The sequence below is a fragment of the Janthinobacterium sp. UMAB-56 genome (assembly GCF_900095265.1).
GTDB lineage: Bacteria > Pseudomonadota > Gammaproteobacteria > Burkholderiales > Burkholderiaceae_D > Janthinobacterium.
Window position 1 is genome coordinate 189,471 of record NZ_LT607656.1, and the last position, 50,401, is coordinate 239,871.

Consider the following 50,401-nt stretch of genomic DNA (forward strand, 5'->3'; position numbering starts at 1 on the left):
CGGTGCCGGCCATGTGGTCGTAGCAGGTGCGCGCATGGCGCAAGCGGTCCGGCGTAGTGGGCGTAAAGGGCGTTGCCGGCGCGCCGGCCACCACCAGCAGCGCTTCCAGCGCCCGTGCCACCTCTGCATTGGCCAGGCGGTAATAGCGGTGCTTGCCCTGCGCTACCATCGACAGCAAGCCATCGTCGCGCAGGCGCGCCAGATGGGCGCTGGCCGTCGAGGCGCCGGCCTCGGCCAGCGCTGCCAATTCCGTGGCCGTGCGCGCACGGCCATCGAGCAGGCTGCACAGCATGCGCGCGCGCGCCGGTTCGGCGATGGCGCCTGCCAGCTGCGCCAGGCGTACATCGGCCGAGTAGGGAAGGGGGCTGTCATCCATGATTCGTTCGTGGGCGAAGTGTTGTGGTGGAAGGGGCAGCATACTCGTGTCCCCACCTCACCGCAATGGAATGCACATGCCGCTCACCAACTGTGTTATCGACCCCGCCGACCCTTTTGCCGCCGTCACCCACGCGGCGCCGTATGACTACTATCGCCGCCTGGCCGATGGCCCGGCCCTGCGTTTCGAGGCGTCACTCGACTGCTGGCTGGCGACGGGAGCGGCCGGCGTGCGGGCCGTGCTGGCGCATCCCGCCTGCCATGTGCGCCCGCCCGGCCAGCTCGTGCCACACAAGCTGGCGGGCACGCCGTGCGGCGCGATTTTTGCCGAACTGGTGCGTATGAGCGAGGGCGAGCGGCATGCCGTGCCGAAACAGGTGCTGGCGCGCGCACTGGGCCAGGTGGACCTGGCGCGCCTGCATGCGCGCACCGTGCATCTGGCGCAAGAGCAGCCGCCCGGCAGTGCCGCCCGGCTGAATGATGCGCTGTTCGAACTGCCCCTGTTTGCCGTGGCGGACTTGCTGGGGTTTGCGCCTGCACAATGGCCGGCGCTGGCCGCCTGGACGCGCGACTTTGTCGCCTGCTTGTCGCCGCTGAGCAATGGCGCGCAACTGGCCGGCGCGCAAGGCGCGGCCGAGTCGCTGCGACAGCGCTTCGCGGCCTTGCTGCTTGAGGCGGATGCGCTGCCTGGCAGTCTGTTGCACGACGTCGTGACCGGGGCACGACAGGCAGGCTGGCAGGCATCGGGCGGCGTGGTGGCCAATCTGGTGGGCTTGCTGTCGCAGACCTGCGACGCCACGGCCGGCTTGCTGGGCAATGCCATCGTGGCCTTGCGCGCGCAAGCAGATTTGTCCACGCAACTGCGGTCCGCGCCACAGCGATGGCCGGCCATGCTGCGCGAAGTCAGCCGGCATGATCCGTCCATCCATAACACGCGTCGCTACACGGCGGACGCGGTGGAATTGCACGGCGTGCGCGTGCCGGCCGGGCAAATGATCGTCGTCGTGCTGGCCAGCGCCATCCATGATGCTGGCGGGCTTGCGGAGCCTGGCTTTGGCCATGGTCACCATGTCTGCCCGGGCCAGTCCATCGCACACGCCATCGCCGCAGCTTGCCTGCAGGCGTGGAGCGCTGCGCTGGAATGCTTGCCGCTGGCGTGGTCTTATCTGCCATCGCTGAACGCGCGCATCCCGGTCTTTCGCCCGGGAGAAGTGACATGATCGCCGTGATTTTTGAAGTCTGGCCCGGCGCCGAAGGGCGCCAGCAGTATCTTGACCTGGCCGCCGCGCTGCGGCCCTTGCTCGATGAGGTCGACGGTTTCATTTCCATCGAACGCTTCAGCAGCCTGAGTGAGCCGGGTAAATTGTTGTCGCTCTCGTTTTTCCGCGACGAGGCGGCGCTGGCGCAATGGCGGCAGCTGGACGCGCACCGCGCGGCGCAATCGGCCGGCCGGCAGAGTGTGTTTGACGATTACCGGCTGCGCATCGCCGGCGTGGTGCGCGATTACGGCATGCTTGACCGGCAACAGGCGCCCAGTGACAGCCGCCAGCGCCACGATGGCTAGCGTTTAGCGGGGCAGTGCGCCCTGCGTGATTTTCACCTTCACGCGGTAGGTGGGCGCGGCCGCATTCAGTGCAGGCGGCGTGGCCGGATCGACGTCAAGCAGGGTGAACGTCAGGTGCTGGACGGTGACGGAACTGGCGGCGTCGGGCATGGAATCGGACAAGACGATGTCGGTGCTGCCTGCGCTGTTGAGCAAACTGAAGCTGTAGCTGACGTAGCCTTTCCACACGCACACGGCGCCCTTGCGGCAGCGGCTGTCGTTGACGCGCTCCAGTTTCAGGGTATCGGTGGCCGTGATGGCGACCTGTTCGCCCGGCGAAAGCACGTGGGTGACGCTGCGCGGCGTATTTTCCGCGTCGCCGGCGCTGCCGGCCGCGCCGCAGCCAGCCAGCACGGCCAGGCAGGCGATGAACAGGGGAAGCAGCACGGTATGATAAGTGCGGGTCAGGTTAAGCATGTTTTTCCTTTCAGGTGGCGCATCCCGGCGCGGCGTGCGCGCAAGAGATGAAAATGATAATAGCAAAATAATATTTTTCCGGCGCGCCGTTGGCGCACTGCGGATGAATTGGTACGCCGGCCACGCGGCGCACCGATTACTGCGTAAAATGGCTGTTTTGAAAATCAGGAAACAACCATGAAAAAAACTGCCCTGGCGAAAAGCGATGCCAAGAAACTGATGGGAAAGATGAATGTTCCCGGCGCCGGTGCATTCGGTAAGGAAGCGGTGGTCGTCGACCGCCGCGAGCAGCGCAAGCGCGACCAGGCACTGGGCCTGGTGCCGTTCGCCGTCAAGCTGAACAGCGATCTGGTGTTGCAATTGCAGACCCTGGCCAAGGAACGCGGCGCGGACCTGAATGAACTGGTCGCCGAAGTCCTGGTCAAGGGCTTGGCCGCAGCGTAATGCGCTGACATGTTTATCTGTTGATAAACATCATTTGTAAAACTAAAAGGCGCCTTGCGGCGCCTTTTGCATTGCGGCATTGCTTGTGCTTACACCCAGGCGGCCAGTGCGCCCTTCATTTTTTTCAGTGCCGCCACTTCGATCTGGCGGATGCGCTCGGCCGATACGCCGAACTCTTCTGCCAGCGCGTGCAGGGTGGCGCCGGAACCGTCGTCGTTGGCCAGCCAGCGCGCTTCGATGATGCGGCGCGAACGGGCGTCCAGCTTGGACAGGGCCGTTTCCAGGCCTTCCGATTGCAGACGCGTCACTTGTTCCGCTTCCAGCACCTTGGTCGGCTCGCTTTGCTCCGACGACAGGTAGGCGATCGGCGAAAACTTGTCGTCTTCATCGTCGGTTGGCGATTCCAGCGCAATGTCGCGGCCGCTCAAACGCGTTTCCATCTCGATCACTTCTTCGCGTTTCACGTCGAGCAGCTTGGCCAGTGCATCGATCTGTTTCGGCGTCATCGCGTCGAGGCCCGTCTTGTGGCTGCGCAGGTTGAAGAACAGCTTGCGCTGCGCCTTCGTCGTTGCGACCTTGACCAGGCGCCAGTTTTTCAGGATGTACTCGTGCATCTCGGCTTTCACCCAGTGCATGGCGTACGACACGAGGCGCACGCCCTGATCGGGATCGAAGCGTTTCACGGCTTTCATCAAGCCGATATTGCCTTCCTGAATCAGGTCGGCATGCGGCAAGCCATAGCCCAGGTAGCCGCGGGCAATCGAGACCACCAGGCGCAGGTGCGACAGCACCAGTTCTTGTGCGGCGGCCAGGTCATTTTTTTCGCGCAGGCGTGTCGCCAGGGAAATTTCTTCGTCGTGGGTCAACATGGGCAGGCGGTTCACGGCCGAAATATAGGCGTCAATATTGCCCAGATTGCCAGTAAACCCGAGGCCCAGCGCATTACTTTTGGTCGGAACCAATGCGGACGTTGCGGACATCATAGTCATGTTTTCTCCCTCGTAGTCTTGCTTTGTTCCAGTTGGCCACGTCACGCGACGTAGCCGCTAGTCTGTTCGTTTTTGCGTATTCGGTCTTGCACTTTGCAGAGCGCGGCACCATCTTCATCTGGCGTCCATGGCGCTTCTGCTATTGGTATGTGCCTATATTAGCACTCTCCGCTTGAGAGTGCCAATCAACACATTTAATCGTCCTGATAGCCTAAATACTATGGCGATTGAATGCTTGATAAATGTGTATGAACAGCGTTACATGGCATGACACGACAGCGTAGCCAGTCTACGGCCTCTGGCTGAAGCGAACCTTAAGAATACTTGCTAAATATCAAGATAACATCAGCATGGGGACGCATGGCGGCACCGCAGGCGCCGCCATGGGAGGGGAGGTCAGTTCAGGCGCGCCAGGTGGCGCTGCACGCAGAGGAAGGCGCCGATCAGGCCCAAGCCGGCGCTGACGGCCAGCAAGCCGGCCATCGGCAGCGGCGCCAGGGGCACCAGCTGGAATTCGGAAGCATACAGGCGGGCAAACTCGGCAATCGCCGTATTCAGCGGTTGCAAGGCCAGCGCCACGGCACCCAGGGCCAGCGCACCGGCGCACAGGCCCAGCAGGGCGCCCGTGTAATAGAAGGGGCGGTGGATGAAGGTGTCGGTGGCGCCGATCAATTTCGAGATGCTGATTTCATCGCGCTGCTGCATCACTTGCAGGCGGATGGTATTGAAGACCACGGCGATCACGGCCACCCCCAGGGTGATCGCCAGCAGCAGCAGCACCAGGCGCAGCACGCCCAGCAGGGCCGCCAGGCGCTTGACCCAGGCCGAATCGACTTGTGCCGATTCCACGAAGGGCAGCTGGCGCAACTGTTCCGCCACCGCATCGACGTCCTGCGCCTCGCTGGCGCTGCTGAAGGCATCGAGTTTCAGCACATAGCTGTCGGGCAGGGGATTGTCGCCCAGGGTGCTGAGCACGTCGGCCAGGCCGTTCTTGTTTTTCAGGGTGTCGAGCGCCTGTTCGCGCGCGATGAAGACGATCTTCGCCTTTTGCGCGCCCACGATCTTGCGCATGGCGCTGGCCAGGGCCACGGCTTGCTCGCGCGGCGTGTCGATCTTCAGGAAAACGCTGATTTCCGGGTCGACCGACATCTGTTCCGACATGGGACGCACATTGTCGAGCATGGTCAAGCCGGCGAACGGCAGCGACAGGGCGATGGCGACGACCAGCACGTTCAGTAAAAAGCCGCCCGGCGACTTGCGCAAGTGAATCAGCGCCGAACCGAGGGCGAAGCGGTGTTGACGGAACCAGCCTCTCATGCCTGTTCTCCCTGCGCGTCGTCCGGGCCGGGGGGCGGCGCAAAATCGGGATCGGGCGGGGCGAAGACGGGTGCTTGCGTGGCCTTGTCGATGGCCACCAACTGGCCGTGTTTCAGGTGGATCACGCGGGCGGCGGCGTCGAGCATCTGTTCGTCATGGCTGGAAATGAGGCAGGTCACGCCCACCGAATGAAATGCTTTCAGGGCGTCGAGCACCTTGTTGGCACTGGCGCGGTCCAGGTTGGCCGTCGGTTCGTCGGCCAGGATGATTTGCGGCCGGTTGACGATGGCGCGCGCGATCGACACGCGCTGCTGCTCGCCGCCTGACAGCGACAGCGGACGCGCCATGGCGCGGTCGAGCAGGCCCACTTTGTCGAGCGCGGCGCGCGCGCGCTGCTCGGCAGCGGCCTTGTGGGCGCCGACGACGAGCAGCGGCAGCATGACGTTGGCCAGGATGGAACGGTCGTTGAGCAACTTTTGCTGCTGGAAGATCAGGCCCATGTTACGGCGCAAAAACGGCACGCCGGCCGGCTTGATCTTCGCCATGTCCTGGCCGTTGACGATCAGCTTGCCCGAGGTCGGGCGTTCCATGGCGGCGATCATTTTCAGCAAGGTGGACTTGCCGGCGCCGGACGGGCCCGCTAAAAACACCAGCTCGCCTTTGGCAATATTGAGCGAAATGTCGCTGAGCGCCACGGCGTCGGCGGAGTATTGCTTGGAGACGTGCTGAAATTCAATCATGTATAGGCTTATCCGAGCAGCGCTTCGACAAATTCGGCAGCCACGAAAGGCTGCAAGTCTTCAATTTTCTCACCGATGCCGATGAAATACACGGGCACGGGGCGCACGCGGGCAATCGCCGCCAGCACGCCGCCCTTGGCGGTACCGTCCAGCTTGGTGATCACCAGGCCGCTTAACTGCAGGGCATCGTCGAAGGCTTTCACTTGCGTCAAGGCGTTCTGTCCCGTGTTGCCGTCGATGACGAGCAGGGTTTCATGCGGCGCGCCATCCATGCCCTTGCCGATCACGCGCTTGATTTTCTTCAATTCTTCCATCAGGTGCAACTGCGTCGGCAAGCGACCTGCCGTGTCGACCATCACCACGTCGATGCCGCGTGCCTTGGCCGATTGCACGGAGTCGTAGGCTACGGCGGCCGGGTCGCCCGATTCCTGCGAAATCACGGTGACGTTGTTGCGCTCGCCCCAGACCATCAGTTGTTCGCGCGCGGCGGCGCGGAAGGTGTCGCCCGCAGCCAGCAAGACCGATTGATTGTTCGACTGCATGTGCTTGGCCAGCTTGCCGATGGTGGTGGTCTTGCCGGCGCCATTCACGCCGGAAATCATCATCACCAGCGGCTTGTGGCGGCCCAGCTCGAAGCGCTTTTCCAGCGGCGAGAGCAAGTCGATCAGCAGCACTTTCAGCGCGGCTTTGACGGCTGCGGCGTCGAGCAGCTTGTCTTCCTTGACCTTTTTCTTCAATTCCGTGAGCAGGAATTCGGTGGCGTCGATGCCGGCGTCCGACATCAGCAGCGCCGCTTCCAGCTCTTCGTACAGGGCGTCGTCGATTTTCGCGCCGACGAACAGCACGGATAAGGTATTCGAGGTTTTCGACAGGCCGGCCTTGAGGCGCGTCATCCACGATTTTTTCTCGGGTTCGGCGGCTACGATGACGGGCACGCGTTCGGCCGGCGCGCCGCTCAGGGGCGTGGCGGCAGGCTGCGGTGCAGGCGGCGTGGCGGCAGGAAGAACGAGTGGCTCGGCTGGTGCAGCCTCGGGAGCGATGGGTTTTTTCTTGAAGAAACTAAACATGGATGTGTGGTGGCGGGTGCTGACCTAAGGCCCGGCGGCGCCGGACACTGTTGTTACGGGCTATTCTACCAGAGCGCGCCCGGCCCTTCATGCTTTACTGTTCGATTGGCAACATTGCACCGCTATCCACGGAGATCGCCGCAGTTGCCGCGCTTTCCAGCTGGTTCAGTGGGTTTGCAGGGCGTGCGCCTGGTGGCGGCGGCGCCAGTCGGCGATGCTTTCGTCGACTTGCCGCAAGTCCAGCACATGCAGAAATGGCGGCGGCTGCCGGCTCAGCACGGGACTGCGTCCGCCGGCCCACAATTCCATGCTTGGTGGCAAGCTTGCATGCAGTTGCTGCAGGCTGTCGCGCGTCTGCCTTTGCTTGCTGGCGCTGGAAAACGACAAGGCCACGATGTCGGCCCGTTGCGCGCGGGCGGCCGCGACGATGTCCGTCAGCGGCGTTTCCACTCCCAGCGACATGCAATGAGCGCCGGCCGCCGCGCACAGCGCTTCGGCCATCAGCAGCCCCAGGCCATGACGCTCCTGCGGCAAGGTACTGAGGACGATGCGCGGCGTGCGTGTGGACGGGCTGCTCGCTTGTGGCAGGGAAAAAATGGCATGGCGCATCACCGTTTGCAAGGTTTCGCTATACAGGTGCTCTTCATACACGGCCAGTTCGCCGCAGGCCCACGCTTCACCCACCATGCCCGTGAGCGGGGCGATGACCTCGATGGTGAACGCTCTCAGGCCCAGCACGGCCAGCGCCTGGCGCAGGGCGTCGCCCAGTTCCGCCATCCGGTGGCCGCGGCACAGGTCCAGGTAGTGCGCCAGTTGCGGTTGCCGCAAGGACGGCGCCGCGCTGCCGACGCTGGCAAGTTGCTGCAGTTGCGCTGTGCTGTGCTGCATGATTTTTCCCGGACGAAATCCGAGGTCCAGCAGGCGCTTGACCATGCGCAATTTTTGCACTTGCTCGGCCGGATAGCTGCGCTCGCCAAAGGCGTCGCGCCGGGGCTGGGGAAAGGCGTAACGGCGCTCCCACACACGCAAGGTTTCCTTGGCCAGCCCGGTGTCGCGTTCGACATCGCTGATGCTGAAGGCGGAAGTAGGTTGCAGATCAGTATCCATACCAGGGTGGCTTTGCTCGCTTGCGGAAGAACGTGGCATGCATTTTACGCCTTCCGCCGCCCCAGGCCAAATAGCTGAATCCGATTGGAAATTGCCTACGTATAAGTTTTTGAACGAGCGAGGGCGCTCATTGACATAAGTCAATATTTCATCGATTATCCAAGAGGCTAGTTTTGTCCAGGACAAAATCAATACAGGTGTACTCATGAAAATTGCCGTCGTCGGAGCAGGAATTGCAGGATTGTCGTGTGCCTATCGCCTGGCGCAAGCGGGCCAGGACGTCACCTTGTACGAGGCGGGCGACTACTTTGGCGGTCACAGCCACACGGTGGATGTCACGCTCGATGGTGTCACGCATGGCGTTGACACGGGTTTTCTCGTGTTTAATCACGCCACTTACCCGAACTTGGTGCAACTATTTGACGAACTCGGTGTCGAGGCGGCCAACAGCGACATGTCGTTTTCCGTGAAGATGCCGCTGGGCAGCTCGGCCGATGCCCGCGTGCTGGAATGGGCAGGGGCCAATCTGGACACCGTGTTTGCCCAGCGCAGCAATCTGCTGCGCCCCGCCTTCTTGCGCATGCTGCGCGATATCGTGCGTTTCAACCGCCAGGCCAGCGCCCTGGCCACGGCCAGCCTGCCGGCGCCGGCCCTGTCGCTGGGCGAGTTTCTTGATTTGCACGGCTATGGCGACGAGTTTCGCCACTGGTATCTGCTGCCGATGGCTGCCTGTATCTGGTCTTGCCCGGCGCGTCAGATGCTGGCCTTTCCCTTGGCTACTTTCATCCGTTTTTGCCACAATCACGGCTTGCTGCAAGTGAGCGACCGGCCGCAATGGCGCACGGTACGCGGTGGCTCGCGCGTTTATGTGGAGAAACTGCTGGCGGGCATACCGCAGCAGCGTTTGGCGTGCCCCGTGCTGGCCGTGCGTCGCCAGCCGCACGGCGGCGCGCGCATGGTCGAGCTGCATACGGCCGCCGGCGTCGAGCATGCTGATCATGTCGTGCTTGCCTGCCACAGCGACCAGTCGCTGGCCTTGCTGGCCGATATCCGCGACGACGAGCGCGGCGTGCTCGAAGCCGTGCGCTACCAGCCGAACCGGGCCGTACTGCATACGGATGCATCCTGCCTGCCGCAGCGTCGCCGCGCCTGGTCGGCCTGGAATTACCAGGGCCGGCCGGCAGTGGCGGAAGGCGAGGCGCCGCAAGTATGCGTGCATTATTTGCTGAACCAGTTGCAGCCGCTACCGTTCAGCACGCCCGTCATGGTGTCGCTCAATCCGCTTGACGAGCCGGATCCGGCGACCATCATCGACGAGTTTTCCTATGCCCACCCCGTGTTCGATGGCGCGGCCATTGCCGCCCAGGCGCGACTGGCCGGCTTCCAGGGTGCGCAGCACACCTGGTTCGCGGGTGCCTGGACGGGCTACGGTTTCCATGAAGACGGCTTGAAGTCGGGCCTGGCCGTGGCGCAAAGCCTGCTGGGCCTGGCGTCGGCGGAGCTCGGCCATGCCGCGTGATCCCGCGCCAACCGCACAGGCGCAGCCCCAGCTGTGTATGGGACAGGTGCGCCATGCGCGGCTGCGTCCGCGCGTGCATGCTTTCAGTTACGGCATTTTCTATCTGCGCCTGCCCTTGCGCAGCATGGGGATGCGGGATTTTCCAGCCCGCTTGATTTCCCGTAACCGGGCCAACGTGCTGGCTTTCCGCGACAGCGACCATGGCGATGGGAGCACGCCGCTGCTGGACTGGATCGATGCCTTGCTGCGCCAACACGGCGTGCTGGACGCTGACGGCGAAATCTGGCTGCAAACCATGCCGCGCATGTTCGCTTATGTCTTCAATCCCGTCAGTTTCTGGTTTTGCCACCGGCTCGATGGCGCGCTGCGCGCCGTGGTCTGCGATGTGCGCAATACCTTCGGCGAGCGCCATCTGTATCTGTTGGAAGAGGGGGGCTCCATCGCGTATGGCAGCGAACTGGTTGCCAAGAAAATTTTCCACGTGTCGCCGTTTTGCAAGGTGGAAGGCCAGTACCGCTTCCGTTTCCTGCGCAATAGCGAACAAGACCGCGAGCGCCACTTGGCCCGGATCGATTACGACGACCTCGATGGCCTGGTGTTGCAGACGAGCTTGTCCGGCACGGCGCAGCCGCTGCGCGATGGCGCCATCGCCTGGGCCTTGCTGCGCTACCCCCTGATGACGTTTGGCGTGATGGCGCGCATCCATTGGCAAGCCTTGCGCTTGTGGCTGCGCCGCGTGCCGTTTTTCAGCAAACCCCACCCTCCACAAGAAAAGGTGTCACGATGAGCTCCGATTCCCTGCCGACCGGCCTGCAGGCGCGCAGCAGCGCGTGCCCCACGCACCCGCACGACCACACGCACCTGGACCTGCCCGCTTCCGGGCGCATGATAGTGCGCCTGCTGGAAAAATTGCAATACGGCGCCCTGCGCCTGCGCACGCCTGACGGCAGTATCTTGCTGTATGGCGACGGCAGCCCTCCCGTCACCCTGGATTTGTACAACTGGCGTTTGTGTGCGGCCGTCCTGCGCTCGGGCGATATCGGCTTTGCGGAAACGTTTATCGACGGCGACTGGCGCACCGATAATTTGCCGGGCTTGATCGCATTGATGATACGCAACCGCGCACAAATGGAATCGCTGATCTACGGCAACTGGTGGGGCAACCTGGTCTACAAGCTGCGGCATTTGCTCAACCGCAATTCGCGCGCCGGCAGCAAGAAAAATATCCACGCCCATTACGACATCGGCAACGCCTTTTATCAGCTATGGCTAGACCCGTCGATGACGTATTCGAGCGCCCTGTTTACCGAAGGCGCCAGCCTGGAGCAGGCGCAGGGCGCGAAATACGCGCGCATCGCCGACCAGCTGCAGCTGCAGCCGGGCCAGCGCGTGCTGGAAATCGGCTGCGGCTGGGGTGGCTTCGCGGAAACGGCGGCGCGTGACTATGGCGCCCACGTGACGGGTCTGACCTTGTCGACCGAACAACTGGCGTATGCGCGCCAGCGCCTCCAGGATGCGGGGCTGGCAGGGCAGGCCGACTTGCAGCTGTGCGACTACCGCGACAGCCATGGCCAGTACGACGCCATCGCTTCGATCGAGATGTTCGAAGCGGTGGGGCAAAGCTACTGGCCCGGCTATTTCGAGTGCGTGGCGCGCAACCTCAAGCCAGGCGGACGGGCTTGCATCCAGACCATCGTCATCGCCGACGATTTGTTCGAGCGCTATAGCAAGAGCACGGATTTCATCCAGCAATACATTTTCCCGGGTGGCATGCTGCCATCGCCCGCCGAGTTTCGCCGCGCCGCCGAAGCGCAGGGCTTGCGCGTGGCGGACGCCTTCAGCTTTGGCCTCGATTACGCGGAAACCCTGCGCCAGTGGCGCGCCAGCTTCCTGGCCCAGCGCACGGCGCTGGAAAAGCAGGGATTCGATGGCCGTTTCCTGCTGACCTGGGAGTTTTACCTCGCGTATTGCGAGGCCGCTTTCCAGGCGCACAACACGGATGTGATGCAATTTACCCTGATCAAGGATTGACCATGCGCCGCTTGCTTGCCGCTGTTGTGCTGTTGTTGAGCATGTCCGGTGCCATGGCCGCGCCGCCTGCCTTTATCGCCGCCGACGTGCCCGAAGCCCGGCTGGCGGGGGAGGGCGAATACACATGGTTCGGCATGCGTATTTATCGCGCGCAACTTTGGGTGGGTGCGCAAGGTTATCAGGGCGCGGCGTCGGCAACGGCACCCTTCGTGCTGGAATTGCGCTACGCGCGCGCCCTCGACGGCAAGAAGATCGCCGAGGCCAGCTATGAACAGATGCAGAAAGTCGGCGCGGGCACGGAAGCACAGCGCCTGGCGTGGCTGGCCACCATGCAGCGCATCTTTCCTGACGTCAAGGAAGACCAGCGCATCGCGGGCGCTTACCGTGCCGGCATCGCGCCCGGCGTGCGCTTTTACCTCGATGGCAAGGTGCTGGCCGACGTGAACGATGGCGACTTCGCGCGTGCCTTTTTCGCCATCTGGCTGTCGCCTGCCTCGACGGCACCGAAGCTGCGCGCGGCCTTGCTGCAGAGTGCGGCGCCGCTGCCATGAATGCCGGGGCCAGCACTTTGAGCTTGCCGGCCTTGTTCCAGTATGGTCTGTTCGGCTTGCCGCTGGCCATGCTGGCGCTGCCGATCTATATATATGTGGCACCGTTTTATGCGCAGCGCAGCAGTCTTGATCTGGCGCAAATCGGCGCCGTGCTGTTGGCGGTTCGCATCGCCGCCGCCTTCATCGATCCTGCCCTCGGGGCCTGGATGGCGCGCGGCAAGCGCAGCTATGCCGTCTATATCGGCGCCGCCCTACCGTTGCTGCTGCTGGGCTTTGGCGCCCTGTTCCATCCGCCGTCCCTGCCGCAAGCGGCCACCCTGGCCTGGTTTTTGGCAGCCTTGCTGCTCGTGTATAGCGCCTATGGCCTGGCTGGCATCGCGCACCAGAGCTGGGGCGCGGCCCTGAGTCAGCAGCGCGCGCAGCGCGCGCGGGTGACGGCCGTGCGCGAAGGCTGTGGCTTGCTCGGCGTGATACTGGCCGCAGGGCTGACTTCCGTGCTCGGTTATGACGGCTTGTCGCTGGCCTTTGCCACCTGCCTGCTGGCGGCGGGTGCGCTGTTGCTGGCGCGCGCGCCGCGTCCCGCCTTGCGCAGTGCCGAGGCAGCGGTCTCCGGCAAGGGCTGGAAGCTGCCATTGCGCCAGCGCGCGTTTCGCTGGCTATTTGCCATCCTGCTCGTCAATGGCGTGGCCGCCGCCATTCCCGCCACCCTGTTCCTGTTCTTTGCCACCGATTACTTGCGCCTGGGCCATTACGCAGGACCTTTCCTGATCGTCTACTTTTGCGCGGCGGCCGCCTCGATGCCCGTGTGGGTGGCGCTGGCGCGCCGCTTTGGCGAAGCGCGTGCCTGGGGCGGCGCCATGCTGATGGCCGCTACCGTGTTTGTCTGGGCATATGGGCTGGGCGCGGGCGCCGCCTGGGGTTTTGCCGCAATCTGCCTGCTGTCGGGTCTGGCGCTGGGCGCCGACCTGGCCTTGCCGCCGGCCTTGCTGGCAGGGCTGATCGGCGCGGCCGGTCATGCGGGCCGGCACGAAGCGGCGTATTTTGGCTGGTGGAACTGGGGCGTGCAGATGAGCCTGGCGCTGGCGGCCGGCATCGCCTTGCCCCTGCTGGCCTGGCTCGGTTATGTGCCGGGCAGCAGCGGCGGCTTGCCGGCCCTGTCGGCGGCGTATGCCTTGCTGCCCTGCGCCCTGAAACTGCTGGCGGCGCTCCTGCTGTGGCGCGCGCCCTTGCAACATATATATAGTGACCACCTGGAGAATCGCGCATGCGCTTCATGACTTATTGCAAACGTCGTCTGCCGCTGGCAGCCCTGTTGCTGGGGCTGGCCGCCTGTTCCACGCCGCCCACGCCGGCCATGTACGCGCATGAACTGCCGGCATTGGACCTGCAACAGTACTTCAACGGCACGCTTGATGCCCACGGCATCTTCCAGGACCGCTCTGGCAAGGTGGTCAAACGGTTCACCGTGGTGATGCAGGCCAGCTGGGCGGGCGAGACGGGTACCCTGGACGAGGATTTCACGTACTCGGATGGCAGCCGTCAACGGCGCGTGTGGACCTTGCGCAAGACGGCGCCCGGGCGCTTCCTCGGCACGGCGCCCGACGTGATCGGGGAAGCCATCGGCGAAGTGGCCGGCAATGCGCTGCGCTGGCAATACGTGCTGGCGCTGCCCGTCGATGGCACGGTCTACCACGTCGACTTCGAGGACTGGATGTTCCTGATGGATGACAAGGTCATGCTCAACCGCGCCGCCATGAGTAAATTCGGCTTCAGCCTGGGCGCCGTTACTTTATCGTTCAGCAAGCGACCACAGGCGGCCCCATGAATCGCAAGATCAGCAGCTGGGCCGGCAAGCACGTGTGGATCATCGGCGCTTCCAGCGGTATCGGCGCCGCCTGCGCCACCTCGCTGCTGGAGCAGGGCGCCTGCGTCGCCTTGTCAGCCCGCCACCGCGCCAGCCTGGAACAGCGATGTCAGGGATACCCGCTGGCGCAGGCCTTGCCGCTCGATATCACCGAACCGGCGCAGTTGCGGGCCGTCTGTGCACACTTGCAGCAGCAGTGGACGCATATCGACCTGATACTGGTAGTCGCTGGCGGCTATCAGGCCATGCGCGCCGATAGCTTCGACCTTGAGGCAGCGCAGGGTTTGCTGGCCTTGAATGTGGGCGGCGTCTTTAATTGCCTGGAACAGGCCTTGCCATGGCTGTTGCGTCAGGGCAGCGGCGGCATCGGCATCGTCGGCTCGGTAGCCGGCTATGGCGGCTTGCCCAAGGCGCTCGCCTATGGCGCCAGCAAGGCCGCGCTGATCAACCTGACGGAGTCGCTCTACCTGGACTTGCATCCACGTGGCATCGATGTGTACCAGATCAATCCTGGCTTCGTCGCCACGCCCCTGACGGCGGATAATGATTTCAAGATGCCCGCCCTGATGACGGCGCAGGCTGCGGCCGCCGCCATGCTCGACGGCATCGAGCGGGGCCAGTTCCACATCCACTTTCCCAAGCGCTTTACCAATACCATGCGCCTGGCGCGGCTGTTGCCGTACCGCGCCTATTTTTGGCTGATCCGCAAGGTGACGGGCCTATGACAGGCGAGCCGGATATGCAGCACACGCCGCCAAGCGTGGAAGGGCCGCTGGCGCGCCTGGTGGCGTTTTACGAGCACCTGAGCCCGGAGGGCCTGGCCCAGCTGGGCGCCGTGTACGCGCCGGACGCCCGCTTCAAGGACCCGTTCAATGAGGTAGTGGGCCATGCCGCCATCCTGGCTATCTTCGAGCATATGTTCGTGCAAGTCGATGCGCCCCGGTTTGTCGTGCTGGAAAGCCTGGGGCAGGGGCAGCAAGCGTTCCTGACATGGGAGTTCCGTTTTCGCATGAAACGCCTGCTCTCTGGCGAACAATGTATCCGTGGCGCAACACATCTGCGCTTCGATGCCCAGGGACGCGTGGTATTGCACCGGGATTATTGGGATGTGGCGGAAGAATTGTATGAAAAACTGCCTTTGCTGGGCGGTTTCATGCGCATGCTCCGGCGCGCAAGCCAGCGCTAAGCATTTTTCTTGATGTTTTTAAGCAAAAAATGCGTAAAAGAAAAAGCAATTCGTATGGAATTGGGCCGTGGAAAACTTGATATCGGTCAATGTGTCGTTTTTTTGACACATCCATGTCAAAATATTGAGAATGCAACATTGTAAGAAATTGTTTCAATTGATGCGGAATTTGCAAGCAAGAGTCGTCCTCATCCGGTCCAGGCAGTGACCCGGCCCGCGTGCTGGAAAACATGAAAAACATTTCTATGTGAGCAATTTAAATTACCGGAAAGTCAGTAATTTTATTGTTACTCTACCTAGTTTTCTGACGCGTGCGCCGACGTCCGAAATCGCAGCTACGCCCCTGATTAATGCGGCAATGCACCAAAATGGGGCGCATTATTTCCCATTTTTGGGCCTCCGTCAGCAAACATTCACGATGCCGTGTATGCTTCGTCCCGTTTATCCATTATCGCCTGACAAATTGCACGCTTTGTCGTGTAAGTCGTGGAGGGAAAATGATGGGTGAAGCATGTTGTCGTTTTAATCATGCGCCCGATACTGTTGCACTTATACAACGGGTATCAACATGGCATGCGCTATGATGGAATGGTCAATCAGGCCAATGCATTGGTTGGCAAGGGGCACTGGCTCTACCGCGTAGTACGGTTGGCGATGGTCGGGATGCCTGAAAAAAGCACGTGGCCTGGTACCGGAAGTAACATGTTGGAACTTGATGGAATGTGAAACGGTCGTTATAGTGCCGCTTCCGGTGCCCTTTGAGCACCGAACCGGCGCACGAAAATACGGTCGCTCTGCAGCCTTCAAGCTTATCGGTGCAATAGCGTGCCGATACCGATATGAATTGTTCCTCTGACCGGAACAGCAATGTGGCAGGTGGAGACCTTGCCCTCACTCATAAAAAGCGCTCTGCTAGAGCGCAGCTCGAGATGCATAGGCTGTATTACTTTTTGCTTCAAAATTAAAGGAAATCGCAATGAAAAAAACTCTGATCACCCTGGCAGTCCTGGCAGCAGCCACTGGCGTAGCCCAAGCTCAATCGAGCGTTGTTATCTACGGTACCGTTGACGCTGGTTTCGTCAGCGAGCGCGGCGGCAAAGCCGGCACCACCAACAAAATCGATAGCGGTGTTGCTTCGGCTTCCCGTCTGGGCTTCAAAGGCACCGAAGATCTGGGCAGCGGCCTGTCGGCACTGTTCGTTCTGGAATCGGGTTTCAAAGTTGATTCCGGTTCGCAAGATGGTGATGCTCTGTTCGGTCGTCAAGCCTACGTTGGCCTGAGCAGCAAAACGGCTGGTACCGTAACCCTGGGTCGTCAATACACCCCTTGGTACAACACCCTGTCGAAAGTTGCTGATCCATTCGCAGCTGGCTACGCTGGTTCCGCCAAGAACTTGTTCCCAGCTGGCACGACCCGTACCAGCAACACCGTAATGTACTCGTCGCCTAACTTCAGCGGCTTTGACGCTGACGTTTCGTACAGCGCTGCCAACAACGGCACCGAAAGCAACGTGTCGAGCAAAATCGGTCGCCAAATGGGCGCGTCGGTTGGCTACGCTAACGGTCCTTTGAACGCACGTCTGGCATACAACAACACGTCGAACGACAAACAGGTGGGCTTGACCACGACCGTTGCTGAAGCAGGCAGCGCCCGCAACTGGCTGGCAGCCGCTAACTACGACTTCGCAGTAGCGAAAGCGTATGTTGCATACGGCGTCAACAAAGGCAACAACAGCTCGACCCGTAACAACGCCAGCGCTGGTGACTTGTTTAACATCGCATCGACCGGTGGCCTGACCAACGACAGCACCACCGCCCTGATCGGCGCAACCGTACCAGTTGGTCCAGCCGGCACCGTGATGGCTTCGTTCATCCACGTCAACGACAAAAACGGCGCCTCGAACGCCGATGCGAACCAGTTCGCAGTGGGCTACTCGTACGCTCTGTCGAAGCGCACCAGCACCTACGCTTCGTACGCTAAAATCTCGAACAAAAACAACGCTGGTTACACCGTTGGTAACAACAGCAATGTTGGTTCGGGCGACCAAGCGTTCAACGTTGGTGTTCGTCACTCGTTCTAATATTCGCGCAAGCGAAGCTTAGTACCGCTGAGGCATCCCTTCGGGGATGCTGCAAGCAAAGAAACGCGCTGTCTGGCTTCGGCCTGGCGGCGCGTTTTTGCATGGGCGGCGCCAGCTATAATGGCGCTGTTACTCAAGTAAAGGAATGCCATGTATTCATTCACCTCGCCGCGCCCGGCCGTCATGCTGGCAGCGCTGGGCGCGTTGTTTTTCGCGGGCGCCACGGGCGCCGCTGTCGCTGCCGTCAAGGGCAAAGAGCCGGCCGGACTGGAGCGCTACGGCGTGGCCGTCTACTCCGACCTGTGCCTGCAAAAAGATAGCGGCGAAATCGGTGGCCAGCGCGTGACCCTGCACCGTTTTGCCGAAGCCGATTCCGTCATCTATGAATTTACGGCGGGCGCCCTGAGCTGGCCCATCGTGGCCAACGACGTCAACCTGGACGCCGCCACGGGCGCCTTCGATTTCACCATCACCGGCGCCGACAGCGAAGAGCGCACCATCGTCGGCAAGTTTTCCAAGGACGGGCAGACCTTGACCCTGGAAGGCGATTACTGCGGCGGCAATGTGCGCATGCCCATGAAATTGAGCCGCGTGCGCGATTTTGGCCGCCCCTTGAAAAATTGCACGCCATGCCCGCGCATGCCGGAAGCACCGGCCGAAGTGGCGCCGGCGGAACCAGTGCAAGAGAACGCACCCGCGCCCGCCGCAGCGTAGCTCGTTGGCGTATTAAAATGAAAAAGGCCCGGTATCGACCGGGCCTTTGTTATTTTCAGGGTTGCAGTGGCTTATTTGGCCGCCTGCGCCTTTTCCGCCGTCGCGCGGATGGTGGCCAGGGTGGCATTCGGCGTGATCAGGTTGCCGTCGTAGCGCAGCTCGATCAGGGCCGGCAAGTTGTGCGCCCTGGCGTGCGCCAGCGCCCGCTGCAGGGCGGGAGCGAACTCTTCTGTCGTATTCACCACTGCGCCATGCGCGCCGTAGGCTTGCGCCAACGCCGCAAAATCCGGGTTGTGCAGGGTCGTGCCAGACACGCGCCCCGGGTAGTCGCGTTCCTGGTGCATGCGGATGGTGCCGAACATCTGGTTATTGAAGACGATGATGACCACGCCCGCGCGGTATTGCACGGCGGTGGCCAGTTCCTGGCCATTCATCATGTATTCGCCATCGCCGGCAAAGGTGATCACGGTGCGCTCGGGATGCACGATCTTGGCCGCCACGCCGGACGGCACGCCATAGCCCATGGCGCCATTCGTCGGCGCCAGCTGTGTGCGCATGCCGCCGTAGCGATAAAAGCGGTGCGCCCACGAGGCGTAATTGCCGGCGCCGTTGGTCAGGATGGTATCAAGAGGTGCCTGCGCCATGATTTCCTGCGTCACTTGCCACAGGTCCAGCGCTGCCTGGCCATCCTGGAAGATGGGCGGACGCTGCTGGTAGGCAGTCAGCTCGGCCTTGGCTTCGGCCGGTGTATGTTTCCATGCGGAAGCGTCGACGGGGGCCATGGCGGTCAGCATGGCGCAGACTTGCGGCATGCCGCTGTTGATCATCAGTTCGGCCTGGTAAACACTGCCCAGCTCTTCGGCGTCCGTATGGATGTGCACCAGGCGCTGGCGCGGCACGGGCGAGTCGAACAGGGTGTAGCCGCCCGTCGTCATTTCACCCAGGCGCGGGCCGATGGCGATGACCAGGTCGGCATTTTTCACGCGCGCGGCCAGTTTCGGGTTGATGCCGATGCCGACGTCGCCGATGTAGTTCGGGTGGGCATTGTCGAGCAAGTCCTGGAAGCGGAAGGCGCATGCGACGGGTAGGTGGTTGTTTTCCGCGAACTGTTGCAGGTCGGCGCACGCTTGCGGCGTCCAGGTGGTGCCGCCCAGCAAGACCAGCGGCTGCTTGGCGGTCGCCAGCATGGCGCGCAACTGCTGCAGTTGCGCCTCTGAGGGCGCCGCCTGCACCGGCTGGTAAGCGCGCGTGTCAGCCACCGTCGCCAGTGAAATGAGCATGTCTTCCGGCAGGGCCAGCACGACGGGGCCGGGGCGCCCGCTGGTGGCTACCTGGAAGGCGCGCGCCAGGTATTCGGGGATGCGCTCGGCGCGGTCGATCTGCGCTACCCACTTGGCCATCTGGCCATACATGCGGCGGTAGTCGATTTCCTGGAACGCTTCGCGGTCGACGAAATCATTGCCAACCTGGCCGATGAACAGGATCATCGGGGTGGAATCCTGGTAGGCCGTGTGCACGCCGATCGAGGCGTTGGTGGCGCCAGGTCCCCGCGTGACGAAGCAGATGCCCGGTTTGCCCGTCAGCTTGCCGTAGGCTTCGGCCATGAAGGCGGCGCCGCCTTCCTGGCGGTTGATGATGAAGCGGATACCCGAATCGTGCAGGGCATCGAGCACGTCGAGGTAGCTTTCGCCAGGCACGCCAAAGGCGGTGTCGACACCGTGGATCTGCAGGGCATCGACCAGGATCTGGCCGCCGGTACGGGGTTGTTGCGTCATGTTCGGCTCTTTATATTCTAGTGGGTGGCAAAGAAGTGGGGGCAAGCGGTGCGCATGCGCTTGCATGCAAGCAGCTTGCCTCATTCTATGTGAGCCAATTTGGCCCGGCTTTTGAAATGGCGACACCGAATTACACAATCCCCCGGGCCGGACCCCGACCAGCGGTGTCGCGCCTGCACAGGCCTTTTTGCAGAAACATGCTGCGGCGCGGTACAATGGCGGGTGAAGCAGGCCAGACAGTCGCTGGCTGGCGCAGCAATGCGCTGGCGGGAGGAAGGTCCGGACTCCATAGAGCGGGGTGACGGTTAACGGCCGTCCGCTGAAAGCCGCAAGCGCAGTTAGCCCATGGTATAAGGCGAGGAATAGGGCCACAGAGACGAGCGTATTAAGTTACGGTGAAACGCGGTAACCTCCACCTGGTGCAATTTCAAATAGGCACGCGATGATGCTGCTCGCGGAGCGTGCGGGTAGAAAGCTTGAGCGCCCGAGTAATCTGGCGCCTAGAGGAATGACTGTCATAGCGCCAACCTGCAAGGGAAAGCGCCGTAACAAAATCCGGCCTACCGGCCTGCTTCACTTGAATTCGTGCTTCCTGGCCCGCCAGGGAGTATTTCGGCCGCAGCGCTTTGCTTGCTGCGTGCCGCCAAAAAGCCCCCGCAACGGGGCTTTTTTTGTTTCTAAAATGATAGCATTCAAGATAAAGTTGTATATACAAATAAAATGAACAATTGGTTAAAGTTTCCTGAATCGAATTAATTGCTGCATTGCAAAAAAAGTTTTCCTGTGACAGGCTGGCCCCGGAAAACAGGGCTTTTACGCGCCATGGACGATTATTTTTTGCTTTAAACCAAGTCTTTCGCTGCGCTTGATTGCTGTTGTGCCTGGATGACGAAAGTATTGTCATGTGTCAACTAACTGTAAAAAATTCAATTTTTCGATTTCGTTTTTTTCGATGTTTACGGTAGGAAAACACATGTGTGCAGATGAGGTAGCACATTCACTATCTTTCATAAGTATCTAATTTATCGATATATTTTTATTTGAGACTCCTTCAACGATATGCGCTAAGTCCTTAATTTCATTAATAAAATTCCTGTTTTGCCAATCGGAAACCGCTTGACCACTATCTTTGCTTCCTCTAAAGTGGGCAACTGTGTGAAAAAGTGTGTTTTTGTGGGAAATTTTCCCTTTTTATCGTGATGCGCAAGCGTCGCAACCCAAGCTCAAAAAGGTCTTCCGTGTTTCAAGGCGCGTCCGCACTCAATCTCGATGCCAAAGGCAGGATGTCTATCCCTGCCAAGCACCGTGACGCGCTGGCGATTCAATGCGAAGGCCGTTTGACCCTGACCAAACACCCTGATGGCTGCCTGCTGTTTTTCCCCCGTCCCGTGTGGGAAAGCCACCGCCAGCAAATCGCCGCCTGGCCCATGTCCGCCCGCGCCTGGCAGCGCATCTTCCTCGGCAACGCCGTCGATGTCGAACTGGACTCGGCCGGCCGCGTGCTGATCTCGCCTGAATTGCGCAACGCCGTCGGGCTGTCGCGCGAAGTCATGATGATCGGCATGGGCAGCCACTTTGAAATATGGGATGCCGCCAAGTTGGCCGACAAAGAACAGCAGGCGATCGATGCCGGCACCCCCGATGTACTTTCCAATTTTTCTTTCTAAGGCTCCGTAATGACACAACTCACGGTGCCGGAATTTCAGCATCGCACGGTGCTGCTCGATGAAGCGGTCGATGCGCTCGACCTGTCGGGTGACCGCGCGCACGGCATTTATGTCGACGGCACGTTTGGCCGCGGCGGCCATAGCCGATTGATTTTGTCGCGCCTGGCGCCAGACGCGCGCCTGATCGGCTTCGACAAGGACTTGCAGGCCATCGCCACAGCCGAACAGATCGGCGACCCGCGTTTTCAGATTGTCCACGACAGCTTTGCCACCATGACTGCCAGCCTGGCCGAACGGGGCGTGCAGCAGGTGGACGGCATCCTGCTCGACCTGGGCATCTCGTCGCCGCAAGTCGACGACGCGGCGCGCGGTTTCAGCTTCCGCAACGACGGACCGCTGGACATGCGCATGGATACCACGCGCGGCATCTCCGCAGCCGAGTGGCTGGCGGTGGAAACCGAGCAGAATTTAGAGAAAGTGATACGCGATTATGGGGAAGAACGGTTTGCTTTTCAGATTGCAAAGGCGATTGTTGCTGGCCGGGCAGTCCAGCCAATTTCAAGCACACGACAGCTTGCCGGCATCGTGGCAGGCGCCGTCAAGACCCGCGAGAAGGGTAAGGACCCCGCTACCCGCACCTTTCAGGCCATACGCATTTTCATTAACAAAGAGCTCGAGGATCTCGAGGTCGGTCTGAATCAGGCATATGCCTGCCTGGCGCCCGGCGCGCGCATGGCCGTGATCAGCTTTCATTCGCTGGAAGACCGCATGGTCAAGCGCTTCTTCGCCTCGAAGGCGAACGTGGAGCAGCCTGACCGCCGTCTGCCGATCCGCGCGGTCGACTTGCCGCAGCCGGAAATGAAGCTGATTTCGAAAATGAAGCCGTCCGTCGCCGAGATCGAGGGCAACCCGCGCTCGCGTTCGGCCGTGATGCGCGTGGCGCAGCGTTTGCCCCTTCCAGTTAGTGGCGGCTCCCGATGACTGGCAAGCTATGTGTCGTGCTGTCGGCCCTGCTGGTGTGCTGCGGCCTGTCGCTGGTGAACGCGCAGTACCAGTCGCGCCACCTGCTGATCGACCTGGAACGCGCGCAAGCGCTGTCGCGCCAACTCGACATCGACTGGGCGCAACTGCAACTGGACCAGTCCACCCTGGGCAAGCATGAACGCATCGAAGCGATCGCACGGCGCGACCTGAGCATGACGCCGCTGACGGCGGCGCGTACGCAATACCTGACGGAGGGCGAATAATGAAGTTGGGCGGTAACAGCAACGGCCGGGTGGCGGCATCGAAAGGCGTGCCATTCTCGAAGAACCCCGTACTGGCGGTGCGTCTGCCCGTCTGGCGTTCGCGCGTCGTGCTGTTCCTGCTGTTCTTCGCTTTCGCCGGCCTGGGCGTGCGCGCCCTGTGGCTGCAGGGCGTGTCGACGCAGTTTTTGCAAAAGCAGGGCAAGGCGCGCTATGAACGCACCCTGGAATTGCCTGCCACGCGCGGCAAGATCACCGACCGCAATGGCCAGGTACTCGCTTCCTCCGTGCCCGTAAAGGCCATCTGGGCGATTCCCGACGACGTGCTGCAGGCGTCACCCGAAAAAATCAATGCGCTGGCCGGCCTGCTGGAAATGAATGTCAATGACTTGCGCAAGAAGCTCGATTCGGACCGCAGCTTCGTCTACCTCAAGCGCCAGGTCGAGATGGACGTGGCCGACAAGATTTCCAAGCTGGGCATCGACGGCATTGACGAACGCAAGGAATACAAGCGCTTTTATCCACAGGGCGAAGTGATGACCCACGTGGTCGGCTTTACCAACGTGGAAGACGTGGGCCAGGAAAGCATGGAACTGGCGCAGCAGAAAACTCTCGTCGGCACCACCGGCAGCCGCCGCGTGATCAAGGACCGCCTTGGCCACATCGTCGAAGACATCGGTTTCATCCACGAACCGCATGACGGCAAGGACCTGACTCTGTCCGTCGACAGCAAGATCCAGTATATCGCCTTCACGCAGTTGAAGGAGGCGGTGGAAAAGTTCAACGCCAAGGCCGGCGGCGCCGTGGTGCTCGACGTGCATACGGGCGAAGTGCTGGCCCTGGCCAATTACCCCAGTTACGACCCGAATGACCGCCGCAAGCTCACGGGCCAGCAGCTGCGCAACCGCGTCATGACCGATACGTTTGAACCCGGTTCGACCCTGAAACCGATCACGGTGTCGCTGGCGCTCGACACGGGCCGCGTCAAGCCGACCACCCTGATCGACACTGGCCCTGGCCGCTACACCATCGCCGACCGCACGATTACCGACACCAAGCCGCACGGCGTGATCAATGTTTCCGAAATCATCGAAATGTCGTCGAACATCGGCACCTCGAAAATCGCGCTGGGCATGCCGGCACAGGAAATGTGGGAAATGTTTACCAAGGTGGGCTTCGGCCAGCAGCCGAAATGGGGCTTCCCCGGCGCCGTGGCCGGCCGCGTGCGTCCGTATAAATCGTGGCGCCCGGTGGAGCAGGCGACCATGAGCTACGGTAACGGTATTTCCGTGTCGCTGATCCAGCTGGCGCGCTCTTACATGATGTTCGCGCGCGACGGCGACACGATTCCCCTGTCGTTCCAGAAGGTCAATGAATTGCCCGTGGGCCAGCAAGTGATCAAGCCGAAGACGGCCGCCGAAATGCGCGCCATGCTAGAACTCGTGGTCTCCGGCGCGCACGGCTCGGCCAAGCGCGCCCAGGTCGCCGGCTACCGCGTGGGCGGCAAGACGGGTACCGCCTATAAAGTTGAAAACGGCCGCTATGCGATGCCGCGCAAATATATTGGTTCGTTCGTGGGCATGGTGCCGATGTCGGCGCCGCGCTTCATCATTGCCGTGATGATCGATGAACCGACCGGCCCGGCCCACTATGGTGGCCAGGTTGCCGCTCCCGCTTTCGCGGCGATTGCGACTAACGCGCTGCGCGCGATGAACGTACCGCCCGATTCCTCCGTTACCGAAATCGTGGTCCCGGCCAATGCCGGCCCGGAGGCCATGTGAAGTCACTCATGACCATACAAGACATCAGTTTGTGGATCAAAACGGCTGCCCCGTCCGGGCAGCTGACGTCCGATTCGCGCCGCGTGCAGCGCGGCGACGTGTTTTTCGCCTATGCGGACGCCACCCAATTCATCGACGCCGCCATCGAGCAGGGCGCCGCCGCCATCGTGCATGACGCCGTTGAATGGAACGCCGCATGGAGCGTGCCGCATCTGCTGGTCAGCGACCTGAAACGCCTGGCCGGCCCCGTGGCGCATGCTGTTTACAACATGCCCGACAGCGCCATGTTCAGCGCCGGCGTGACGGGCACGAATGGCAAGACCTCGTGCGCGCTATGGCTGGCGCAGGCCCTGGCGCGCCTCGGTGAAACCTCGTCCGTCATCGGGACTCTGGGCGTGGGCCTGTGCAAGCCGCGCGGCGCCATCGAATTCGACGTCACCGGCTACACCACGCCGGACGCCGTGCTGCTGGCGCGCAAGCTGGCCGCCATGCGCGACGCCGGTGCCAAAGCCGTTGCCATCGAAGTGTCGTCGATCGGCCTGGACCAGGAGCGCGCGGCCGGCATGCATTTCGATGTCGCCATGTTTACCAATCTGACGCGCGATCACCTCGACTACCATGGCGACATGGCGGCCTACGAGGCGGCCAAGGTCAAGCTGTTCGACTGGCCCGGCCTGAGAACGGCTGTCATTAACCTCGATGACGCCATGGGCCTGCGCCTGGCGCGCCACGTGGAAGGCAAGTTGGCCGGTGAATATCCGGTGATAGGCTATACCTTGCAAGATGCGGCAGCCTTGCCCGACTTGCCGGGCGTGCTGATGCTGCGCGCCAGCCAGTTCCGCAGCCGCCATGCCGGCACCGACTTCCACCTGGAATGCGCGCTGGGCGTGGCGCTGGTCAAGACGCAGCTGGTGGGCCACTTTAATATCAGCAATGCGCTGGCCGTGCTGGGCGCCTTGCTGGCGCATGGCACCGGCCTGCGCGCCGCCATCGACGGCATCGAATCCCTGCAACCGGCCCCAGGCCGCATGCAGCAAGTGGGCGGCCAGGAAGCGCCTATGGTCGTCATCGATTACGCGCATACGCCGGACGCACTGGAAAAAACCCTGGCTGCCTTGCGCCAGGTGGCGCAGGAGCGGGGCGGTCAGTTGTGGTGCGTGTTCGGCTGCGGCGGCGACCGCGATCCGGGCAAGCGTCCGCAGATGGGCGCCATTGCGCAGCTGGCCGATCACGTACTGGTCACCAGCGACAATCCGCGCAGCGAAGACCCGCACGCCATTATCGCGCAGATCGTCGCCGGCATGCGTGCCGACGGCCCGCAGCCGCAAGCCATCGAAGATCGCGCCGGGGCCATTTTGTCGGCCATCAAGCACGCAGCCAAGCCGGACGTGATCCTGTTGGCGGGCAAGGGCCATGAGCCGTACCAGGAAATCAAGGGCAAGAAACTGCCGTTTTCCGATGCCGACCATGCGCAGCTTGCCCTGTCCGCGCGCCTGACGATGATGAGGACGAACTGATGGACCGCCTCATGCACGCCAGCCTGGCCGAACTGATGCCGTCGCTGGACGGCGCACAGCTGACGGGCGACGCCGTTTTTGATGGCGTCTGCACCGACAGCCGCAGCGCCCAAGCCGGTTCGCTCTTCGTCGCCCTGCGCGGCGAGAGTTTCGACGCCCACGATTTCCTCGACCAGGTGGCCGCGCGCGGTGTCGCCGCCGTGGTGGTCGAGCGCCTGCCGGCAGGCTGGGACAGTGGCAAGGTGCCGGCCATCGTGGTCGCCGATACCCTGGTCGCACTGGGCCGCATCGCCAACCACTGGCGCGGCCGTTTCAGCTTGCCCGTCATCGGCGTTACCGGCAGCAACGGCAAGACCACCGTCAAGGAAATGATTGCATCCATCCTGGCGGCGGCCTTTGGCGAAGAAGGCCGGCTTGCCACGCGCGGCAACCTGAATAACGAGATCGGCGTGCCCCTGACCCTGTTCCGCCTGAACGCCGGACACAAGGCGGCCGTCATCGAGATGGGCATGAACCATCCGGGGGAAATTGCACGCCTGGCAGCGATCGCCGCGCCGACCCTGGCGATGGTCAACAACGCACAGCGCGAGCACCAGGAATTCATGCATACCGTGGAAGCGGTGGCGCGCGAAAACGGCGCAGCGCTGGCGGCGTTGGCCGCCGATGGCGTGGCCGTCTTCCCGCATGGCGATGAATTCACGCCCCTGTGGCGCGAACTGGCCGGCGCGCGACCCGTCATCACCTTCGGCCTGTCGAAAGAGGCCGATGTCAGCTGCACGCACCGCGCCGCCGAGGATTTTGGCAGCGACCTGTTCGTCAGCGTGCGCGCACAGGACGGCAGCCTGCGCCAGTTCTTCGTCGGCTTGCAGGCGGCAGGCGAACACAATGTGCGCAATGCGCTGGCGGCCGTGGCATGCGCCATTGGCGCCGGCATTGCCATCGAATATATCAAGCAGGGCCTGGAGGCGTTTTCTCCCGTGCATGGCCGCCTGCAGAAAAAACGTGCCGCCAATGGCGCCACCATCATCGACGACACGTATAACGCCAATCCGGATTCGGCGCGCGCGGCCATCGATGTACTGGCGCAGGCCCCAGCACCACGCATCCTGGTGCTGGGCGAGATGGGCGAAGTCGGCACGCAGGGGCAGCAGTTCCACGAAGAGATCGGCGCCTACGCCGCCGCCAAAGGCATAGAACACGTGCTGGCGACGGGTGGACTGGCGCGCCATCTGGTCAATCCGGCGCAGGAAGCCGCCAGCCAGGAATCGGGCACGGTCGTGGAGTATTTCGAACAGTTCGACGGTTTGCTGGCGGCGCTCGATGCGCATTTGTCAAGCCGCTCGGATGCAACAGTATTAATCAAGGGCTCCCGTTTCATGAAGATGGAGCGGGCCGTGCAGCATTTGATTGGTTCAAACAACAATAACAAGGAAGCTCACTAATCATGCTGCTCTGGCTCGCTCATTATTTCCAGGACGACATTGGCCCATTGCGGGTCTTTAACTTCATCACTTTCCGCGCCGTCTTCGCCACCTTGACGGCGATTTTGATCGGCCTGTGCGCCGGTCCCGCCGTGATCCGCATGCTCACACGCATGAAGGTCGGCCAGGCCGTGCGTACGGACGGCCCGCAAACGCATCTGAAAAAACACGGCACCCCCACCATGGGCGGTGTGCTGATCCTCATCGCCATCGGCATTTCCACCTTGCTGTGGGCCGACCTGTCGAACCGTTTCATCTGGCCCGTGCTGATCGTCACGCTGGGCTTTGGCGCCGTCGGCTGGGCCGATGACTACCGCAAGGTGGTGCACCAGGACCCGGAAGGCATGCGCTCGCGCGAGAAATACTTCTGGCAGTCGCTGATCGGCATTGCTGCCGCGTTTTACCTGGCGTTTTCCGTCTCCATCTCCGAGCCCAATGCCGGCCAGGTGTGGAATCTGATCTACGCCTGGGTGCAATCGGGCTTCGCCATGGACTTGCCGCCGAAGGCCGACCTGATCGTTCCTTTCTTCAAGACCATCAGCTATCCGCTTGGCGTGTGGGGCTTCATTGCGCTGACCTATTGCGTCATCGTCGGCACCAGCAACGCCGTCAATTTCACCGATGGCCTTGATGGCCTGGCCATCATGCCGACCGTGATGGTGGGCACGGCCCTGGGACTGTTCGCCTACCTGACGGGTAACGCCACGTATGCGCGCTACCTGTTCATCCCGCACATCCCTGGCGCTGGCGAGTTGGTGATTTTCTGCGGCGCGCTGGCCGGTTCCGGTCTGGCCTTCCTCTGGTATAACACGCACCCTGCGAAAGTGTTCATGGGCGACGTGGGCGCACTGGCACTGGGCGGCGCACTCGGCACCATTGCCGTCATCGTGCGCCAGGAAATCGTCCTGTTCATCATGGGCGGCATCTTCGTCGTCGAAACGCTGTCCGTGATCATCCAGGTCGTCTGGTTCAAGTACACCAAGAAGCGCTATGGCGCTGGCCGCCGCGTTTTCCTGATGGCGCCCCTGCATCACCATTTTGAACAAAAAGGCTGGAAGGAGACGCAGGTTGTCGTGCGTTTCTGGATCATCACCATGATGCTGGTGCTGCTCGGCCTGACTACCTTGAAGCTGCGCTGATGATGTACGACGCTAAAACCGCACTGGTACTGGGCCTCGGCGAATCGGGGCTGGCGATGGCCCTGTGGCTGGCCCGCAGCGGTGCTTGCGTGCGCGTGGCCGATACACGTGAAAATCCGGAGCGCCTGGCGGCGTTGCAGGCCGCCGTGCCGCAGGCGCAGTTCATCGCCGGTGTCTTCACGGCCGGGCTGCTCGACGGCGTCGATTTCGTCGCCGTCAGCCCTGGCCTGGCGCCGGGCCGCGAACTGGCGCAGATTGCGCCGGCGGCAGCTGAAAAAAATATCCCCGTGTGGGGCGAGATCGAACTGTTCGCGCAGGCGCTGGCCGCGCTCAAGGCAGAACGCGGCTATGCACCGAAAGTCATCGCCATCACGGGCACGAATGGCAAGACAACGGTGACCAGCCTGGTAGGCTTGTTGTGCGAACGCGCGGGCATGGTAACGCGCGTGGCTGGCAATATCAGCCCGGCCGCGCTCGACGTGCTGCGCGAAGTGCTCGATGCCGAGCCTGCGCCGCAGACGATGGATGCAGAAGCTGAAGTGGCGCAAGCTGTTGCCAGCACCTTGCCGCAAGCGTGGATCCTCGAGTTGTCCAGCTTCCAGCTGCACACGACCTTCAGCCTGCAGGCCGATGCGGCCACGGTCCTGAACCTGTCGCAGGATCACCTGGACTGGCATGGTGACATGGCGGCGTATGCCAATGACAAGGCGCGCATCTTCGGCGAACAGACCGTGCGTATTTTGAACCGCGACGATGCGTTAGTCATGCACATGGCCGATCCGCTGGCCGGGAGCATCACCTTCGGCACGGGCGAGCCGGTGGAGGTAGACAGCTTTGGCCTGGTCAATGAGCGGGGCATCTTCTGGCTGGCGCAAGCCGTGCCCAGCGAAGAAGTCATCGAGAAAAAACGCAAGAAGAACGATCCCGCGCCGGAACCGGTGCCGACGATGGCGAAGAAACTGATGCCGGCCGACGCGCTGAAAATCCGCGGCCAGCACAATGCCTCGAATGCGCTGGCGGCGCTGGCCCTGTGCCGCGCCATCGGCCTGCCATTCGCCCCGCTGCTGCATGGTCTGCGTGAATACCAGGGCGAGCCGCACCGGGTGGAACTGATCACGGCCGTGGCTGAAGTCGAATACTACGACGACAGCAAGGGCACGAACGTGGGCGCGACAGTGGCCGCTCTGTCTGGCCTGGGCAAGGCGTTTGGCGGCGCGGAACAGCGTCTGGTACTGATCGCCGGCGGTGACGGCAAGGGGCAGGATTTCTCGCCGCTGGCTGAACCCGTGTCGCGCTATGTGCGCGCCGTGGTGCTGATCGGCCGCGATGCGCCGGCCTTGCGCGCGGCCCTGGAACCGGCCGGTGTGGACATCGTCGACTGCGCCACCTTGCCGGAAGCCGTCAAGCGCGCCAGCAGCCTGGCGCTGGCCGGCGATGCCGTGCTGCTGTCTCCCGCGTGCGCCAGCCTGGACATGTTCAGGAACTATGCGCACCGTGCGCAGGTGTTTGTCGACGCCGTGCGCGACATCGCCCTGGAAAACGGACAGGATATCTGATGGCCTTCCAACTGCCTTTCAGCTTTGGTTCCGGTTCTGCCGCCAAGCCGCTGGATAGCCGCGCGCGGCAGTCGAAGATGATGGACTATGACAAGCCGCTGGTATGGGTCGTCCTGCTGCTCATGCTGCTGGGCATGGTGATGGTGTATTCGGCGTCGATTTCGCTGTCGGACGCGCGCAAGTTTGCCGCCTACTCGAACAGTTATTTCGTCGTGCGCCAAGCGCTGTTCATCGGCGTGTCGATCATCGTCGGCGCGCTGGTGTTCCGCATCCCCGTCGCCACCTGGCAAAAGATCGCGCCGTGGCTGTTCATCGGCACCTTGGTGCTGCTGGTGATGGTGCTGATACCTGGCCTGGGCGTGTCGGTCAATGGCGGGCGCCGCTGGCTGAACCTGCCCGGCCTGCGGCCGCAGCCGTCCGAGTTGATGAAGGTGGTGATGGTGCTGTACGCGGCCGACTACACGGTGCGCAAGCAGGAATACATGCACAAACTGACCAAGGGCTTCATGCCGATGGCGCTGGCCGTCAGTTTCGTCGGCCTGCTGCTGCTGATGGAGCCCGATCTGGGCGCTTTCGGCGTGATCGTCTGCATCGCCATGGGCATCCTGTTTTTGGGCGGCGTCAACGCCATCTGGTTCGGCGGCATCGGCGCCATGCTGACGGCGATTTTCGTCACCATCATCGCCTTGTCGAAATTCCGCCGCGAGCGGTTTTTTGCGTATCTCGATCCCTGGCAGGAAGACAATGCCCTGAACAAGGCTTACCAGCTGACGCACTCGCTGATCGCCTTCGGGCGCGGTGAACTGTTTGGCGTGGGCCTGGGCGGCAGCGTGGAAAAGCTGCACTACCTGCCCGAAGCGCATACGGACTTTTTGCTGGCAGTGATCGGCGAGGAACTGGGCCTGGTGGGCGTGCTGATCGTGATCGGCATGTTCTACTGGATTATCAAGCGGGCGTTTGACATCGGCCGTCAGGCGATCGCCATCGACCAGACTTTTGCCGGCCTGACGGCGAAGGGCATCGCCATCTGGATCGGCGTGCAGACCTTCATCAACATGGGCGTGAACCTGGGCCTGCTGCCGACCAAAGGGCTGACCTTGCCCCTGATGAGTTATGGCGGCACGGGCGTACTGATTAACTGTATCGGCCTGGCGATCCTGCTGCGCATCGATTTCGAAAACCGGATCCTGATGCGGGGAGGCCGGCTATGAACAACGTGACGAATTTGAAAACGACGAAAAGACTGATGATCATGGCGGCCGGCACCGGCGGCCATATTTTCCCCGGTCTGGCGATTGCGCAGACCATGCGCGCGCGCGGCTGGGAAGTGAGCTGGCTGGGCACGACGCACGGCATGGAGCAGGAATTGGTGCCGAAGAGCGGTATTCCCATGGATGCCATCGCGTTTTCCGGCATGCGCGGCAAGGGCCTGGCGCACACCATCCAGGGCGGCTTCAGGATGCTGGCCAGCTTTTTTGCCATCCGCCGTTTCATCGCCAGCCGCAAGCCGGATGTGGTGATGGGCATGGGCGGCTACGTCACCGTGCCGGGCGGCCTGATGGCGCGCCTGAAGGGCGTGCCGCTGGTGCTGGTCAATGCCGACGCGGCGCTGCTGTTGTCGAACAAGACCCTGGTGCCACTGGCGCAGCAAGTGTGCTTCGGCTTTCCTGCCGATTTCGGCAGCGCCGCCGGCAAGGCCGTCGTCACGGGCAATCCCGTGCGCGCCGAGATCCTCGCGATGGCGCCGCCAGCCACGCGCTTTGCGGGCCGCAGCGGACCGCTGCGCATCCTGGTGGTGGGCGGCAGCCTGGGCGCGAAAGCGCTGAACGATAATCTGCCCGCCGCGCTGGCCCTGATGCCGGAGGGCGAGCGTCCGCTGGTGACGCACCAGTCGGGCAAGAAGAATATCGACGCCCTGCATGCCGCGTACGCGCAGGCGGGCGTGCAAGCCAATGTGGTCGATTTCATCGATGACATGGCCAAGGCGTATACCGAGGCCGACCTGGTGATTTGCCGTGCTGGCGCGATCACCCTGTCGGAATTGACGGCGGCCGGCGTGGCCAGCGTGCTCGTGCCGCTGGTGGCGTCGACCACCAGCCACCAGCGCGACAACGCGCAATGGATGGCAAAACAAGGTGCGGCGATTCATCTGCCGCAGACGGAAATGAGTGCGGCGTCGCTGAGCGCGATGCTGTCGTCCTTGACGCGCGGCACCTGCCAGCAGATGGCGCAAGCGGCACTGGCAGCAGGCAAGCGCGACGCCAATGAGGCGATCGCACACGTATTGGAAAAACTGGCATGAGGTTAGCTCTGTGAAGCATAAAGTAAACAATATCCACTTTGTCGGCATTGGCGGCAGCGGCATGAGCGGCATCGCCGAAGTGCTGGTCAACCTGGGCTACAAGGTGTCGGGCTCCGACCTGGGCAGCAATGCGGCGACGCAGCGCCTGGCGAGCCTGGGCGCGACCGTCATGCTCGGGCACGCGGCAGAGAACATCGGCGACGCCGATGCTGTCGTGACATCGGGCGCTGTCCCGCAAGACAATCCGGAAGTGGCGGCCGCACGCGCGCGCAAGATTCCGCTGGTGCCGCGCGCCGTGATGCTCGGTGAATTGATGCGTTTGAAGCGCGGCATCGCCATTGCCGGCACGCACGGCAAGACGACGACCACCAGCCTGGTCGCTTCCGTGCTGGCGCAAGGCGGTCTCGATCCCACGTTCGTCATCGGCGGCCGCCTGACCAGCGCCGGCGCGAACGCCAAGCTGGGCTCCGGCGACTACCTGGTGGCCGAAGCCGATGAATCGGACGCCTCGTTCCTGAACCTGACGCCGATGATCGAAGTGATCACGAATATCGACGCCGATCACATGGACACCTACGAGCACGATTTCGAAAAGCTCAAGCAGGCCTTCGTACAATTCACGCACCGTTTGCCTTTCTATGGCCGCGCCATGCTGTGCATCGACGATCCGCACGTGCGCGCCATCATCCCGTCCGTCACCAAGCCGGTCACCACCTATGGCTTCGCGGAAGACGCCGAAGTGCGCGCCATCAATGCGCGCGCCGTGGGACTGGAAATGCACTTCACCGTGCTGCAGGAAGGCTATCCCGACCTCGACGTGGTGCTGAACCAGCCTGGCATGCACAATGTGCAGAATGCCTGCTCGGCGATTGCCATCGCGCGCGAAATCGGCATCGCCGACAGCGCCACGCAGCAGGGCCTGGCCGAGTTTTCCGGCGTGGGCCGCCGCTTCACGCGCTATGGCGACGTGGCGCTGCCCAACGGCGGCAGCTTCGCGCTGGTCGACGATTTCGGCCACCATCCGGTGGAAACGGAAGTGACCCTGGCCGCCGCACGCGCCGCCTATCCTGGCCGCCGCCTGGTACTGGCTTTTCAGCCGCACCGCTACAGTCGCACGCGCGACCTGTTCGAGGATTTCGTCAAGGTGCTGGGCGCGCCCGACGTACTGCTCCTGTCGGAAGTGTATGCGGCAGGCGAAGCGCCTATCGTCGCCGCCGACGGCCGCGCACTGGCGCATGCGCTGCGCGCGCGCGGCAAGATTGAACCGATTTTCGTCGAATCCATGACGGACATGGCCGACACCATCATGAGCGTGGCGCGCGATGGCGACGTCGTGCTGACCATGGGGGCCGGCTCGATCAGCGGCATCCCGCAACAACTGACAACGTATCAATCTCACACTGTAAAGGCCTGACGTGAACCAAGCTTCAGCTATCGACGTTAAACAATTGGGCAAAGTCGGCGTCCTGTTCGGCGGCCGTTCGGCCGAGCGCGAAGTGTCGCTGATGTCCGGCGCGGGCGTGCTGGCCGCTCTGAAAAGCCATGGCGTGGATGCGCATGCCTTCGATACGGGCGAACGCAGCCTGGCCGAACTGGCCGCTGAACAATTTGACCGCGTCTTCATCGCGCTGCACGGGCGCTTTGGCGAAGACGGCAGCCTGCAGGGCGCGCTGGAGCAGCTGGGCATACCGTACACGGGCAGCGGCGTGATGGCGTGCGCGGTGGGCATGGACAAGATCTACACCAAGATGATCTGGCTGATGCACCAGTTGCCGACGCCAAAGTACGCGGTGTTGAACGATAGTGCCGACCTGGCCAAGGTCGCAGCGGAACTGGGCTTGCCGCTGATCGTCAAGCCGCCGCACGAAGGCTCGACCATCGGCATCACCAAGGTCAGCGAGGCGGGCGCCTTCCAGGCCGCCTATGATATCGCCGCCAATCTCGATGACTCGGTGCTGGCCGAGGAATTCATCACGGGCCGCGAATTCACCGTCGCGATCCTGGGCCAGGGCGCCACGGCGCGCGCGCTGCCTGCCGTGGAAATCGTCGCGCCGCAAGGCAATTACGATTACCAGAACAAGTACTTCACGGACGATACACAATATTTCTGCCCGCCGCAGCTGGATCCGGCGATCGTGGCGGAAATGGAGCGCATCGCCGTGGCAGCCTACCGCGCCCTCGGCTGCGAAGGCTGGGGACGGGTCGATGTGCTGATGCGCGCGGCCGACAGCAAGCTGTTTTTGCTGGAGGTGAATACCTCGCCCGGCATGACTGGGCATTCGCTCGTGCCGATGGCGGCGCGCGCGGAAGGCACCAGCTATGAAGACCTGTGCCTGGAAATCGTCGCCGGCGCAAGCCTGAAAATGCACAAGGGACAGCGCTGATATGTGGCATGACGCTAAAAGCCTCAATACGACTGCCAACGGCTTGCTGGCCGCGGTTCTGGTCGTGTGCGTGGCCGCCGGCGTCTGGTGGGTGTCGCAGCGTCCGATGTTCGATCTGCGCACCATCAAGGTGGAAAGCGCGGACGACAAGGGCCTGCGCCACGTGAATTACCTGACCCTGCGCAGCGGTACGCTGGGTCGCATCAAGGGCAATTTCTTCACGACCAACCTCGATAGCGTGCGTGGCGTGTTTGAGTCGGTACCCTGGGTGCGCCGCGCCAGTGTGCGGCGCGAGTGGCCGAACCAGCTGATCGTGGCGCTGGAAGAACACCAAGCGCTGGGCACGTGGGGCGAGGACGGGCGCCTGTTGTCGGTCAAGGGCGACGTGTTTACGGCCAATGTGGCCGAAGCCGAAGACGACCATGAATTGCCCGCCTTCGCCGGACCCGATGGCAGTGAAAAGGAAGTGCTGGCCACTTACGTGCAGCTGGCAAAGTGGTTTGCGCCGCTGAAGATGGTGCCGGAAACCCTGTCGCTGTCGAGTCGCTATGCGTGGACAGTGAAACTGGATAACGGCATGAGCGTGGCGCTGGGACGCGAACAGAATCATACGACCCTGAAGGCGCGGGTCGACCGGCTGGTGGGGATTTATCCTCAGCTGGCGAGCCGCCTGGAAAATATCGACACGATCGATATGCGCTATCAAAATGGCCTGGCGCTCAGTTCCGCCGGTCTGGTGATACCGGCCGAAGGCAAGGATGGCAGGCCGGCGCCAGCGATCAGGAAAAAAAATGGCAGTCCGATTAAAAAACCGACTTAACCGAATCATCAATTTAACAATAGCCCAAAAAACTAGGCGACAGAAATGACAAAAGACGCGAAAAACCTGATCGTCGGCCTCGACATCGGCACCTCGAAAGTGGTGGCGGTGGTAGCCGAAGTGATGTCCGACGGGCGCCACGAAGTGATCGGGCTGGGCCAGCACGAATCGAAGGGCCTGAAAAAGGGCGTGGTGGTCAATATCGAGGCCACGGTGGAGTCGATCCAGCGCGCGCTGGAAGAGGCCGAGCTGATGGCCGACTGCAAGATCCGCAATGTGTACGCGGGCATTGCGGGCAGCCATATCCGCAGCTTCAATTCCAGCGGCATGGTGGCCATCAAGGACAAGGAAGTGACGGCGACCGACGTGGCGCGCGTCATCGAGACGGCAAAAGCGGTTAACATTCCGACCGATCAGCAATTGCTGCACACGGTGCCGCAAGAGTTCATCGTCGACAGCCAGGAAGATGTGCGCGAGCCTATCGGCATGAGCGGCATCCGCCTGGAGGTGAAGGTGCATATCGTCACCGGCGCCGTGTCGGCGGTGCAGAACATCGTCAAGTGCGTGCGCCGCTGCGGCCTGGAAGTATCGGACCTGATCCTTCAGCCGATGGCCTCGGCCGATGCGGTGCTCACCCCCGATGAGAAGGAACTGGGCGTGGTGCTGATCGACATCGGCGGCGGCACGACCGATGTGGCGGTATTCTCCGATGGCGCGATCCGCCATACGGCAGTCATTCCCATCGCCGGCGACCAGATCACCAACGACATCGCCATGGCCTTGCGTACCCCGACCGCGGAAGCGGAAGAAATCAAGATCCGCTATGGCGTGGCCAAGCAGGTCCTGGCCGACCCTGGCGAATCGCTGGAAGTACCTGGCCTGGGCGACCGTGGCCCGCGCAACCTGTCGCGCCAGGCGCTGGCGGCAGTGATCGAGCCGCGCGTCGAGGAGCTGTTTGCGATGGTGCACCAGGTGGTGCGTGAATCCGGTTACGAAGGCGTGCTGTCGTCGGGCATCGTGCTCACGGGCGGCACCTCCATCATGCCTGGCATGGTGGAAATGGCGGAAGACATTTTCCTGAAGCCGGCGCGCCTGGGCACACCCGAGTATCGGGGCCAGCTGGCCGACGTGGTGCGCAGTCCGCGCTATGCCACGGTCTTGGGCCTGCTGCTGGAAGCGAAGAAGCAATACCTGCGCGGCCACATCGTGACGCGTCAGGACGGCTCGGTGAAGGCAGTCTGGCAGCGCATGAAGGAATGGTTTTTAGGGAATTTTTAAGGGCTTGAATGACGCCCGGCAGTTCAGGTTTTTTGGCAGCATCGCAGGTACACACACATAACTTTATTTTACATTTAACCGCAGTTTTCAATCTCCAGTTCTCCTACCACTATGAGGCCTGGCGCTTGGAAACCGCATCTGATAGGAGCACATCATGGAGTTCGATATGGTCGATAACACAGCTTTAGGTACCGTCATCAAGGTCGTCGGCGTCGGCGGTGCGGGTGGCAATGCAGTCCAACACATGATCAACAAAGGCATGTCGGGTGTGGAGTTCATTGCCGCCAACACCGACGCACAGGCCCTGTCGACATCGAAGGCCCACAACATCATCCAGATCGGCGACACCGGTCTGGGCGCCGGCATGAAGCCTGCGGTCGGCCGCCAGCTGGCGGAAGAATCGCGCGCCCGCATCGCCGATTCGCTGCGCGGCGCGCACATGGTCTTTATCGCTGCCGGCATGGGCGGCGGTACGGGCACGGGCGCCGCTCCTATCGTGGCCGAAGTGGCCAAGGAACTGGGCGCGCTGACGGTGGCAGTGGTCTCCAAGCCATTCTCGTACGAAGGCCAGAAGTGCATGGACATCGCCGACGAAGGCCTGGAGCAGCTGTCCCTGCACGTCGATTCGCTGATCATCATCCTCAATGAAAAACTGGAAGAGATCTACGAAGACGAAAGCATGCTGGAATGGATGCAGCACGCCGATGATGTGCTCAACAACGCGGTGGCCGGCATTGCCGAGATCATCAACGTGCCTGGCCATATCAACGTCGACTTCAACGACGTGAAAACCATCATGGGCGAGCAGGGCAAGGCCATGATGGGCACGGCGACCGCTTCCGGCGTCGACCGCGCGCGCATCGCCGCCGAACAGGCTGTCGCTTCGCCGCTGTTGGATGGTATCGATCTGTCTGGCGCGCGCGGCGTGCTGGTCAACGTCACGGCCAGCCGTGGCCTGAAAGGTAAAGAGATCAAGGAAGTCATGGCTGCCGTGCGCGCCTTTGCCGCGCCGGACGCGTCGATCGCACAAGGTATCGCCTACGACGACGCCATGGGTGACGACATCCGCGTTACCGTGGTCGCCACGGGCCTGGGCCGCGCGAAGAAAAACATCCAGTTGGTACCGCAGCAAGTGCTGCGCACCGGCACCCATAACGGCCCGTTGACCCCGTCAGCTGCCATGGGTAGCGCGCAAGCGGCGGCGACGACGGTTGGCGTGGCTACGCCGGCAGCTGGTTTCGACGGCATGAAGGCGCCGGCAGTATGGCGCCGCGAATCGGCTTCCGAGCAGGTACGCGCGATGGAAAAGAATGGCATGGAAACGTATGACATTCCAGCCTTCCTGCGCAAACAAGCGGATTAAGATGCGCTAAGGTGATCTGATGTCAGCAACGATGACGGCGGCCTGAGGGTCGCCGTTTTTTTTGCCGGTTTTTGACTTTTGGCTTTGCCTTTCCGGCCATTTTCTGCACAAATACGACAAGTCAGGCATACTATTGCGCAGTGTCGGCATCATGCCGGCAGAACCAGATCACGGGCGCTGTCCGCTCCATGGAACGGGCGGCGTCCTTAACCGACAGTACACAAGGAGTCAACATGACCATCAAGATCGGCGACACCCTGCCAGAAGGCACCCTGGCCGAATTCATCGAAAGCGAAACCGAAGGTTGCGCACTGGGCCCGAACACATTCAACGTGCAAGACCTGGTCAAGGGCAAGAAGATCGCCATCTTCGGCTTGCCAGGCGCTTACACCCCGACCTGCTCCGCACAGCACGTGCCAGGCTACGTGCAGCACGCTGCCGACCTGAAAGCGGCGGGCGTCGATGAAATCTGGTGCATCTCCGTCAACGACGCGTTCGTGATGGGTGCCTGGGGCCGCGACCAGAAAGCCACCGGCGTCGTGCGCATGATGGCTGATGGCAACGCTGCCTTCAGCAAGGCCCTGGGCCTGGACGCCGATTTTTCCAAGCATGGCATGGGCACGCGCTCGCAGCGCTACTCGATGCTGGTCGACAATGGCGTCGTGACACAATTGAACATCGAGCAGGGCGGCAAGTTTGAAGTGTCGAATGCTGAAACCTTGCTGGGCCAGCTGGCTTAAGCGCTGTTCGTAGCATGACAAAACGGCACCTTTCGGTGCCGTTTTTTTTATTGTACCGACGGTTTCGTCGCCTCGAACATGGCTGCATCGATGCTGAACGAGTAATCGTCCTGCAGCGCGAAATACCGGCGCGCTTCCTCGGGCGCGCCATCGAACAGGTTGCGGATGGCCGCAATGCGTTCATCTGGCGTGCGCATGCGCGCCGTCCACTCGTCGAACTGCATGCTCAGTTTCCACACGCTGCGCAAGCTGTGGCTGAAGCCCGCGTTGTCGAACTTGGCGCCCCATTCGCAGGTGCGGTAGTCGCGCACGTGGGAAGCGTCGCGCAGCATTTCCACCGCCTGCAAGGTGCTGTCGTACAAGGCCGTCTTGGGCGCGACGATATCGACCACCAGCAAGGTGCCGTTCGGGCGCAGCACGCGCCAGGCTTCGGCCAGGGCAGCGGCCACGTCGTTCCAGTGGTGCGCGGAAAAGCGCGTGACGACCATGTCGAAGCTGGCGTCGGCAAACGGCAAACGGGCCACGTCGCCCTGTTGCGTGCGGATGTTGTGCAAGCCGCGCTGCGCCTTGGCGTAGTCCACCACGTCGAGCATGGGCTGCGCCAGGTCGTAGGCGACGACGGATGCGGCCACGGGGGCGACGGCGAAGCTGGCGTGGCCGGCGCCGCAGCCCAGGTCCAGCACCAGTGGTTTTCCTTGCCTGCCATGGCGGCGCGCGCATTCCTGCATCAGCACCAGGTCGGCGCCTTGCGCGTGGACGGCGCTGCTCAGGTAAGCGTTGGCCGTCTTGCCAAACTGTTCGGTAACGACATCGTGCTGCTGCATGGTTTTCTCCTGTTGATGGCTGAGTTCATGCAGAATAGGGATAAAATTATCCTGTAACAAGACCATAAGTTATACTGGTATATCTACTACCATGTCTGCCTGCCATGTCGAGCAAACTTGCTGAATTCATCCGCGCCCGGCGTGAAGCCGTCACCCCCGCCATGGCTGGCTTGCCCGGCGGCGGGCGGCGGCGCACGCCCGGCTTGCGGCGCGAAGAGCTGGCCCAGCTGTGCGAGGTCAGTCCCACCTGGCTGACGTGGCTGGAGCAGGGGCGGCCCGTGTCGGCTTCTGCCAAGATGCTGGCGCGCCTGGCGCAGGTGCTGCAGCTGAGCGCGGCTGAGCGCGGCTATCTGTTCGAGGTGGCCGACAAGCATGACCCCAGCCATGGTACGGGCGAGGGCGGGGGGCTTGCCGCCACAGAGCTGGCCGCCATCGTCGTCGCCATCGACGCGCCCGCGTACATCCTCGACCGGGAATGGAATGCCGTGGCGTGGAATCAGGCGGCCGCCACGCTGTTTACGGACTGGCTGCATGGCGACGCGGCCGCGCCTAACCAGCTGCGCTTCATGTTCCAGGACGCGGGCGCGCGCGCGCTGGTCGTCGGCTGGCCCGAGCGGGCACAGCGCCTGGTGGCGGAGTTTCGCGCCGATATCGGACGGCAGGCGGACCAGGCGCCGCTGGCGGGCCTGATCGCGGAACTGGCCGGGGCCAGTGTTGAATTTCGCCAGTGGTGGAGCACGCAGCAGGTGCAGGGGCGCGATGGGGGCTTGCGCCAGTTCCAGCACGCGCAACAGGGGCTGCTTGCGTTCAATCAGGTGACCTTGCATCTGGCGCGCCAGCATGATTTGAAACTGGTGATGCTGTTGCCTGTGTCATAAGTTAAAACGGCCGGGCTTGCTATAATCTGGCGGACCGCCTGGCCCTGCCTTTCCAAGCCATGCTGTCCTGGCTCCGGCCGTCGCCATGATGACGGTCCCGCTCTTTCGCCAGGAGTCTGTCCTGATACCCAGCAACCAAAACCTGCGCAGCATCTATGTGATGCTGGTCGCCGTCGCCATGTTTTCTCTGATGGACACGGCCATGAAGCTCCTGTCCGCCCACTATCCGCCCATGCAGGTGACGGCCTTGCGCGCCCTGTCATCCCTGCCGCTCGTCTGCCTGTACCTGCTGTATCGCGGCGCTTTCAAGAACGTGCTGCAGGTGCGCTGGCCGCTGCACTTGCTGCGCGGCGCCTTGGGCGTACTGATGATCACCCTGTTCGCCTACGGCTTGAAGCGCATGTCGCTGGCCGAGACCTATGCGCTGTTCTTCGTCGCGCCCTTGCTGATTACGGTCTTGTCGGTGTTTATCCTGAAGGAAAAAGTCGACCTGGCGCGCTGGTGCGCCATCGCCGTGGGTCTCTTGGGCGTGCTGGTGGCGCTGCGCCCGGACGGCTCGGGGTTCTTTTCGCTGGCCGGGCTGGCCGTGCTGGGCTCGGCTGCCTGTTACGCCATTTCCGCCGTCACGGGCCGCATCCTGAGCCGCACGGACGCCAGCGAAAGCATGGTCTTCTGGCTGATGGTGATGATGGCCCTGGGCGGCGTGGCCCTGTCGGCGCACGAGTGGGTGAGTATCCGCCGCGAAGACTGGTGGTTGCTGGCGGGCTTGTCACTGAGCGGCTTCCTGGGCCAGTTGGCCATCACGGAGGCATTTCGTTTTGGCAAGGCATCGAGCGTGGCGCCGTTCGAATACTCTGCCCTGGCCTGGGGCATGGCCCTGGACTGGATGCTGTGGCGTGCCCTGCCCGACGAATACACGCTGATGGGCGCGGCCATCATCATCGGCAGCGGCATTTACCTCGTGCGCAAGGAGGCTGTGCACGCCGAGAGCGAACATCCATGATGCCGAATGGTGCTTTTTTCGGCGGCAGGCATACCGGGCCGCAACTGGATATAATCGTGAAATGTTAAAACAACGCACTATCAAACAACAGGTCCGCACCATCGGTGTCGGTTTGCACTCTGGCACCAAGGTCGAACTGACCTTGCGTCCTGCCGCGATCGACACGGGCATCGTGTTTCGCCGCATCGACCTCGATCCCATCGTCGAGTTCCCCGCCAGCGCCATGGCCGTTGGCGACACGCGCATGGCTTCCGTGCTGATCAAGGATGGCGCCAGGGTATCCACCGTGGAACACCTGATGTCGGCGGCGGCTGGCCTGGGCATCGATAATATGTTTATCGACGTGAATGCGGAAGAAATTCCCATCATGGATGGTTCCGCCTCGTCCTTCGTCTATCTGCTGCAGCAGGCGGGCGTGGAAGAGCAGCAGGCGGCGAAGAAATTCATCAAGGTTATCAAGCCCGTGGAAGTACGTCACGGCAAGGGCGACGCCGAGAAATGGGCGCGATTGTCGCCGTATGACGGCTTCAAGCTCGACTTTTTCATCGAATTCAATCACCCGGCCGTCGATGGCACGATGCAGCGCGCTTCCGTCGATTTCGGCGACGTGTCGTATGTGCACGACGTGGCGCGTGCGCGCACCTTCGGTTTCATGCAGGACGTGGAAAGCTTGCGCGGCATGGGCCTGGCGCGTGGCGGTTCGCTGGAAAACGCCATCGTGATGGATGAATACCGCATCCTCAACGCCGATGGTTTGCGCTATGAAGACGAGTTCGTGCGCCACAAGATTCTTGACGCCATCGGCGACCTGTACCTGGTGGGCCACCCCTTGCTGGCGTATTACACGGCGCACAAATCGGGCCACGCGCTGAACAACCAGCTGCTGCTGGCGCTGCTGGAGCAGCCGGAATCCTATGAAATCGTGTCGTTCGCCACCAACGAGGCTGCGCCGCAGTCGTATCTGCGTCAAATGGAACGCGAGTGGTCTTTGACCTGACGATTTTTTCTGTTTTTAAATAGGTCTTCGACGGGAGCGCCTGAAAAATGTTCAGGGCAAGGCGCATTGCCGCAGGCAGTACGAATAGTACGGCCAGGCAATGCAACGCCGCCATGAACTTTTTCTCAGGTGTTCCCAGGTTCGCGGTGGTGGCGCACCATATTGCGCAGCGCTGCGATCAGTTGCTCGTTTTGCTTGGACGCGGGCAGGGCCGTGCTCAGCTCTTCCAAGGCCGCCATGGCTTTTTCCGGCAAGACCAGCGCATGCGTATGCACGATGGGTGCGATGCTTTTGATCACTTGCACTTTCAGCTTGATGCCTGAAATTTGCCAGCCCTTTCTTTCCAGTTCCCCTTGCAACTTCGGCAATTGCTGCTTGAGCTTGGCAGTCAGCGCCGCGTTCGGCGTGGCCAGCACCAGTTGGCCGCCCTCGAATTGCAGGATGTCGCAATGCTCGAACATTGCCGGCAAGGCCTTGGCGCAATCTTTTTGCAGGGCGGCCAGGCGCGTGACGGTGGGCATCAGGGAGGCCATCGTCGCGTTTCCGCGCAGAAAATCGGTTGCGCCCGTGACGGCCGGGCTTGACCGGGCAAAGCCGTAGCCGCGGCGCGGTGCCGGAGAGTAAGTGGGAGTTCGCATGGCCGAAACATAGCACACTCGCCCGCGCATGACGAGTGCGGCGGCAGGTGCAGTGCTGGCGGGCTGGCAGTATTGCCTTACAGTATGGAAAATGTCCGCATTTTCTGCCATTTGTTTGTCATTAAGCTATTGTTATATGGCGCATTAGCCCAACCATGTCGGGAACGCATGATAAAATCATCGTCTTTTGCCATAGTCGAACTCCGTGCGGTCACGCGATTGTTACCTCGTTGTCACCTACCGAGCTTTTTTTAACGGCGTTTTTTCAAGAATTCAAGCATGTCATTACTGACCCAGATTTTCGGTAGCCGCAACCAGCGGCTGCTCAAGCAATACCAAAAAACGGTACGCGAGATCAATGCGCTCGAGCCGGCAATCGAAAAGCTGTCGGATGCCGAGCTGCAAGCGAAGACGCCTGCCTTCAAGGAACGTATCGCCGCCGGCGAATCGCTCGATGCCTTGTTGCCGGAAGCCTTTGCCGTCTGCCGCGAGGCCAGCAAGCGCGTCTTGCGCATGCGCCATTTCGATGTGCAGATGATCGGTGGCATGGTCTTGCATTTCGGCAAGATCGCGGAGATGGGCACGGGCGAGGGCAAGACCCTGATGGCAACCTTGCCAGCCTACCTGAATGCCTTGTCGGGCAAGGGCGTGCATATCGTCACCGTCAATGATTACCTGGCGCAGCGCGATGCCGAGACCATGGGCCGCCTGTATGCCTGGCTGGGCCTGTCGACTGGCGTGAACATGTCGCAGATGGAGCACAGCGCCAAGCAGCAGGCCTACAACTCCGACATCACGTATGGCACGAACAATGAATTCGGTTTCGACTTCTTGCGCGACAACATGGTCTACGAAGCGCGCGAGCGCGTGCAGCGCAGCCTGAACTTCGGCATCGTCGATGAAGTTGACTCGATCCTGATCGATGAAGCGCGTACGCCTTTGATCATTTCGGGCCAGGCAGAGAACCATACCGACCTGTATTACAAGATCAATGAAGTGCCTGCGCTGTTGACTTTGCAGATCGGCGAAGAAACGCCGGACGGCAAGGGCAAGGTTGACGTGCCGGGCGACTACACCAAGGATGAGAAAGCGCACCAGGTGCTGCTGACGGAAGCTGGCCACGAAAAGGCCGAAGGCATCCTGATGGAAATGGGCCTGCTGCCGGAAGGCGCGTCGCTGTACGATTCGGCCAACATCACCCTCGTGCATCACCTGTATGCGGCCCTGCGCGCGCATGCGCTGTACTTCAAGGATCAGCACTATGTGGTGCAGAACAATGAAGTGGTGATCGTCGACGAATTCACGGGCCGTCTGATGACGGGCCGCCGCTGGTCCGATGGCTTGCACCAGGCCGTCGAAGCGAAAGAAGGCGTCAAGATCCAGAACGAGAACCAGACCCTGGCTTCGATCACCTTCCAGAACTACTTCCGCATGTACGCCAAGCTGGCCGGCATGACCGGTACGGCCGATACCGAAGCATACGAATTCCAGGAAATCTATGGCCTGGAAACGGTCGTGATCCCGCAAAACCGTCCGCTGCAGCGCAAGGACCGCCAGGATCAGGTCTACAAATCGTCGGCGGAAAAATACAATGCGATGTTGAACGACATCCGCGATTGCTACGAGCGTGGCCAGCCCGTGCTGGTGGGGACGACTTCGATCGAAAACTCGGAACTGCTGTCGGGCATCCTGAGCAAGGCCGATTTGGCGCACAATGTGCTGAACGCGAAGCAGCATGCACGCGAAGCGGAAATCATCGCTCAGGCAGGGCGCCCGAAAGCCATCACCATCGCCACCAACATGGCCGGTCGCGGTACCGACATCGTGTTGGGCGGTAACGTTGAGAACCAGATCAAGTTCATCGAAGCCAATGCTGAACTGAGCGATGCCGACAAGGCAGCCCAGTCGCAGACCTTGCGCGATGAATGGCAATCGCTGCACGACCACGTGGTCAATGCGGGCGGCTTGCACATCATCGGCACCGAACGCCACGAATCGCGCCGCGTCGACAATCAGTTGCGTGGCCGTGCCGGCCGCCAGGGCGATCCGGGTTCGTCGCGCTTCTACCTGTCGCTCGACGACGCGCTGTTGCGCATCTTCGCCGGCGACCGCGTGCGCGCCGTGATGGACCGCCTGAAAATGCCGGAAGGCGAACCGATCGAGGCAGGCATCGTCTCGCGCTCGATCGAATCGGCCCAGCGCAAGGTTGAAGCGCGCAACTTCGACATCCGCAAGCAATTGCTGGAATACGATGACGTCGCCAACGACCAGCGCAAGGTCATCTACCAGCAGCGTAACGAGTTGCTGGAAACGACAGACATTTCCGAAATGATCGGTTCGCTGCGTCATGGCGTGTTCACCGACCTGGTACACGAGTACGTGCCGCATGAATCGGTGGAAGAGCAGTGGGATATCAAGGGCCTGGAAAACACCCTGTCCGGCGAATGGCAGCTCGACTTGCCCTTGCATGAAATGCTGGAAGCCGATTCGACCCTGACGGACGACGAGATACTGGAAAAAGTGCTGGCTGCGGCCGATGCCGTGTACCAGTCGAAGATCGATATCGTCGGCAAGGAATCGTTTGGCGGCTTCGAACGCAATGTCATGCTGCAAAGCGTCGACAGCCACTGGCGCGAACACCTGGCGGCGCTCGATCACCTGCGCCAGGGTATCCATCTGCGTGGTTATGCGCAGAAGAACCCGAAACAGGAATACAAGCGCGAAGCGTTTGAACTGTTTGGCCAGATGCTCGACATGATCAAGAACGACGTCACGAAACACGTGATGACGGTGCGTATCCAGTCGCGTGAAGAAGTCGATGCGGCTGAACAGGCGATGCAGCAGTCGCACGTGGAAAACGTGCACTACCAGCACGCCGAGTTCGATCCGAACGCGGCGCCGGAAGAACTGCTGGCGCCTGCGGCCGGCGGCAACATGGACAACGTCGACGACATGAGCGTGAGCATGGGCGTCAAAGTGGGCCGTAACGATCCATGCCCTTGCGGTAGCGGCAAGAAGTACAAGGCATGCCACGGCAAGCTGGCCTAAGCCAGGTTTGCTGATGCGAGAAAACGGAGACTGCGGTCTCCGTTTTTTATGGCCGAAACCTGATGCCCGCCCCCCCGCTCAGGGAAATGCCCAGTACTGTGGCGCCTGCGACGATGGAATGCCTTTCAGTCCACCCCGGTTTTTCGCTCGCTGTCCCGTCTTGATCAGGGTGGCGATATCGGTCAGCAAGGCGCGGTTGCTGGCAAAGTAATCATGGCCCATGAAATTCATGATCACGGAAGAGGCGTCGACCAGCTCCATGCCGGGAATGCCGATGACGGGGCTGCGCATGTCGCCTATCCTGTCCCATTCGGAAAAGGTGTAGGAGGCGCGGATGGCTTTGTCGTTTGCCGAGGCATACAGGGTGGTGGGCAGATTCAGGCTGAAAAAGCGGGGGGCGATCTGGTCGCGAAATACATCGGCATTGATGTCCGGCGCCGCCAGCACCACTTGCTTGAACAGTGGCCGCAGCTGAGGGCGCTTTTCCAGCAAGTTGGCCAGGGCCACCGTCATCGGACGGTTGCCCATGCTGTGGGCAATGATGTAAATATCGGTGGCGGACGAGTGATCGGCGAAATCGGCGAGGAAAGCCTGCAGGTGCGCCTGTGTCCATTCGGCGGAATTCTGGTCGAATTCATAGCCGGCAAAAGTCCCTTTCGATGGCCAGCTGTAGAACACGGGAATGGCGCCGATATCGAGGTCGACCGCCATCTGCGCCGTGCGGCGGGCGGCATCGTCAAAGGAATTGCTATAGCCGTGGATATAGATGAAGGCGGCACGCCGGTTCGGTTCGGTCTGGATTTTCGTCTTGATGGCCGCAAGGAAATCCATGCGCGACAGGCGCGCAACACCTTTGATCAGCACATATTTTTGCGCGTTCTGGCTGGAAATGACGTCGTACCAGGGTGGCAAGGGCAGTTCACCTGGCGCTCTTTTTGCGGGAATGCTGACCTTAACGCTGCCGTAGCTGAGGTAGGGCGCCGCGCGGTTGGGTTGCCAGCCATAGCTATTGCTGCCCGGCTGGTATTTCCTGTCGGTCGCGTAGTACACGGTGACGTGCAGCGCGCCGTCAGGCGCCGTATCGGTGCCGGACATAAGCTTGCCCCCGCCGCTGCCTGTGCTGAAGTTGCCAAGGAATCCGCCCAAGGTCTCCAATCCATTTGACCAGGGTATGCGTGGTGGCCGCTGTGGCACATTGCCAGAAGTTGGGACTTCAGCTGCCGCCGGAGGCGCCTCGGACGCGGGTTCAGTGGAGGTGGGGTCAGGCGCGGCATCCCGTGGATCACGCTGATGCACGCAGCCCGTCAGCCCGGCCAGCAGGCATAGCAGGCATAGCAAGCACAGCCGGTGTGACCAGCCAAGACTGCCGCGGTGCTTTTGGTATGACATGCCATGCGCCATGACATCCTCCTCCGGGTGCTTGTACCAGACTCGCCTTCGTCTATCCTTCCACCTTAGTCCCGCCAGCCGGCGCTACTTTGATCCAGCGCAAGCCTGGCGCGCCGCGACTATTCGATTGCGCATGCTCACCGGCGCCGCGAAGACGCTACAATAGCGCTTCCATTTTCCCTCGCAGAAGAACTCCTATGGCCGTCAATTCTCCCAAGCCCGTCGCCGCCGACCTGAAAGCCGTCGCAGGCATTGAAATCGGTGTTGCCGAAGCCGGCATCAAGAAACCTAATCGCAAGGATTTGCTGGTATTGAAGCTGGCGCCGACGGCCACCGTGGCGGGCGTGTTCACCCTGAACCGCTTCTGCGCCGCGCCAGTGCAAATCTCGAAAGCCAATCTGGCCGCCGTCACGGCAGGCGCCGCGCCTATCCGCGCGCTGCTGGTCAACACGGGCAACGCGAATGCGGGCACGGGCGAATCGGGCCTGGCCGACGCGCAGGCCAGCTGCGCCGCGCTGGCCGAGCTGCTGGGCTGTGCGCCGCAGCAAATCCTGCCGTTTTCCACCGGCGTGATCCTGGAACCGCTGCCCGTGCAGCGCCTGGTCGCCGGCCTGCCGCAAGCCGTGGCCGCGCTCACTTCGGACAACTGGTTCTCGGCCGCCGAAGCCATCATGACCACCGACACGCAGCCGAAAGCCGGCTCGCGCACCGTCACCATCGGTGGCCATGCGGTCACCCTGACGGGCATCAGCAAGGGCGCCGGCATGATCAAGCCGAACATGGCCACCATGCTGGGTTTCCTTGCGTTTGACGCCACCGTGGCCCAGCCTGTGCTGGACCATCTGGTGAAACAGGCGGCAGACAAATCGTTCAACTGCATCACCATCGATGGCGACACCTCCACCAATGACTCGTTCATGCTGGTGGCCACCGGTGCCGGCAGCCTGGTGATCGATTCCATCGATACGCCGCACTATGCGGAACTGGCCGCTGCCGTGACCGAACTGTCGACTTTCCTGGCGCAAGCCATCGTGCGCGACGGCGAAGGCGCCACCAAATTCATGACGGTGACCGTGGAAGACGGCCGCAACGTGGAAGAATGCCGCAAGATCGCCTATTCCATCGCCCATTCGCCGCTGGTAAAAACGGCCTTTTTCGCCTCCGACCCGAACCTGGGCCGCATCCTGGCCGCCATCGGCTATGCCGGCGTGGACGACCTGGACGTGGGCCAGTTGAACCTGTACCTGGACGACGTATGGGTGGCCAAGAATGGCGGCCGCAACCCGGACTACCAGGAGCAGGATGGCCAGCGCGTGATGCAGCAAAGCGAGATCACCATCCGCGTCAAGCTGGCGCGCGGCGATGCCACGGCCACCGTGTGGACGTGCGACCTGTCGCATGACTACGTGTCGATCAACGCCGACTACCGCTCATGACCAGCCTCGATCAATTCCTGATCCGCGCCGAGGCCGTGCTGGCGCGGGTGGAAGCGATCCTGCCGCAGCCGACGCCCGCACCTGACTGGAACAGCTTTGCCTTCCGCTGGCGCCGGCGCCAGGGCGCGGCCAGTCATCTGCAGGCGGTAGCCCACGTGTCGAACATCGCGTTTGACGACTTGCACAATATCGGCACGCAAAAGGCGCAGATCGAGCAGAACACGCGCCAGTTCGTCGCCAGCCGTCCCGCCAACAACGTGCTGCTGACGGGCGCGCGCGGCACGGGCAAGTCCTCGCTGATCAAGGCCTGCCTGAACCAGTTTTCCGACCAGGGCCTGCGCCTGATCGAAGTCGACAAGGCGGACCTGGCCGACTTGCCCGACATCGTCGACCTGGTGGCGGCGCGTCCCGAACGCTTCATCATCTTTTGCGACGACCTGTCGTTCGAAGAGGGCGAAAGCGGCTACAAGGCGCTGAAAGTGGCGCTCGACGGCAGCATCGCCGCGCAATCGGACAATGTGCTGATCTATGCCACCTCGAACCGTCGTCACCTGATGCCGGAACGGATGTCGGACAACAGCAGCTACAAGACGGACGACGATGGCGATTTGCATCCGGGCGAGACGGTGGAAGAGAAAATCTCGCTGTCCGAGCGCTTCGGCCTGTGGCTGTCGTTCTACCCGTTCAAGCAGGATGATTACCTCGATATCGCGGCCCACTGGCTCGCCTCGTTCGGCTGCACGCCGGAGCAGATCGCGCAGGCGCGCGGCGATGCCCTGCGCTGGGCCTTGCAGCGCGGTTCCCGTTCAGGCCGGGTAGCGTGGCAATTTGCGCGCGACTACGCGGGAAGGTTGCCGCAATGAGCGAAGTGAACATCAAACCGGTGGACGTGGCCGTCGGCATCTTGATGAAGCCAAATGGCGACGTGTTGCTGGGCCAGCGCCCGGCCGGCAAGCCCTATGATGGCTATTGGGAATTTCCTGGCGGTAAAGTCGAACCGGGCGAGGCCATCCTCGACGCCTTGAAACGCGAGTTTGTCGAAGAGTTGGGACTGACTATCGACAGTGCCGAGGCCTGGTGCGGCGTCGAATATGTGTATCCACACGCCCATGTGCGCCTGCATTTCTATATCAGCCG

At 62.0% G+C, this 50,401-nt stretch carries 47 protein-coding genes and 1 other RNA gene (1 of these 48 running past the window's edge); 37 read left to right on the forward strand and 11 right to left on the reverse strand.

The annotated features are described in order from the left end of the window. Window positions 1-376, reverse strand: the 5' end (the start) of a protein-coding gene (locus K0F85_RS13735; RefSeq protein WP_219116560.1) for a helix-turn-helix transcriptional regulator. Its footprint begins 386 nt before the window's first position; 376 of the gene's 762 nt are visible here — the first part of the coding sequence; it begins with the start codon at window positions 374-376; the stop codon falls past the left edge of the window. 76 nt (window positions 377-452) lie between these two features. Here K0F85_RS13735 and K0F85_RS13740 point away from each other — a divergent pair, with 76 nt between their 5' ends. Together K0F85_RS13740 and K0F85_RS13745 are read left to right on the forward strand one after the other, a co-directional pair. Continuing rightward, on the forward strand, window positions 453-1,595 hold the full coding sequence (locus K0F85_RS13740) for a cytochrome P450 (RefSeq protein ID WP_219116561.1): 1,143 nt from the start codon (window positions 453-455) through the stop codon (window positions 1,593-1,595). After that, a complete protein-coding gene (locus K0F85_RS13745) occupies window positions 1,592-1,939 on the forward strand; it encodes an antibiotic biosynthesis monooxygenase (RefSeq protein ID WP_219116562.1) in 348 nt (115 codons plus the stop codon). Before K0F85_RS13740 ends, K0F85_RS13745 begins: the two co-directional genes overlap by 4 nt. A gap of 3 nt (window positions 1,940-1,942) precedes the next feature. On the opposite strand, the gene K0F85_RS13750 is transcribed toward K0F85_RS13745, so the two are convergent. After that, window positions 1,943-2,395 carry a hypothetical protein gene (locus K0F85_RS13750; protein ID WP_219116563.1) on the reverse strand — a complete coding sequence of 151 codons (453 nt, stop codon included), beginning with the start codon at window positions 2,393-2,395 and terminating at the stop codon, window positions 1,943-1,945. Window positions 2,396-2,572: 177 nt separating this feature from the next. Between K0F85_RS13750 and K0F85_RS13755 the strand changes: the two genes are divergently transcribed. Beyond that, the gene (locus K0F85_RS13755; protein ID WP_219116564.1) at window positions 2,573-2,839 is read left to right on the forward strand and encodes a hypothetical protein; all 267 of its coding nucleotides are present in this window, start codon (window positions 2,573-2,575) and stop codon (window positions 2,837-2,839) included. A gap of 89 nt (window positions 2,840-2,928) precedes the next feature. On the opposite strand, the gene rpoH is transcribed toward K0F85_RS13755, so the two are convergent. The 5 genes from rpoH to K0F85_RS13780 all read right to left on the reverse strand — a co-directional run bounded on the left by rpoH (window position 2,929) and on the right by K0F85_RS13780 (window position 8,098). After that, a complete protein-coding gene (rpoH, locus tag K0F85_RS13760) occupies window positions 2,929-3,822 on the reverse strand; it encodes an RNA polymerase sigma factor RpoH (protein WP_035824784.1) in 894 nt (297 codons plus the stop codon). Window positions 3,823-4,224: 402 nt separating this feature from the next. Continuing rightward, window positions 4,225-5,145: a permease-like cell division protein FtsX gene (ftsX, locus tag K0F85_RS13765; RefSeq protein WP_219116565.1), complete on the reverse strand. Its 921-nt coding sequence runs from the start codon at window positions 5,143-5,145 to the stop codon at window positions 4,225-4,227. Beyond that, window positions 5,142-5,885 carry a cell division ATP-binding protein FtsE gene (locus K0F85_RS13770; protein ID WP_219116566.1) on the reverse strand — a complete coding sequence of 248 codons (744 nt, stop codon included), beginning with the start codon at window positions 5,883-5,885 and terminating at the stop codon, window positions 5,142-5,144. Before K0F85_RS13770 ends, ftsX begins: the two co-directional genes overlap by 4 nt. 8 nt (window positions 5,886-5,893) lie before the next feature. Next, entirely contained in the window at window positions 5,894-6,952 is a 1,059-nt protein-coding gene (gene ftsY / locus K0F85_RS13775) for a signal recognition particle-docking protein FtsY (protein ID WP_219116567.1), read from the reverse strand. A gap of 165 nt (window positions 6,953-7,117) precedes the next feature. Continuing rightward, entirely contained in the window at window positions 7,118-8,098 is a 981-nt protein-coding gene (locus K0F85_RS13780) for a MerR family transcriptional regulator (RefSeq protein ID WP_257572760.1), read from the reverse strand. 166 nt (window positions 8,099-8,264) lie between these two features. On the opposite strand from K0F85_RS13780, the gene K0F85_RS13785 reads away from it, so the two are divergent. From K0F85_RS13785 to K0F85_RS13830, 10 genes are all read left to right on the forward strand, one after another. Further along, window positions 8,265-9,578 (forward strand): NAD(P)/FAD-dependent oxidoreductase, encoded by a 1,314-nt coding sequence (locus tag K0F85_RS13785; RefSeq protein WP_219116568.1) that lies wholly within the window; start codon window positions 8,265-8,267, stop codon window positions 9,576-9,578. Next, on the forward strand, window positions 9,568-10,365 hold the full coding sequence (locus tag K0F85_RS13790) for a DUF1365 domain-containing protein (protein WP_219116569.1): 798 nt from the start codon (window positions 9,568-9,570) through the stop codon (window positions 10,363-10,365). Before K0F85_RS13785 ends, K0F85_RS13790 begins: the two co-directional genes overlap by 11 nt. Next, window positions 10,362-11,609: a class I SAM-dependent methyltransferase gene (locus K0F85_RS13795; RefSeq protein ID WP_374198699.1), complete on the forward strand. Its 1,248-nt coding sequence runs from the start codon at window positions 10,362-10,364 to the stop codon at window positions 11,607-11,609. Before K0F85_RS13790 ends, K0F85_RS13795 begins: the two co-directional genes overlap by 4 nt. Window positions 11,610-11,611: 2 nt before the next feature. Continuing rightward, on the forward strand, window positions 11,612-12,160 hold the full coding sequence (locus K0F85_RS13800; RefSeq protein WP_219116570.1) for a chalcone isomerase family protein: 549 nt from the start codon (window positions 11,612-11,614) through the stop codon (window positions 12,158-12,160). Further along, on the forward strand, window positions 12,157-13,437 hold the full coding sequence (locus K0F85_RS13805) for an MFS transporter (protein WP_219116571.1): 1,281 nt from the start codon (window positions 12,157-12,159) through the stop codon (window positions 13,435-13,437). The genes K0F85_RS13800 and K0F85_RS13805 overlap by 4 nt, the downstream gene beginning before the upstream one ends. Then, the gene (locus tag K0F85_RS13810) at window positions 13,425-13,985 is read left to right on the forward strand and encodes a DUF3833 domain-containing protein (RefSeq protein ID WP_257572761.1); all 561 of its coding nucleotides are present in this window, start codon (window positions 13,425-13,427) and stop codon (window positions 13,983-13,985) included. The genes K0F85_RS13805 and K0F85_RS13810 overlap by 13 nt, the downstream gene beginning before the upstream one ends. Further along, the gene (locus K0F85_RS13815; RefSeq protein WP_219116572.1) at window positions 13,982-14,749 is read left to right on the forward strand and encodes an SDR family oxidoreductase; all 768 of its coding nucleotides are present in this window, start codon (window positions 13,982-13,984) and stop codon (window positions 14,747-14,749) included. The genes K0F85_RS13810 and K0F85_RS13815 overlap by 4 nt, the downstream gene beginning before the upstream one ends. After that, a complete protein-coding gene (locus K0F85_RS13820) occupies window positions 14,746-15,210 on the forward strand; it encodes a nuclear transport factor 2 family protein (RefSeq protein WP_257572762.1) in 465 nt (154 codons plus the stop codon). Before K0F85_RS13815 ends, K0F85_RS13820 begins: the two co-directional genes overlap by 4 nt. Window positions 15,211-16,186: 976 nt before the next feature. After that, window positions 16,187-17,290: a porin gene (locus tag K0F85_RS13825; RefSeq protein WP_219116573.1), complete on the forward strand. Its 1,104-nt coding sequence runs from the start codon at window positions 16,187-16,189 to the stop codon at window positions 17,288-17,290. A gap of 150 nt (window positions 17,291-17,440) precedes the next feature. After that, window positions 17,441-18,004: a hypothetical protein gene (locus K0F85_RS13830; RefSeq protein ID WP_219116574.1), complete on the forward strand. Its 564-nt coding sequence runs from the start codon at window positions 17,441-17,443 to the stop codon at window positions 18,002-18,004. A 71-nt stretch (window positions 18,005-18,075) separates the two neighbouring features. On the opposite strand, the gene K0F85_RS13835 is transcribed toward K0F85_RS13830, so the two are convergent. Then, window positions 18,076-19,779 carry a thiamine pyrophosphate-binding protein gene (locus K0F85_RS13835; protein ID WP_219116575.1) on the reverse strand — a complete coding sequence of 568 codons (1,704 nt, stop codon included), beginning with the start codon at window positions 19,777-19,779 and terminating at the stop codon, window positions 18,076-18,078. Window positions 19,780-20,003: 224 nt separating this feature from the next. Here K0F85_RS13835 and rnpB point away from each other — a divergent pair. The 17 genes from rnpB (at window position 20,004) to K0F85_RS13920 (ending at window position 39,051) form a co-directional block, all read left to right on the forward strand. Then, window positions 20,004-20,358, forward strand: an RNA gene (gene rnpB, locus K0F85_RS13840) — RNase P RNA component class A. Between the two features lie 659 nt (window positions 20,359-21,017). Beyond that, window positions 21,018-21,446 (forward strand): division/cell wall cluster transcriptional repressor MraZ, encoded by a 429-nt coding sequence (gene mraZ, locus K0F85_RS13845; RefSeq protein ID WP_219116576.1) that lies wholly within the window; start codon window positions 21,018-21,020, stop codon window positions 21,444-21,446. A 9-nt stretch (window positions 21,447-21,455) separates the two neighbouring features. Then, complete coding sequence (rsmH, locus tag K0F85_RS13850) at window positions 21,456-22,427, forward strand: 16S rRNA (cytosine(1402)-N(4))-methyltransferase RsmH (RefSeq protein ID WP_219116577.1); 972 nt, start codon at window positions 21,456-21,458, stop codon at window positions 22,425-22,427. After that, entirely contained in the window at window positions 22,424-22,693 is a 270-nt protein-coding gene (ftsL, locus tag K0F85_RS13855; protein WP_010394930.1) for a cell division protein FtsL, read from the forward strand. The genes rsmH and ftsL overlap by 4 nt, the downstream gene beginning before the upstream one ends. Beyond that, window positions 22,693-24,471 (forward strand): penicillin-binding protein 2, encoded by a 1,779-nt coding sequence (locus tag K0F85_RS13860; RefSeq protein WP_219116578.1) that lies wholly within the window; start codon window positions 22,693-22,695, stop codon window positions 24,469-24,471. Before ftsL ends, K0F85_RS13860 begins: the two co-directional genes overlap by 1 nt. Window positions 24,472-24,479: 8 nt before the next feature. Beyond that, the gene (locus tag K0F85_RS13865) at window positions 24,480-25,988 is read left to right on the forward strand and encodes a UDP-N-acetylmuramoyl-L-alanyl-D-glutamate--2,6-diaminopimelate ligase (protein ID WP_219116579.1); all 1,509 of its coding nucleotides are present in this window, start codon (window positions 24,480-24,482) and stop codon (window positions 25,986-25,988) included. An 11-nt stretch (window positions 25,989-25,999) separates the two neighbouring features. Next, the gene (murF, locus tag K0F85_RS13870; RefSeq protein ID WP_219116631.1) at window positions 26,000-27,430 is read left to right on the forward strand and encodes a UDP-N-acetylmuramoyl-tripeptide--D-alanyl-D-alanine ligase; all 1,431 of its coding nucleotides are present in this window, start codon (window positions 26,000-26,002) and stop codon (window positions 27,428-27,430) included. A gap of 2 nt (window positions 27,431-27,432) precedes the next feature. Next, window positions 27,433-28,608: a phospho-N-acetylmuramoyl-pentapeptide-transferase gene (gene mraY / locus K0F85_RS13875; protein WP_034784967.1), complete on the forward strand. Its 1,176-nt coding sequence runs from the start codon at window positions 27,433-27,435 to the stop codon at window positions 28,606-28,608. After that, a complete protein-coding gene (gene murD / locus K0F85_RS13880) occupies window positions 28,608-30,164 on the forward strand; it encodes a UDP-N-acetylmuramoyl-L-alanine--D-glutamate ligase (RefSeq protein ID WP_219116580.1) in 1,557 nt (518 codons plus the stop codon). The genes mraY and murD overlap by 1 nt, the downstream gene beginning before the upstream one ends. Further along, entirely contained in the window at window positions 30,164-31,375 is a 1,212-nt protein-coding gene (gene ftsW / locus K0F85_RS13885) for a putative lipid II flippase FtsW (RefSeq protein ID WP_219116581.1), read from the forward strand. The genes murD and ftsW overlap by 1 nt, the downstream gene beginning before the upstream one ends. After that, the gene (gene murG, locus K0F85_RS13890; protein WP_219116582.1) at window positions 31,372-32,466 is read left to right on the forward strand and encodes an undecaprenyldiphospho-muramoylpentapeptide beta-N-acetylglucosaminyltransferase; all 1,095 of its coding nucleotides are present in this window, start codon (window positions 31,372-31,374) and stop codon (window positions 32,464-32,466) included. The genes ftsW and murG overlap by 4 nt, the downstream gene beginning before the upstream one ends. A gap of 10 nt (window positions 32,467-32,476) precedes the next feature. Then, complete coding sequence (gene murC / locus K0F85_RS13895; protein ID WP_219116583.1) at window positions 32,477-33,880, forward strand: UDP-N-acetylmuramate--L-alanine ligase; 1,404 nt, start codon at window positions 32,477-32,479, stop codon at window positions 33,878-33,880. A 1-nt stretch (window position 33,881) separates the two neighbouring features. Then, on the forward strand, window positions 33,882-34,850 hold the full coding sequence (locus tag K0F85_RS13900; RefSeq protein ID WP_257572763.1) for a D-alanine--D-alanine ligase: 969 nt from the start codon (window positions 33,882-33,884) through the stop codon (window positions 34,848-34,850). Window position 34,851: 1 nt separating this feature from the next. Next, window positions 34,852-35,670 (forward strand): cell division protein FtsQ/DivIB, encoded by an 819-nt coding sequence (locus K0F85_RS13905; RefSeq protein WP_219116584.1) that lies wholly within the window; start codon window positions 34,852-34,854, stop codon window positions 35,668-35,670. 45 nt (window positions 35,671-35,715) lie between these two features. Continuing rightward, a complete protein-coding gene (ftsA, locus tag K0F85_RS13910; protein ID WP_010394955.1) occupies window positions 35,716-36,948 on the forward strand; it encodes a cell division protein FtsA in 1,233 nt (410 codons plus the stop codon). A 154-nt stretch (window positions 36,949-37,102) separates the two neighbouring features. Then, window positions 37,103-38,311, forward strand: coding sequence for a cell division protein FtsZ (gene ftsZ / locus K0F85_RS13915; protein WP_219116585.1), 1,209 nt, complete (start codon window positions 37,103-37,105; stop codon window positions 38,309-38,311). 233 nt (window positions 38,312-38,544) lie between these two features. After that, window positions 38,545-39,051, forward strand: a complete 507-nt coding sequence (locus tag K0F85_RS13920; protein ID WP_219116586.1) for a peroxiredoxin — start codon at window positions 38,545-38,547, stop codon at window positions 39,049-39,051. A gap of 47 nt (window positions 39,052-39,098) precedes the next feature. Here K0F85_RS13920 and K0F85_RS13925 read toward each other — a convergent pair whose 3' ends face one another. Next, window positions 39,099-39,875, reverse strand: a complete 777-nt coding sequence (locus K0F85_RS13925; RefSeq protein WP_219116587.1) for a class I SAM-dependent methyltransferase — start codon at window positions 39,873-39,875, stop codon at window positions 39,099-39,101. A 104-nt stretch (window positions 39,876-39,979) separates the two neighbouring features. Here K0F85_RS13925 and K0F85_RS13930 point away from each other — a divergent pair, with 104 nt between their 5' ends. The 3 genes from K0F85_RS13930 to lpxC all read left to right on the forward strand — a co-directional run bounded on the left by K0F85_RS13930 (window position 39,980) and on the right by lpxC (window position 42,753). After that, the gene (locus K0F85_RS13930; protein WP_219116588.1) at window positions 39,980-40,753 is read left to right on the forward strand and encodes a helix-turn-helix transcriptional regulator; all 774 of its coding nucleotides are present in this window, start codon (window positions 39,980-39,982) and stop codon (window positions 40,751-40,753) included. Between the two features lie 160 nt (window positions 40,754-40,913). Further along, window positions 40,914-41,756 (forward strand): DMT family transporter, encoded by an 843-nt coding sequence (locus K0F85_RS13935; RefSeq protein ID WP_219116633.1) that lies wholly within the window; start codon window positions 40,914-40,916, stop codon window positions 41,754-41,756. Between the two features lie 61 nt (window positions 41,757-41,817). Next, complete coding sequence (gene lpxC, locus K0F85_RS13940) at window positions 41,818-42,753, forward strand: UDP-3-O-acyl-N-acetylglucosamine deacetylase (protein WP_219116589.1); 936 nt, start codon at window positions 41,818-41,820, stop codon at window positions 42,751-42,753. Window positions 42,754-42,878: 125 nt separating this feature from the next. On the opposite strand, the gene K0F85_RS13945 is transcribed toward lpxC, so the two are convergent. Continuing rightward, on the reverse strand, window positions 42,879-43,286 hold the full coding sequence (locus tag K0F85_RS13945) for a DciA family protein (protein ID WP_257572765.1): 408 nt from the start codon (window positions 43,284-43,286) through the stop codon (window positions 42,879-42,881). A gap of 384 nt (window positions 43,287-43,670) precedes the next feature. On the opposite strand from K0F85_RS13945, the gene secA reads away from it, so the two are divergent. After that, window positions 43,671-46,439 (forward strand): preprotein translocase subunit SecA, encoded by a 2,769-nt coding sequence (gene secA, locus K0F85_RS13950; protein ID WP_219116591.1) that lies wholly within the window; start codon window positions 43,671-43,673, stop codon window positions 46,437-46,439. Window positions 46,440-46,517: 78 nt separating this feature from the next. Here the strand turns inward: secA and K0F85_RS13955 are convergent, their stop codons facing one another. Then, window positions 46,518-47,534: an alpha/beta hydrolase gene (locus tag K0F85_RS13955; protein ID WP_219116592.1), complete on the reverse strand. Its 1,017-nt coding sequence runs from the start codon at window positions 47,532-47,534 to the stop codon at window positions 46,518-46,520. 491 nt (window positions 47,535-48,025) lie between these two features. On the opposite strand from K0F85_RS13955, the gene argJ reads away from it, so the two are divergent. From argJ to K0F85_RS28770, 3 genes are all read left to right on the forward strand, one after another. Then, window positions 48,026-49,264, forward strand: coding sequence for a bifunctional glutamate N-acetyltransferase/amino-acid acetyltransferase ArgJ (gene argJ / locus K0F85_RS13960; RefSeq protein WP_219116593.1), 1,239 nt, complete (start codon window positions 48,026-48,028; stop codon window positions 49,262-49,264). After that, the gene (locus tag K0F85_RS13965) at window positions 49,261-50,127 is read left to right on the forward strand and encodes an ATP-binding protein (RefSeq protein WP_219116594.1); all 867 of its coding nucleotides are present in this window, start codon (window positions 49,261-49,263) and stop codon (window positions 50,125-50,127) included. The genes argJ and K0F85_RS13965 overlap by 4 nt, the downstream gene beginning before the upstream one ends. Continuing rightward, window positions 50,124-50,401, forward strand: a 278-nt coding sequence (locus K0F85_RS28770; protein WP_257572766.1) for an NUDIX domain-containing protein, incomplete at its 3' end; no start/stop codon positions are given. The genes K0F85_RS13965 and K0F85_RS28770, both read left to right, overlap by 4 nt.

Excerpts from the sequence above, each read along its gene's own strand:
- K0F85_RS13745 (WP_219116562.1), top strand. The coding sequence starts at position 1,592 with ATGATCGCCGTGATTTTTGAAGTCTGGCCCGGCGCCGAAGGGCGCCAG.
- K0F85_RS13920 (WP_219116586.1), top strand. The coding sequence starts at position 38,545 with ATGACCATCAAGATCGGCGACACCCTGCCAGAAGGCACCCTGGCCGAA.
- K0F85_RS13805 (WP_219116571.1), top strand. The coding sequence starts at position 12,157 with ATGAATGCCGGGGCCAGCACTTTGAGCTTGCCGGCCTTGTTCCAGTAT.
- lpxC (WP_219116589.1), top strand. The coding sequence starts at position 41,818 with ATGTTAAAACAACGCACTATCAAACAACAGGTCCGCACCATCGGTGTC.
- argJ (WP_219116593.1), top strand. The coding sequence starts at position 48,026 with ATGGCCGTCAATTCTCCCAAGCCCGTCGCCGCCGACCTGAAAGCCGTC.
- K0F85_RS13830 (WP_219116574.1), top strand. The coding sequence starts at position 17,441 with ATGTATTCATTCACCTCGCCGCGCCCGGCCGTCATGCTGGCAGCGCTG.
- rsmH (WP_219116577.1), top strand. The coding sequence starts at position 21,456 with ATGACACAACTCACGGTGCCGGAATTTCAGCATCGCACGGTGCTGCTC.
- K0F85_RS13930 (WP_219116588.1), top strand. The coding sequence starts at position 39,980 with ATGTCGAGCAAACTTGCTGAATTCATCCGCGCCCGGCGTGAAGCCGTC.
- mraY (WP_034784967.1), top strand. The coding sequence starts at position 27,433 with ATGCTGCTCTGGCTCGCTCATTATTTCCAGGACGACATTGGCCCATTG.
- K0F85_RS13835 (WP_219116575.1), bottom strand. The coding sequence starts at position 19,779 with ATGACGCAACAACCCCGTACCGGCGGCCAGATCCTGGTCGATGCCCTG.
- K0F85_RS13945 (WP_257572765.1), bottom strand. The coding sequence starts at position 43,286 with ATGGCCTCCCTGATGCCCACCGTCACGCGCCTGGCCGCCCTGCAAAAA.
- ftsY (WP_219116567.1), bottom strand. The coding sequence starts at position 6,952 with ATGTTTAGTTTCTTCAAGAAAAAACCCATCGCTCCCGAGGCTGCACCA.
- K0F85_RS13755 (WP_219116564.1), top strand. The coding sequence starts at position 2,573 with ATGAAAAAAACTGCCCTGGCGAAAAGCGATGCCAAGAAACTGATGGGA.
- K0F85_RS13935 (WP_219116633.1), top strand. The coding sequence starts at position 40,914 with ATGCTGGTCGCCGTCGCCATGTTTTCTCTGATGGACACGGCCATGAAG.
- murF (WP_219116631.1), top strand. The coding sequence starts at position 26,000 with ATGCACGCCAGCCTGGCCGAACTGATGCCGTCGCTGGACGGCGCACAG.
- K0F85_RS13790 (WP_219116569.1), top strand. The coding sequence starts at position 9,568 with ATGCCGCGTGATCCCGCGCCAACCGCACAGGCGCAGCCCCAGCTGTGT.
- K0F85_RS13750 (WP_219116563.1), bottom strand. The coding sequence starts at position 2,395 with ATGCTTAACCTGACCCGCACTTATCATACCGTGCTGCTTCCCCTGTTC.
- K0F85_RS13770 (WP_219116566.1), bottom strand. The coding sequence starts at position 5,885 with ATGATTGAATTTCAGCACGTCTCCAAGCAATACTCCGCCGACGCCGTG.
- K0F85_RS13825 (WP_219116573.1), top strand. The coding sequence starts at position 16,187 with ATGAAAAAAACTCTGATCACCCTGGCAGTCCTGGCAGCAGCCACTGGC.
- K0F85_RS13795 (WP_374198699.1), top strand. The coding sequence starts at position 10,362 with ATGAGCTCCGATTCCCTGCCGACCGGCCTGCAGGCGCGCAGCAGCGCG.
- secA (WP_219116591.1), top strand. The coding sequence starts at position 43,671 with ATGTCATTACTGACCCAGATTTTCGGTAGCCGCAACCAGCGGCTGCTC.
- K0F85_RS13810 (WP_257572761.1), top strand. The coding sequence starts at position 13,425 with ATGCGCTTCATGACTTATTGCAAACGTCGTCTGCCGCTGGCAGCCCTG.
- K0F85_RS13860 (WP_219116578.1), top strand. The coding sequence starts at position 22,693 with ATGAAGTTGGGCGGTAACAGCAACGGCCGGGTGGCGGCATCGAAAGGC.
- K0F85_RS13865 (WP_219116579.1), top strand. The coding sequence starts at position 24,480 with ATGACCATACAAGACATCAGTTTGTGGATCAAAACGGCTGCCCCGTCC.
- K0F85_RS13965 (WP_219116594.1), top strand. The coding sequence starts at position 49,261 with ATGACCAGCCTCGATCAATTCCTGATCCGCGCCGAGGCCGTGCTGGCG.
- K0F85_RS13740 (WP_219116561.1), top strand. The coding sequence starts at position 453 with ATGCCGCTCACCAACTGTGTTATCGACCCCGCCGACCCTTTTGCCGCC.
- ftsZ (WP_219116585.1), top strand. The coding sequence starts at position 37,103 with ATGGAGTTCGATATGGTCGATAACACAGCTTTAGGTACCGTCATCAAG.
- K0F85_RS13780 (WP_257572760.1), bottom strand. The coding sequence starts at position 8,098 with ATGCCACGTTCTTCCGCAAGCGAGCAAAGCCACCCTGGTATGGATACT.
- K0F85_RS13785 (WP_219116568.1), top strand. The coding sequence starts at position 8,265 with ATGAAAATTGCCGTCGTCGGAGCAGGAATTGCAGGATTGTCGTGTGCC.
- K0F85_RS13955 (WP_219116592.1), bottom strand. The coding sequence starts at position 47,534 with ATGTCCGGCACCGATACGGCGCCTGACGGCGCGCTGCACGTCACCGTG.
- K0F85_RS13800 (WP_219116570.1), top strand. The coding sequence starts at position 11,612 with ATGCGCCGCTTGCTTGCCGCTGTTGTGCTGTTGTTGAGCATGTCCGGT.
- rpoH (WP_035824784.1), bottom strand. The coding sequence starts at position 3,822 with ATGATGTCCGCAACGTCCGCATTGGTTCCGACCAAAAGTAATGCGCTG.
- K0F85_RS13815 (WP_219116572.1), top strand. The coding sequence starts at position 13,982 with ATGAATCGCAAGATCAGCAGCTGGGCCGGCAAGCACGTGTGGATCATC.
- ftsL (WP_010394930.1), top strand. The coding sequence starts at position 22,424 with ATGACTGGCAAGCTATGTGTCGTGCTGTCGGCCCTGCTGGTGTGCTGC.
- murD (WP_219116580.1), top strand. The coding sequence starts at position 28,608 with ATGATGTACGACGCTAAAACCGCACTGGTACTGGGCCTCGGCGAATCG.
- murG (WP_219116582.1), top strand. The coding sequence starts at position 31,372 with ATGAACAACGTGACGAATTTGAAAACGACGAAAAGACTGATGATCATG.
- ftsX (WP_219116565.1), bottom strand. The coding sequence starts at position 5,145 with ATGAGAGGCTGGTTCCGTCAACACCGCTTCGCCCTCGGTTCGGCGCTG.
- ftsA (WP_010394955.1), top strand. The coding sequence starts at position 35,716 with ATGACAAAAGACGCGAAAAACCTGATCGTCGGCCTCGACATCGGCACC.
- K0F85_RS13820 (WP_257572762.1), top strand. The coding sequence starts at position 14,746 with ATGACAGGCGAGCCGGATATGCAGCACACGCCGCCAAGCGTGGAAGGG.
- K0F85_RS13925 (WP_219116587.1), bottom strand. The coding sequence starts at position 39,875 with ATGCAGCAGCACGATGTCGTTACCGAACAGTTTGGCAAGACGGCCAAC.
- K0F85_RS13905 (WP_219116584.1), top strand. The coding sequence starts at position 34,852 with ATGTGGCATGACGCTAAAAGCCTCAATACGACTGCCAACGGCTTGCTG.
- ftsW (WP_219116581.1), top strand. The coding sequence starts at position 30,164 with ATGGCCTTCCAACTGCCTTTCAGCTTTGGTTCCGGTTCTGCCGCCAAG.